General features: G+C 61.5%; 43 protein-coding genes and 1 riboswitch (2 of these 44 cut by a window edge). Of the genes, 16 read left to right on the forward strand and 27 right to left on the reverse strand.

From position 1 onward, the window contains the following. The 6 genes from acnD to ACXJ16_RS22140 form a co-directional block, all read left to right on the forward strand. Positions 1–1,837 carry the 3' portion of a Fe/S-dependent 2-methylisocitrate dehydratase AcnD gene (acnD, locus tag ACXJ16_RS22115; RefSeq protein WP_463921992.1) on the forward strand. The gene continues 782 nt to the left of window position 1, outside the view, so the window shows 1,837 of its 2,619 coding nt (coding positions 783–2,619); its start codon lies off the left edge, out of view; it ends in the stop codon at positions 1,835–1,837. Then, positions 1,837–3,066, forward strand: coding sequence for a 2-methylaconitate cis-trans isomerase PrpF (gene prpF, locus ACXJ16_RS22120; RefSeq protein ID WP_463921994.1), 1,230 nt, complete (start codon positions 1,837–1,839; stop codon positions 3,064–3,066). The genes acnD and prpF overlap by 1 nt, the downstream gene beginning before the upstream one ends. Continuing rightward, positions 3,063–3,368 carry a hypothetical protein gene (locus ACXJ16_RS22125; protein ID WP_463921996.1) on the forward strand — a complete coding sequence of 102 codons (306 nt, stop codon included), beginning with the start codon at positions 3,063–3,065 and terminating at the stop codon, positions 3,366–3,368. The genes prpF and ACXJ16_RS22125 overlap by 4 nt, the downstream gene beginning before the upstream one ends. Positions 3,369–3,409: 41 nt before the next feature. Continuing rightward, on the forward strand, positions 3,410–4,585 hold the full coding sequence (gene prpC, locus ACXJ16_RS22130) for a bifunctional 2-methylcitrate synthase/citrate synthase (protein WP_463921998.1): 1,176 nt from the start codon (positions 3,410–3,412) through the stop codon (positions 4,583–4,585). Positions 4,586–4,594: 9 nt separating this feature from the next. Beyond that, on the forward strand, positions 4,595–5,515 hold the full coding sequence (gene prpB / locus ACXJ16_RS22135) for a methylisocitrate lyase (protein WP_463922000.1): 921 nt from the start codon (positions 4,595–4,597) through the stop codon (positions 5,513–5,515). Between the two features lie 203 nt (positions 5,516–5,718). After that, positions 5,719–7,119, forward strand: a complete 1,401-nt coding sequence (locus ACXJ16_RS22140; RefSeq protein WP_463922002.1) for a short-chain fatty acyl-CoA regulator family protein — start codon at positions 5,719–5,721, stop codon at positions 7,117–7,119. Here the strand turns inward: ACXJ16_RS22140 and ACXJ16_RS22145 are convergent. Then, positions 7,104–7,703 carry a hypothetical protein gene (locus ACXJ16_RS22145; protein ID WP_463922004.1) on the reverse strand — a complete coding sequence of 200 codons (600 nt, stop codon included), beginning with the start codon at positions 7,701–7,703 and terminating at the stop codon, positions 7,104–7,106. The two genes, ACXJ16_RS22140 and ACXJ16_RS22145, sit on opposite strands and share 16 nt — an antisense overlap. 140 nt (positions 7,704–7,843) lie before the next feature. Further along, positions 7,844–8,085: riboswitch (cobalamin riboswitch) on the reverse strand. A gap of 162 nt (positions 8,086–8,247) precedes the next feature. Next, complete coding sequence (locus ACXJ16_RS22150) at positions 8,248–9,168, reverse strand: helix-turn-helix transcriptional regulator (RefSeq protein ID WP_463922005.1); 921 nt, start codon at positions 9,166–9,168, stop codon at positions 8,248–8,250. A gap of 272 nt (positions 9,169–9,440) precedes the next feature. On the opposite strand from ACXJ16_RS22150, the gene ACXJ16_RS22155 reads away from it, so the two are divergent. The 4 genes from ACXJ16_RS22155 to ACXJ16_RS22170 are packed head-to-tail and all read left to right on the forward strand — an operon-like array spanning position 9,441 to position 13,545. Continuing rightward, positions 9,441–11,444 (forward strand): TonB-dependent receptor, encoded by a 2,004-nt coding sequence (locus ACXJ16_RS22155; RefSeq protein WP_463922006.1) that lies wholly within the window; start codon positions 9,441–9,443, stop codon positions 11,442–11,444. Between the two features lie 15 nt (positions 11,445–11,459). Further along, positions 11,460–12,542 carry a PepSY-associated TM helix domain-containing protein gene (locus ACXJ16_RS22160; RefSeq protein ID WP_463922008.1) on the forward strand — a complete coding sequence of 361 codons (1,083 nt, stop codon included), beginning with the start codon at positions 11,460–11,462 and terminating at the stop codon, positions 12,540–12,542. Next, positions 12,539–12,688, forward strand: a complete 150-nt coding sequence (locus ACXJ16_RS22165) for a hypothetical protein (RefSeq protein WP_463922009.1) — start codon at positions 12,539–12,541, stop codon at positions 12,686–12,688. Before ACXJ16_RS22160 ends, ACXJ16_RS22165 begins: the two co-directional genes overlap by 4 nt. Positions 12,689–12,705: 17 nt before the next feature. Continuing rightward, entirely contained in the window at positions 12,706–13,545 is an 840-nt protein-coding gene (locus tag ACXJ16_RS22170; protein WP_463922011.1) for a class I SAM-dependent methyltransferase, read from the forward strand. Positions 13,546–13,895: 350 nt separating this feature from the next. Here ACXJ16_RS22170 and ACXJ16_RS22175 read toward each other — a convergent pair whose 3' ends face one another. The 8 genes from ACXJ16_RS22175 to ACXJ16_RS22210 form a co-directional block, all read right to left on the reverse strand. Beyond that, positions 13,896–14,687 carry an energy transducer TonB family protein gene (locus ACXJ16_RS22175; protein WP_463922013.1) on the reverse strand — a complete coding sequence of 264 codons (792 nt, stop codon included), beginning with the start codon at positions 14,685–14,687 and terminating at the stop codon, positions 13,896–13,898. A gap of 104 nt (positions 14,688–14,791) precedes the next feature. Next, positions 14,792–17,329, reverse strand: coding sequence for a TonB-dependent siderophore receptor (locus tag ACXJ16_RS22180; protein WP_463922014.1), 2,538 nt, complete (start codon positions 17,327–17,329; stop codon positions 14,792–14,794). Between the two features lie 93 nt (positions 17,330–17,422). Continuing rightward, positions 17,423–18,379: a FecR family protein gene (locus ACXJ16_RS22185; protein ID WP_463922015.1), complete on the reverse strand. Its 957-nt coding sequence runs from the start codon at positions 18,377–18,379 to the stop codon at positions 17,423–17,425. Between the two features lie 78 nt (positions 18,380–18,457). Next, entirely contained in the window at positions 18,458–19,006 is a 549-nt protein-coding gene (locus tag ACXJ16_RS22190) for a sigma-70 family RNA polymerase sigma factor (protein ID WP_463922017.1), read from the reverse strand. A gap of 326 nt (positions 19,007–19,332) precedes the next feature. Continuing rightward, on the reverse strand, positions 19,333–20,139 hold the full coding sequence (locus tag ACXJ16_RS22195) for an AraC family transcriptional regulator (protein WP_463922018.1): 807 nt from the start codon (positions 20,137–20,139) through the stop codon (positions 19,333–19,335). Then, a complete protein-coding gene (locus ACXJ16_RS22200) occupies positions 20,136–20,492 on the reverse strand; it encodes a hypothetical protein (protein ID WP_463922019.1) in 357 nt (118 codons plus the stop codon). Before ACXJ16_RS22200 ends, ACXJ16_RS22195 begins: the two co-directional genes overlap by 4 nt. A gap of 77 nt (positions 20,493–20,569) precedes the next feature. Next, complete coding sequence (locus ACXJ16_RS22205; RefSeq protein ID WP_463922020.1) at positions 20,570–21,748, reverse strand: FAD-dependent oxidoreductase; 1,179 nt, start codon at positions 21,746–21,748, stop codon at positions 20,570–20,572. A 317-nt stretch (positions 21,749–22,065) separates the two neighbouring features. Beyond that, positions 22,066–24,513 carry a hypothetical protein gene (locus ACXJ16_RS22210; RefSeq protein ID WP_463922022.1) on the reverse strand — a complete coding sequence of 816 codons (2,448 nt, stop codon included), beginning with the start codon at positions 24,511–24,513 and terminating at the stop codon, positions 22,066–22,068. Between the two features lie 603 nt (positions 24,514–25,116). Between ACXJ16_RS22210 and ACXJ16_RS22215 the strand changes: the two genes are divergently transcribed. After that, entirely contained in the window at positions 25,117–26,262 is a 1,146-nt protein-coding gene (locus ACXJ16_RS22215) for a PDZ domain-containing protein (protein WP_463922023.1), read from the forward strand. Positions 26,263–26,695: 433 nt separating this feature from the next. Here ACXJ16_RS22215 and ACXJ16_RS22220 read toward each other — a convergent pair whose 3' ends face one another. The 7 genes from ACXJ16_RS22220 to ACXJ16_RS22250 all read right to left on the reverse strand — a co-directional run bounded on the left by ACXJ16_RS22220 (position 26,696) and on the right by ACXJ16_RS22250 (position 36,966). After that, complete coding sequence (locus ACXJ16_RS22220) at positions 26,696–28,816, reverse strand: DEAD/DEAH box helicase (RefSeq protein WP_463922025.1); 2,121 nt, start codon at positions 28,814–28,816, stop codon at positions 26,696–26,698. Continuing rightward, positions 28,813–29,664, reverse strand: a complete 852-nt coding sequence (locus ACXJ16_RS22225) for a HamA C-terminal domain-containing protein (RefSeq protein ID WP_463922026.1) — start codon at positions 29,662–29,664, stop codon at positions 28,813–28,815. Before ACXJ16_RS22225 ends, ACXJ16_RS22220 begins: the two co-directional genes overlap by 4 nt. 392 nt (positions 29,665–30,056) lie before the next feature. Then, complete coding sequence (locus ACXJ16_RS22230) at positions 30,057–31,724, reverse strand: DUF6119 family protein (protein WP_463922028.1); 1,668 nt, start codon at positions 31,722–31,724, stop codon at positions 30,057–30,059. 294 nt (positions 31,725–32,018) lie between these two features. Then, a complete protein-coding gene (locus ACXJ16_RS22235; protein WP_463922030.1) occupies positions 32,019–32,528 on the reverse strand; it encodes a Mov34/MPN/PAD-1 family protein in 510 nt (169 codons plus the stop codon). Further along, entirely contained in the window at positions 32,518–34,305 is a 1,788-nt protein-coding gene (locus ACXJ16_RS22240; protein ID WP_463922031.1) for a ThiF family adenylyltransferase, read from the reverse strand. The genes ACXJ16_RS22235 and ACXJ16_RS22240 overlap by 11 nt, the downstream gene beginning before the upstream one ends. Positions 34,306–34,308: 3 nt before the next feature. Further along, on the reverse strand, positions 34,309–35,451 hold the full coding sequence (locus ACXJ16_RS22245; protein WP_463922032.1) for an SMODS domain-containing nucleotidyltransferase: 1,143 nt from the start codon (positions 35,449–35,451) through the stop codon (positions 34,309–34,311). Positions 35,452–35,460: 9 nt separating this feature from the next. After that, positions 35,461–36,966, reverse strand: coding sequence for an SAVED domain-containing protein (locus ACXJ16_RS22250; protein WP_463922035.1), 1,506 nt, complete (start codon positions 36,964–36,966; stop codon positions 35,461–35,463). Between the two features lie 132 nt (positions 36,967–37,098). Here ACXJ16_RS22250 and ACXJ16_RS22255 point away from each other — a divergent pair, with 132 nt between their 5' ends. From ACXJ16_RS22255 to ACXJ16_RS22265, 3 genes are all read left to right on the forward strand, one after another. Further along, entirely contained in the window at positions 37,099–37,995 is an 897-nt protein-coding gene (locus ACXJ16_RS22255; RefSeq protein ID WP_463922037.1) for a helix-turn-helix transcriptional regulator, read from the forward strand. An 87-nt stretch (positions 37,996–38,082) separates the two neighbouring features. Next, positions 38,083–38,553 (forward strand): hypothetical protein, encoded by a 471-nt coding sequence (locus ACXJ16_RS22260; protein ID WP_463922038.1) that lies wholly within the window; start codon positions 38,083–38,085, stop codon positions 38,551–38,553. Positions 38,554–38,645: 92 nt separating this feature from the next. Next, positions 38,646–40,103, forward strand: coding sequence for a T6SS phospholipase effector Tle1-like catalytic domain-containing protein (locus ACXJ16_RS22265; protein ID WP_463922039.1), 1,458 nt, complete (start codon positions 38,646–38,648; stop codon positions 40,101–40,103). Positions 40,104–40,110: 7 nt separating this feature from the next. On the opposite strand, the gene ACXJ16_RS22270 is transcribed toward ACXJ16_RS22265, so the two are convergent. The 3 genes from ACXJ16_RS22270 to ACXJ16_RS22280 form a co-directional block, all read right to left on the reverse strand. Continuing rightward, entirely contained in the window at positions 40,111–40,953 is an 843-nt protein-coding gene (locus tag ACXJ16_RS22270) for an HNH endonuclease family protein (RefSeq protein WP_463922040.1), read from the reverse strand. Then, positions 40,950–42,284 (reverse strand): AAA family ATPase, encoded by a 1,335-nt coding sequence (locus ACXJ16_RS22275; protein WP_463922042.1) that lies wholly within the window; start codon positions 42,282–42,284, stop codon positions 40,950–40,952. Before ACXJ16_RS22275 ends, ACXJ16_RS22270 begins: the two co-directional genes overlap by 4 nt. A 332-nt stretch (positions 42,285–42,616) precedes the next feature. Continuing rightward, positions 42,617–46,027 carry a DEAD/DEAH box helicase gene (locus ACXJ16_RS22280; protein WP_463922043.1) on the reverse strand — a complete coding sequence of 1,137 codons (3,411 nt, stop codon included), beginning with the start codon at positions 46,025–46,027 and terminating at the stop codon, positions 42,617–42,619. 341 nt (positions 46,028–46,368) lie between these two features. Here ACXJ16_RS22280 and ACXJ16_RS22285 point away from each other — a divergent pair, with 341 nt between their 5' ends. Beyond that, positions 46,369–47,313, forward strand: coding sequence for an SIR2 family protein (locus tag ACXJ16_RS22285; protein WP_463922044.1), 945 nt, complete (start codon positions 46,369–46,371; stop codon positions 47,311–47,313). A 66-nt stretch (positions 47,314–47,379) separates the two neighbouring features. On the opposite strand, the gene ACXJ16_RS22290 is transcribed toward ACXJ16_RS22285, so the two are convergent. The 6 genes from ACXJ16_RS22290 to ACXJ16_RS22315 all read right to left on the reverse strand — a co-directional run bounded on the left by ACXJ16_RS22290 (position 47,380) and on the right by ACXJ16_RS22315 (position 56,092). Beyond that, positions 47,380–50,655: an error-prone DNA polymerase gene (locus ACXJ16_RS22290; protein WP_463922046.1), complete on the reverse strand. Its 3,276-nt coding sequence runs from the start codon at positions 50,653–50,655 to the stop codon at positions 47,380–47,382. Between the two features lie 28 nt (positions 50,656–50,683). Then, entirely contained in the window at positions 50,684–51,781 is a 1,098-nt protein-coding gene (gene dinB / locus ACXJ16_RS22295) for a DNA polymerase IV (protein WP_443478372.1), read from the reverse strand. Positions 51,782–51,944: 163 nt separating this feature from the next. Beyond that, positions 51,945–52,646: a DMP19 family protein gene (locus ACXJ16_RS22300; protein WP_454798507.1), complete on the reverse strand. Its 702-nt coding sequence runs from the start codon at positions 52,644–52,646 to the stop codon at positions 51,945–51,947. Between the two features lie 383 nt (positions 52,647–53,029). After that, the gene (locus ACXJ16_RS22305) at positions 53,030–53,842 is read right to left on the reverse strand and encodes a DUF1028 domain-containing protein (protein ID WP_454798508.1); all 813 of its coding nucleotides are present in this window, start codon (positions 53,840–53,842) and stop codon (positions 53,030–53,032) included. A gap of 38 nt (positions 53,843–53,880) precedes the next feature. Continuing rightward, a complete protein-coding gene (locus ACXJ16_RS22310; protein ID WP_454798509.1) occupies positions 53,881–55,416 on the reverse strand; it encodes a Y-family DNA polymerase in 1,536 nt (511 codons plus the stop codon). Beyond that, a complete protein-coding gene (locus ACXJ16_RS22315) occupies positions 55,331–56,092 on the reverse strand; it encodes an ImuA family protein (protein ID WP_443478376.1) in 762 nt (253 codons plus the stop codon). The genes ACXJ16_RS22310 and ACXJ16_RS22315 overlap by 86 nt, the downstream gene beginning before the upstream one ends. A gap of 298 nt (positions 56,093–56,390) precedes the next feature. Between ACXJ16_RS22315 and ACXJ16_RS22320 the strand changes: the two genes are divergently transcribed. Next, complete coding sequence (locus ACXJ16_RS22320) at positions 56,391–57,044, forward strand: SOS response-associated peptidase (protein ID WP_443478914.1); 654 nt, start codon at positions 56,391–56,393, stop codon at positions 57,042–57,044. A gap of 335 nt (positions 57,045–57,379) precedes the next feature. On the opposite strand, the gene ACXJ16_RS22325 is transcribed toward ACXJ16_RS22320, so the two are convergent. Then, on the reverse strand, positions 57,380–57,671 hold the 3' portion of the coding sequence (locus ACXJ16_RS22325; protein WP_443478915.1) for a DUF3363 domain-containing protein. The gene runs 287 nt beyond the window's last position; only the last 292 of its 579 coding nucleotides appear in the window; its start codon lies beyond the right edge, outside the window; it ends in the stop codon at positions 57,380–57,382.

Raw genomic sequence — 57,671 nt, forward strand, 5'->3', positions numbered from 1 at the left:
GTTCCTGCGCCAGAGCCGCGTCGTCGGCGCCTGGCTGGAGTTCTACGGGGAAGGCGCGGACAGCCTTTTGATCGGCGATCGCGCCACGATCTCCAACATGTGCCCGGAATACGGCGCAACGGCAGCGATGTTCCATATCGACAGCCAGACGATCGATTACCTGCTGCTGACCGGCCGTGACCCCGCGCATGTCCGTCTCGTCGAGGACTACGCGAAGCTCACCGGCCTGTGGGCCGACGATCTGCGCAATGCCGAGTACGAGCGGGTGCTGGAGTTCGACCTGTCGACCGTCGTCCGCAACATGGCCGGGCCCTCCAACCCACACCGCCGCTTGCCCACCTCGGCGCTGGAGGAGCGCGGCATCGCCGTCGATTTGGACAAGGCGATCGCGCAGGAACGCGAAGGCCTGCTGCCCGATGGCGCCGTGATCATCGCGGCGATTACCAGCTGCACCAATACCTCGAACCCGCGCAATGTCGTCGCCGCTGGCCTCGTTGCGAAGAAAGCCAATGCACTGGGCCTTGTCCGCAAGCCCTGGGTCAAAAGCTCCTTCGCGCCCGGATCCAAGGTCGCGCGGCTGTATCTGGAGAAAGCGGGCCTCCTTCCCGAGTTGGAAAAGCTCGGCTTCGGCATCGTCGCCTATGCCTGCACGACCTGCAACGGCATGTCGGGCGCGCTCGATCCCGAAATCCAGCAGGAGATCATCGAGCGCGATCTCTACGCCACTGCTGTCCTCTCCGGAAACCGTAACTTCGACGGACGCATCCACCCTTACGCCAAGCAGGCCTTCCTCGCCTCGCCGCCGCTGGTGGTCGCCTATGCGCTGGCCGGCACGATGCGCTTCGACATCGAGAACGACGTGCTGGGCACGGCTAACGGCAAGGATATTCGTCTCGCGGACCTCTGGCCCAGCGACGAGGAAATCGATGCCATCGTCTCCGCCTCGGTGAAGCCCGCACAGTTCCGCGAGGTCTACGACCCGATGTTCGCGCCGCAGGGACGAAGCGCAGCCAGCCCGCTCTACGACTGGCGCCCGCAATCCACCTACATCCGCCGTCCGCCCTATTGGGATACCGAAGGCGTCGGCGCGCTTGCCGCAGTCTCCCGCACGCTGAAGGACATGCGCCCACTGGCGGTCCTGCCGGACAATATCACCACCGACCACCTCTCGCCCTCCAACGCCATCCTCGCGAGTTCGGCGGCGGGCGAATACCTCACGAAAATGGGCGTGCCGGAAGAGGACTTCAATTCCTACGCCACGCATCGCGGCGACCACCTGACTGCCATGCGCGCAACATTCGCGAACCCGCAGCTCGTCAACGAGATGGTCGTCGTGGACGGTTCGGTAAAGAAAGGCTCGCTGACCCGGCTTGAGCCCGACGGAACCGTCATGCGCATGTGGGAAGCGATCGAGACTTACCTCGATCGCCGCCAGCCCCTGATCATCATCGCCGGCGCCGATTACGGCCAGGGATCCTCGCGCGACTGGGCAGCCAAGGGCGTGCGGCTTGCCGGTGTGGAAGCGATCGTTGCCGAAGGCTTCGAGCGCATCCACCGCACCAACCTCATCGGCATGGGCGTGCTCCCCCTCGAGTTCAAGCCGGGCACCACACGCCTGACACTGCGCCTCGACGGCACCGAAACCTACAGTGTCGAGGGCGAACGCAAGCCCGGCGGCGAGTTGATGCTGATCGTCCGACAATCGGACGGCGTGCTCAAGCGCGTGCCGGTCATCTGCCGCCTCGATACAGCGGAAGAAGTCTCGATCTACGAGGCGGGCGGCGTGTTGCAGCGCTTTGCAGCAGACTTCCTCGCCTCGGAAACGGAGGCCGCGTGATGAGCCAGATCGCCATCCCTGCCACCTACATGCGCGGCGGCACCAGCAAGGGCGTGTTCTTCCGCCTCGAAGACCTGCCCGAGAGCTGTCGCCAGCCCGGCAAGGCGCGCGACCGCCTGTTCCAACGCGTGATCGGTAGCCCTGATCCCTACGGCGCGCAGATCGACGGCATGGGCGGCGCGACCTCCAGCACCAGCAAGTGCGTGATCCTCTCGCCCAGTAGTCGCGAAGGGCATGATGTGGACTACCTCTACGGCCAGATCTCAATCGATGCCGACTTCGTCGACTGGTCGGGTAACTGCGGCAACCTTTCGACCGCCGCCGGGGCTTTCGCAATCCATGCCGGATACGTCGATGCCGTCGCCGATGACGGTGCCCCGTCCGGCACGCGCACGGTACGCATTTGGCAGGCCAATATCGGCAAGACCATCATCGCCCATGTCCCGGTCGCGCTTGGCAAAGTGCAGGAAACCGGTGACTTCGAACTCGACGGCGTGACTTTTCCCGCCGCCGAGATCGTGCTCGAATTCCTCGATCCCGCCGAAGATGATGCGGACGGTGGGGCGATGTTCCCGACCGGCAATCTTGTCGACGAACTCGACGTTCCGGACGCTCGTGTGGCGGGCGGCAAGCTCAAGGCCACGCTTATCAACGCTGGTATTCCGACGATCTTCGTCGACGCCGAGGACATCGGCTACACCGGCACCGAACTGCGCGACGCAATCAACGGCGATGCCGCAGCGCTATCCCGCTTCGAGGCACTACGCACCATTGGTGCCTTGAAGATGGGCTTGATCAAGACGCCCGAGGAAGCGGCGAAGCGTCAGCATACGCCCAAGATCGCCTTTGTCGCCTCGCCAGTCGATCACCGCACGTCGAGCGGAAAGGAAGTCCTCGCGGGCGAGATTGATGTGCTGGTCCGGGCCCTGTCGATGGGCAAGTTGCACCATGCGATGATGGGCACCGCCTCGGTCGCCATCGCTGCCGCTGCTGCCGTGCCCGGCACACTGGTCAACCTCGCTGCCGGCGGGGGCAAGCGCAATGCGATCACCTTCGGCCACCCCTCGGGCACCCTGCGCGTCGGTGCCGAGGCCCGCGAGGTCGATGGCCAGTGGACTGTCACACGCGCGATCATGAGCCGCAGCGCCCGCATCCTCATGCAAGGCGAGGTTCTCGTGCCCGCCTGCATCCTCGAAGAGACCCAAAGTTCCGAAAGGATCACGGCATGATCTCCAATCGCCCCGGGCGAAGCCTCGACTTGCTCGGCGCCATGGTCTCCGTTGCCACGGACCGTGCATCCGGAAGCCTTGGCGACACGATCCGCATCGCCAGGTGCGACGCCGTTCAGCTGAGGGAGGGCTTCTCGGTCCCCGACGTTGACCTCGAGACCTGGTCGGTCAGCGAGGACGAGCAAGCCATCGTTGTCTCCGTTTTCGCGACCGCGACCGATCGCGACGGCGGGCGCACCATCGCGGCCAGCGGCCGCTTCACCTTCACCACCCTCACCCAGAAGCGGGCCTGCGGCGCATGAACGCCCATTCGAACCCGCCCATTTCGACCCGAGAGGATCCTATGGCCCCGACGCCCACCAACGAAGTCGCTTTCAAGCCCAAGAAATCGGTGGCGCTCTCCGGCGTCGCCGCAGGCAACACCGCTCTTTGCACGGTCGGCAAGACCGGCAACGACCTGCATTACCGTGGCTACGACATCCTCGACATCGCCGAGTCCGCCGATTTCGAGGAGATCGCTCATCTCCTGGTCCACGGCGAACTGCCGACCGCGCCGCAGCTGGCGGCCTACAAGGCCAAGCTCAAGGGGCTTCGCGGACTGCCGCATTCGGTCAAGGCCGCGCTGGAAGCCATTCCTGCTGCCGCGCATCCGATGGACGTCATGCGCTCCGGCGTCTCGGCGCTGGGCTGCGTGCTTCCCGAAACGCACGACCACAACCTGCCCGACGCGCGCGACATCGCTGACAGGCTGATGGCCTCGCTCGGCTCGATCCTGCTCTACTGGTATCACTTCGCCCACCACGGCCGCCGGATCGAGGTCGAGACCGATGACGACAGCATCGGCGGCCACTTCCTGCACCTCCTCCACGGCAAGGCACCGTCGGAAAGCTGGGCGCGGGCGATGCACACCTCGCTGATCCTCTATGCCGAGCACGAGTTCAACGCCTCGACTTTCACCGCGCGCGTCATCGCAGGCACCGGTTCGGACATGTATTCGTCCATTGCCGGCGCCATCGGCGCGCTGCGCGGCCCGAAGCACGGCGGCGCCAACGAAGTCGCCTACGAGATCCAGAAGCGTTACGCCGGCGCCGACGAGGCTGAGGCGGACATTCGCCGCCGGGTCGAGGCCAAGGAAGTGGTGATCGGCTTCGGGCATCCGGTCTATACGATCTCCGATCCGCGCAACGTCGTCATCAAGCGTGTGGCGAAGTCGCTCGCCGACGAAGCGGGAGCGCAGCGCCAGTTCTCGGTCGCCGAACGCATCGAGAGCGTGATGTGGGACGCCAAGCGCATGTTCCCGAACCTCGATTGGTTCTCGGCCGTCTCCTACAATCTGATGGGCGTGCCGACGGCGATGTTCACGCCGCTTTTCGTCATCGCCCGCACCTCAGGCTGGGCCGCGCACGTCATCGAGCAGCGCCAGGACAACAAGATCATCCGCCCCTCGGCCAACTACACCGGCCCGGAAAACCTCACATTCGTGCCGCTTGCGCAGCGCAATGAGCCCCGCGCGGCCTAAGGAGTACCCATGCCCTATCTGATTGCAGACGAACTGCCCCGCGAAAGCGCCGGCAAACGCTTCCGCGAGGCCCTCGCCCGCCCCGGCATCTACAAACTTCCCGGCGCCCATAACGGACAGGCGGCGATCCAGGCGAAGCAGGCCGGCTTCGACGGCCTCTACCTCTCCGGCGCGGCCATGACCGCCTCGATGGGGCTGCCGGATCTCGGCATCATCACCGTGGATGAAGTGGCCTTCTTCATCCGCCAGATCGTGCGCTCCTCCGCCCTCCCGCTGCTGGTCGACGGCGATACCGGCTACGGCGAAGCGCTCAACGTCATGCACATGGTCCGCACGTTCGAGGAAGCCGGGGCCGGCGCGGTTCATCTGGAGGACCAGATTTTGCCGAAGAAGTGCGGTCATCTCAACGGCAAGAACCTGGTTCCCGGTCATGACATGGCCGCCAAGGTCGCGGCCGCGAAGAAGGCGAGCCGGGACATCGTCATCGTCGCCCGCACCGACGCGGCCGGCGTGGAAGGCTTCGACGCCGCCGTCGAGCGCGCAAAGCTCTACGTGGAAGCCGGCGCCGACGCGATCTTCCCCGAAGCCCTCGTCACGCGCGAGATGTTCACGAAGTTTGCCGAGGCCATGCCGGGCGTGCCGCTCCTCGCCAACATGACCGAGTTCGGCAAGACCCCGTTCTACACCGCCGACGAATTCGCGGCGATGGGCTACAAGATGGTGATCTGGCCGGTCTCGTCGCTGCGCGTCGCCAACAAGGCGCAGGCACGGCTCTACGCGGCCATCGCCAAGGACGGCGGAACCCATGCCATGGTCGACGCCATGCAAACCCGCGCCGAACTCTACGAGACGATCGGCCTCCACGACTATGAAGCGCTCGACGCCTCGATCGTGAAGACAATCGTTCCCGAAGCGTTACCGGCAAGCTGATCCTCCATCAGCTCTCCGGTCGCCCGCCCGGCGTTCTCGCAAACTGGCTGCGAGGATGCCGGGCGGTATCGCATTCCTCTTGATCTCGCCCGAATGATTTGCAACATCCGCATGAACGAAATAGCGATAAAACGCAGATTTGCGAAGTTTTGCGAACGGTTTAGGCGCAATCTGCAAATCTTGCGAACGACGGGCAAGAGCTGATGCGGAAGATGTTCATGGGCGTGCGGCTGCGGCGCCTTCGCGAAGAGCGCAAGCTCAAGCAGGTGGAGCTTGCCTCCGCGCTCGATATCTCGCCGAGCTACCTCAACCAGCTCGAACAGAACCAGCGGCCCCTCACCGTACCGGTCCTGCTGAAGCTGAACTCGGTTTTCGGGATCGATGTCCAGCTCTTCTCGGAGGACGAGGAAGCCCGCCTCGTCACGGACCTTCGCGAAGCGTTGACGGACAGTGCGGAGCCGATCTCGCTTGCCGAGATCAAGGAACTGGCCGCCAATATGCCTGCCGTGGGGCGGACCCTGGTCGCGCTCCACCGCCGCCAGCGCGAGATGAGCGAACGCAGCGAAGCCATGGCCGCACAGCTAGGCGATGACTGGATCACACCGGGCCCTGCGCGCATGCCGTTCGAGCAGGTGCGCGACTTCTTCTATGCCCGCCACAACCACGTCGAATTGCTGGATGAGGCAGCCGAACGCATCTACCGTGAAGCGGGCCTAAGCCCGCGCTCGGTCTATGCCGGCCTTATCGAACGTTTGCGCGGGCAGCACGGCATCCAGATCGTCTGGAGCGAGACCGAAAGCGCCCAGCGCCGCTACGATCATACGCATCGCACACTCCATCTCTCCGCTCATCTCAAGCAGGGTCAACAGGCCTTCCAGATGGCCACCCAACTCGCCTTTCTGGAACTGAAGGACGAAATCGACCGCCTTGCCGACGATGCAATCCTGGCCGGCGAGGAAGCCAGGCGGCTCGCGCGGATCGGGCTCGCCAACTACTTCGCGGGCGCCCTCATCCTGCCGTACGGCGCGTTTCTCGCAGCGGCGGAAGAAGAAGCCTACGACATCGAACGTCTGGGCCGGAGATTTGGCGTGGGCTTCGAGACGATCTGCCACCGCCTTTCGACCCTGCAGCGAGCGGATGCACGGGGCGTTCCGTTCTTTTTCGTGCGCGTCGATCGCGCCGGCAACATTTCCAAGCGGCAGTCGGCGACCGACTTTCACTTCTCCCGCGTGGGCGGTTCGTGCCCGCTTTGGAACGTCTACGAAGCGTTCACGCAGCCCGGCCGGGTTCTGACGCAGATCGCCCAGATGCCGGACGGGCGGACATACCTGTGGATCGCCCGCACGGTGGGTTCGGGCAATGCCGGCTATGGTGTTCCCGGCAAGACTTTCGCCGTCGGGCTTGGCTGCGATATCCGCCATGCCTCCCGTCTGATCTACGCGCGCGGCCTCGATCTCTCCGATCCAGCGGCCGCAACCCGGATCGGAGCCGGCTGTAAGGTCTGCGAACGGCCGGCGTGCCCGCAGCGGGCTTTCCCTCCGATCGGCAAGCCCATCGCGGTGGACGAGAACCGCAGGACTCTGGTTCCTTACTCGGCAGAGTGAGGACGTATCGGCTCCAACTCCTGCAAATCGGAATTGCGCCAGACGCTGATGCGGCTCGGCGCGGCCAGCAGCGCCTCGACGAATGCGACATCGTAGGTCGGGACGGAGACAAGCTGACCTCGCTTGATCAGGACATTGCCTGATTGGGTGAGGCGGCCGTCTTTCGTCCAGCGTAGCCGCTCGCTGCTGGAGATGGGCAATACATCCATCAGCAACCGAGGCGTCAAAGGACGCCGCGCAATGGTCGTCAACTCAAGGACGATACGGCTCCAGCCATAGTCCAGCCTCATGGCATCGACTTCTCGAAAGCGCAGTCGATCGGTCCCATCGATCCAGCTCGACCTGCCGCACCGGTTGGATATGGCCAAAACCGCTCGGCGTGCCTCGGCTTTGCGCAAGCTGAGCCCTAGCATTTTGTTGAACGGACCACCAAAATCGAGCTCGAGGCCGACCTCGCCGATATGCCGACCTATCGCGTGTCGCATCGCACAGGCTGCAGGGTCCTGCTCGATCCGCTGCAGCAACTTTTTCAATTCCGAGCCGCCTGGCTCGCGATCATTCAAACTGGCCAAAGCCCCGTTCATCGTCACCTCTTGCACGCCAATCCGCCGGGTGCCCGTGCAGAGCGTCCCGACACGACCTGCCACTCCACGCAAACGAAGTGCCATGCCCAGTAGTGCCGCTCAGACGAGAAGTCCGTGCCCGGCCATCCCCTGGACCAGACAAGTGCGACCAGACGCCGGCAGGTCTCCTGGCTCGCGGGTCAATGCATCGATGAACGGCCTTCCCAGGCCTCGCAGGAGTTAGCGTCCGGCCCAGTGGCTGCGGCGCGGTCCTTGCCATGCCGCGATGAACATCGCGCTCGCCGCTTACAGTTGCAGGGACAGCCTCGGACTAGAGCGCGAAATGCCCTCACCGTGTTCCCTATTAAGCCTCGATCGAGGCACCGGCGCGATTTGCCCAACCGCCCATCGGGGCGAAGGAGCGACTTTTGCTAACTCGCCATTTGTGGCTCCGCAAGGGACATCGGCAGGGAAAGGGGCATTTGCCTAAGTTGCCGGCTAAATCGAAGCCGCAAGTTGTGCCGAAGGAGGCCTTGGGCCTACCGAAATGAACGACGTCCAACCTTCAGCGGTGATCGATTTCACGCCAAGCCTTGGGCGACATACCATAATGGCGACGAAACAGGCGTGCGAAGTGGCTGGGATTTGAATATCCGACCTGCAAGGAGGCCTCCATCACGGGCTTGCCCTGCTGGAGCAGCTCAAGCCCGGCTTCGATCCGCATGCGCTGAAGATCGCCGTTCACCGGCAGCCCGAAACGCGCGCGGTATCCTTCCTTCAGCCTACGCGTGTTGAGGGCAAAGGTACGGGCTAACTCCGCGATCGACCATGGATGGGCGAGATCCTCCAACATGGCCTGGCGCGCCGCATCGAGCCGGGTGTCAGTCAATGACGGAACATCGCGTGGCACCGCTAAGGATGGATCCCGGATGATTGCGCTGGTCACTTCAAACAGGGAAAGCGCAAGCGCTTCCATGCGCAAATCCGCAGCTGGTGCAGCAAAGGCAAGTTCGAACAGCGACTGCGCATCGCCGAGCAGTTCGGAAGGTGCGGCGCCTTTGCCCAACCAGAAACCTGGACAAGAGGCGTGGTGCAACGGATGTCGATGATCGACGCTGTCGAATGTCGCAAGCGCACCGATGCGCTCCAGGAACTCGATAGACAAGCGCAGCTCCACGACCCGAAATGGCGCCGATCCTTTAGCCGTGGCGATGCCCGTCACGGTATCGCGGGCAAAGGACACGTAGAAGTTTCCGGCCAGATAAGGGGCCGCCGGAAGCCGGGTTCCCTGCCGGTCCACCTGCCCTTCCCCCTCACCGGACAGCAGCACGACGATTGCAAGGCATGGCTGCGTCGTTGCCGAGACCGGCGAAGCGCCGCGCGCATCGAGTTCGAATACGGAAAGGTCGAAGCCCGGGCGAATGCTGAGGCGTACGCCTCGCCCTGCCGGCGCTCTCGTCCCATCGAAATGAGCCTCCGGCGCCATACCAACCGCACAGGGCAACTGAGATCCCGCTTGCGCCAGAGGGCGTTCAGACAAACTGAGGCGGGGCTTGATGGGATGTGGCATGCGCTCATTGAACGCTATTGATAATCACAGTCAATAAAGTTCCGATTGCGTTGGTTTACGTTCCGATCGCGGGCGCGAGCGATACGTCACTGCAGTTAGGGCCAAGCAAGCAGCGGGGGGCGAGACCGACCGTTCGGAGGGAATTCCCACCGGCCTCTCGATCGCCAGCTTTTTGATCGGGGTCCAACTTGAACACACGGCATACATCGATTTCGTCGGCCCTTCTGGCCGGAGCCGCTCTGTGGAGCGTAAGCGCACAGGCGCAGGAAGAGTCTGGCGATGAGAAAGGAAATGACCAGATCGTCGTAACGGCTGGCAAGCGGCCGCAGTCACTCGCAAGTGTCGATGGCCAGGTCGCAATCGCAACTCCGGCGGCGCTCGATCCACGCGGGTTCCAGGGCGTGGAGCAACTCGATCGCCTCTTCGCGGACCTTTCCATCCGCGCCCGCTCGAGCCGTACATTCGCCAACGTCACGATCCGTGGGCAGTCCTCGGTGGACTTCTACAATCCCTCGACCCAGCTTTACGTCGACGGGTTGCCGCAGGATCAGGCGCTGTTCTTCCAGTTGCTGCCGGTGGGCCTCGATCGCGTAGAAGTGCTCTATGGCCCGCAGGGCACGCTATACGGACGCGGCGCCGTGGGCGGCGTGATCAACGTCGTGACGCAAAAGCCCGACAACGATCTCCATGTGCAGGCCGTGGCCGCATTGACCAAGCTTGGCGAGACGGAGCAAGCCCGCGTGAGCGCCCCGATCGTGAAGGACGCGCTCTATGCCGATATGCTCTACGCAAACCGCCGCGAGGAAGGCGAACTTCGCGGCATGACCAGCGGCGATCAGCTTGGCGGATCCAGGACGGAAACCGGCCGGGTTCGCCTGCGCTACGCGCCCACCGGCGGCAAGGTGGACCTGATGTTCTCCTGGCAGCGCAGCACGGTGCGATCGGATGAGGAATACTTCGTACTGGAGCCGCTGTTCGATCAGCGCCGTGCACTGGAAATGCCCTCGCATTACCGGCTCCGTACCGACAGCTACGGCCTGACGGCGGCCTTCGATCTCGGCTTTGCCACGCTGACGGCATTGACCGGCTATCAGGATCGCGACCTCGATCGCACCGTCTTCGGCAGCTACACCCCGGAAACGCAGCGCACGTTCAGTCAGGAACTGCGCCTCTCGTCCAAGGGCGGTGGGCCGGTGGATTATGTCGCGGGCCTCTATTTCGAGGACTTGCGTTTCCGCCGCGTCGTGCCCGCCTACGATCTGGGATCGCACCAGAAGGTCCGCACTTATGCCGCTTTCGGCGAAGTGACCTGGCACGTGACCGACCGGCTCGATATCACACCGGGGCTGCGCCTGAGCCGCGAGGAAACCGACGCCGACACCTATTACGGCAGCATCGCGCTGGACAACCAGACCGGCAAGACCAGCGTTCTGCCCAAGCTGTCCATCGGCTATCAGGCCAGCGATGCGCTGCGGCTCTACGGCGTCTTCTCGACGGGATTCAAGGCCGGTGGCTTCACTCGCGCGGTAACGCCGGCGACCATTGCCTACAGCTACGCCCCACAGCACAGCTACAACTACGAGCTGGGTGGCCGCCTTCGCAGCCATGGTGGTCGCTACGAGGCAAGCCTGGCGGCGTATTACATCCTCAGCACCGACTTCCAGCTCTCGGTCGGCCCTGCCGATGGAATGTACTTGCAGAATGTCGGCAAAGTGAAAAGCAAGGGCATCAACCTTAACGCCCGCGCAGAACCGCTGGACGGCCTCCGCCTGACGCTTTCCGCGGCGCTCAACGACAGCTGGTTCAGCCGTTACGACAATGCGCTGAACCCTGGCGTCGATCTGAGCGGCAACACAATGCCTTACAGCCCTTCCGGCATGGTCAATGCCAATGTGCAGTACGATATCCGCCTGCCCGGCCATGCAGGAACCGTAAGTCCGCACGGCGGCGTCAGCGTAATCGGCAAGACATGGTTCGATGAGGCCAACAGTATCGCGCAGCCGCGCTATTCCCTGATCGATGCTGGGCTGCGCTGGCAGACCGGCATGGGCGTCGCGGTCGATCTCTATGGCGATAACCTCACGGACAAGCGCTATGCCGTTTATGCTTTCAACGCCGGGCAGGGGATCGGCAATGCCTATCAGCTTGGACGGGGCCGCGAACTGGGCGTACGCCTCAGCCTGAACTACTGACGGTCGCCCACGTCCATGAACATGTCACCGGCAGCCTTGCGACGATGGTCGGGCCTGCATCGTTGGTCTTCGCTCGCCTGCGCGGGTTTCCTCCTGATGCTTTGCGCGACAGGGTTGCCGCTGATCTTTCATGATGAGATCGATCGCTGGCTGGAGCCCACGAGCACCGCACAACTTGCCGAGCCCCGCCCGCTTGACGAACTGGTCGCGGCCGGGCGCCAAGTGCATCCCAAAAGGGTCGTGCAGTTCGTCGTCTGGGAGCCGGAAACACCCGATCGGCTGACCCTGTCGATGGGGACCAGCGCCACGGCCTATCCCTCGACCAACGTCAACGTCGTGATCGACAAAGCTTCCGGCCTGCCGATTGATGAGAGTGCCGGCGGCGGTGTGATGGACTGGGTGCTGAAGCTGCACGGCCAGCTACTCTTGGGACCGCTCGGTCCGCCTGTACTGGGGCTCGTTGCGCTGGCGTTTCTGCTGTCGGTTGTATCCGGAGTCGTCCTCTACGCACCGTTCATGCGTCGCCTGGCGTTTGGAACGGTGCGGCGCGAGAAGGACGCGCGAACCCGTCTGCTTGATCGGCACAACCTGATCGGCGTGGTCCTGACCGCCTGGCTGCTGGTGGTGGGAGGCACCGGTTGGGTCAATGCCTGGGGCGGCTACATCTTCCAGATCTGGCGATCCTCCGCCATGTCACCGATGGCTGCAGGGCAAACTGTGCCGAAGCCCCTCGTCTCGCCGCAGCATGCACTTGCCCAGGCCATGGCTGCGATTTCCAACAGCGAACCGGCAATCATCGCCTATCCAGGCTCGCTGATGGCGGATGCGAGCCACTACGCCGTCTATTTGCGCGGACGCAGCGCGATCGACAGCCGTCTCATGAAAGCAGCGCTCGTCGATGCCCGGACGGGCCAGCGAGGTTCGGCTCCGACCACGCCGTGGTATATCGAAGTGCTCCTGCTCGCCCAGCCGCTGCACTTCGGGGACTACGGGGGGCTGGCGCTCAAGCTGATCTGGGCACTGCTCGATCTGCTGGCGATCGCCGTGCTCTGGACAGGGCTGCGCCTCTGGTGGCGCAAGCAGGTGCGCCGATCATGATGCGGATTTTCGCGATCCCGCTGGCCTGCGCAGGCCTCACAGTGAGCGGTCTCGTTCTCGCGCTGGTGAGCGATGGTCCGATGGAAGTGTTCGGCCATGGCGCGGTGCTCATCCCCATTCTGCTGCTGGGCTGGAAACTTCGATGAGTAAAGGAGACGCGACGATGACAGATGCTGGAGCGGCAAATCCGACCTCTACGCTTGCCGGAGTGCCGGAAACCCTGCTTATCACGCTGGCCGCGCGGTTGATGGCCAACCGCCAGAACCCCGACTTGCACTTCGCCGATGCCGCAGCAGAGCATGTCGGCGACGCGATCGGCTTCGATCCGAAACGTTTTTCCGGCGACAGGGCCAGCATGCGCGGCTGCGTTGCTCGCGGTCAGTGGTTCGACGGCGTGGTCACTCGCTTTCTGAAAGAGCATCCCGAGGGGCTGGTTATCTCGATCGGCTCCGGCCTCGACACGCGCGCCAACCGTCTACTCCCTCCTGCAAGCGCGGACTGGGTGGATATCGATTTTCCGGAAGTGATTGCGCTGCGCGATGCCTATGTGCCGGCATTGCCGAATGTCACCATGCTGGCAGCGAACGGCACTCAGGTTTCCGAATGGGCGGAGAGTACGCGCTGGCGCGCAGGCCGTCCGGTCATGGTGATCGCAGAAGGCGTCTCCATGTATCTCCAGCCTAACGACGCTGAAGCATGGCTGCGTGGGTTGACCGCCGAGGCAATGGCTCGCGGATCCTCGCTAACGCTCGCGCTGGATCTGGCCTCGCCATTGATGGTGCGCCAATCGCACCGACATCCCAGCGTGTCGAAAACCGGGGCGAGATTTTGGTGGGGCGTGAAGCGACCACAGGACCTGACTGTAATGTGCCCTGAACTGCATCTGCGAGAAACTTATGACATTGCCCGGCGATGCGGTCCGGCAGCCCTGCTAGTTGCTTCTGCGTACCGATTGCTGACGCGTGGACGCCCGATCTACAGCTGCGCGTTGTTCATCGGGTAGACGGTTAATATGGTCGGAATGCAGGTCTCGCAATAACCCGGTTCTCCTGGGAAGGTGCGCCGACAAAACCGACCTTCGACGCTTCATTCGATCATCCAGAAAGCCGCCTATTGTTCACCGAGCCGTTGGCGCCGGTGAACGGCCAACATTGGGACAATCGGGACTATCGGGTCAAAAACGCTACAGCGTCAATTCCAGGCGTGGCGCGGTAGTGACCTACGGCCTGCGGCAGTCGCCACAACAGCCACTCTCTGGCCAGAACGATTGCCACAACCGGCCTCTCGCAAAACGAACCGCTTGGAACGAGTTCTGTCCACTTTTGACGGACTGCCTCGCGTTGAAAATCGGGATCACCGCATGAAGAACTCGACCGGGACTACCAGTTCAATCGTCTCGCCCGTCACATCCTCGGGAGGCTTGGGCAATGGGCTGGCGCGTTTGGGGAGGCTCAGGGCTTCATCGTCGAGCGTTCTAGTGCCGGACGAGCGTTCGAGACGAATTGACTGAACCTTGCCCTCACGGCTTATCGTGAAGCGTATCCAAGGTACACCCTGCTGACGGCGGAACGCCGCTTCGCGGGGGTAGCGTTTTACCTTGTTTAGTGCGCCAAGAACCATGCCCTCCCATGTCGGCCGTGCATCGCTGACCTTCTGCGCTGGAGGTACGGGCTTATTTTCGGGCGCGGTCGTCTTCTCCTTGGGTGGACCGAGATCGACCACCGGTGGGGCGGTCTCGGCCACTTTCTGCGAGGTACTTGGTATGGTGATTTCAGGCACCGCGACCTCTGACTGCACGACCTCGGGCTGGGCCTTCTCGCGCTGAATTTGCTCAGGGCCGGGCGGGATGTCGCTTTTTTGCTCAGGCGGTGCGGCTGGCACATCGACATCGAACACGGCCAAGCGTGCCGGTGTCTGCAATGCCGTATAGACCCGCCAGGACAACAGCCCACAAGCGGCAATGATCGCCGCGATGAGCGTGGTACAGAATATGCCGAACAGCCGAGCCTGAAGATCCGTCGTCCGATCACCATAACGCGGCAAGGGACGCGGCAGATCATCGTCAGCGCTGCCTGACGGCGCCGCGATGTGGACATCGTCGCCCCCCCTCCACCGCGTATCGCACTGTCTCGTTGCGATGTTCATATGAGCTGCGCTCCGCCCTGAGGTTTGGTTATGCATACATTGTCCGCCACCACTGACCGCACATCCAGAAGTGCCCGGACACCGACTGTCCGGGTACTCTTCATTCACAGTTTGCCGCGCAGCGTCAGACGGAAATTCCGCGGCTCCCCGTAGATATTGTAGAAGATCGCGTAGCCCGGAATACGCAGGTAGGTCTTGTCGAGCAGGTTGTTCACCACCAGCGAAACATCCCACTTCTCGGAGATTTCATAGCCGAGCTTTGCATTCACGATAGCGTAGGCGCCTTGCCGAACGAGATCGGTGTACATGTTGCTCTGCCACTGGATCCCCCCGCCGACCTGCAGGCCCGAGGCCCACCCCTGCACACCGGCCTTGCCCAGATCGAACTGGCTCCATGCCTTGAGCATGTTCTCCGGACTCTGGGCCGGGAGGAAGCGCTTGCCGACATTGGCCGGATCGGTGTCGCTCAGGTATTTTTGCTGGTTATACGTATAGCCTGCCGTGATCTCCCAACCCGGCAATGGGCTGCCGTTGACTTCCAGTTCCACACCTTGACTGCGCACTTTGCCCGCGGCCCGATAGCAGGTGCCGTCGGCCGTGCCGCCGCAGCCGATATTGGCTTCGTCAATGATCGCGCGGTTGGAATCATTGATGCGAAATACCGCGATCGAGGCATTGAGGGCATCGTTGAAGAAACTACCCTTGAGGCCTGATTCCAGCTGCCATCCGACACGCGGCGCCAAAGTCCTGTTGCTCACATCCTGCGCCGTCTGCGGCACGAAAGTGTCGGTATAGCTAGTGTAGACGGTCAATTGGTCTGTCACGTCCAGCACCGCCCCGGCATAGGGTGTGAAACGCCGCTTCGTGGTCGCGCTGTTGTCGATCCACGGGGTCACATCCGGGAAGACATCGCGATCCTTGATCGTGAAGTTGGTGAGGCGACCGCCGACGATCACCGTCAGCGGATCGGCGAGGCGAATGCGCGCCGATCCATAGACGCCGGTCTGCGCCGTCACCGTCTCATAGCGGTAGGTGATGTTGTCATCGATCACAGCCGACAGGTCATGATCGTTCAGGACGTCCCAGCTGCCGGGGTTTACGAACTTGGTGCCGCCGATGAAGTCGTAGCGCGAACGGTTGACACCGAAAGTCAGGTCATGCGTCATGCCCAGCAAGTGCACCGGCCCGGTCACGTGCGCATCGAAGCTGTGCCACTTGGTTTCCTGCTCGACCCGTCCGGCCGACATGCCGCTGACCAGTCCGGTCTCGCGGTCGATGGCTTCCCAGGGAAATACCGAATAGCCGCCATAGCTCAGCCGGCGGAGGCTATAGGCGCTCTTGAATGTCCAGCCGCCTCCGAAATCATGGCTGAGGTCGACCACCATCTCACGCGAGCGCGTGCGCGAAGGTGCGTCCGAACCGGTGAACGACCCCCGTGCCGGTACAGTGCCGTCATCGTAGAGCGGCAGGCCGAACGAGTTGATATAGGTGCGCTGCGAATAGATGCCGCTCACGCCAAGCGTGGTGCGGGGCGCAAAGTCGTATTCCACTACACCGTAGACAGAACGATCGTGGTTGTAGCCTACGTCGTAGAACTTGTCCTCGTCCTGATATACCCCGACCACGCGGGCGCGCAGGTTGCCGGAAGCAGTGAGCGGGCCGCTCACGTCGACTTCGCCGCGATAACGGTCCCACGATCCTACCGAAGCCAGGCCCGACACCGCCAGCACGTCAGTGGGCCGCTTTCGGACGTAGTTGACGGTTCCGCCCGGTTCGCCGCTGCCCGTCAACAGGCCCGATGGGCCACGTAGCACTTCGATGCGGTCGAAGAACGCGAGGTCATCGGTGTTGGAGCTGGCCTTGTCCGAACCCTCCTGCTGCGGCACGCCATTGTACTGTGCGTTCGCCGCATAACCGCGAATGATGTACTGCTCCTGGCGTTCGTAGCCAAAGCTGCGTACGCCGGTTACCTGGTCGAGCGCCTCACTGACGGTCGTGAGGTTCTGGTCGTCCATCCGCGTTCGTGTGATGACGCTGACTGACTGCGGAATCTCCCGAAGCGACTGCGCGCTTTTTCCCACCGTGACCGTGTGAGCAGCATAAGATCCGGTGCCTTCTGTCACGCCGGGATCGGATGACGCGACGACAGCGCCGTCAGCTTCACCCTCGACTTTCACCGGTCCAAGTTGGACTGCGGCACCAGCGGCCTGCGGAGCCAGTTCCAGAACGGCGGTAGTGCGGCTCGTGAAGCGGAAGGTGAGACCGGTTCCGCGCAGCAGAATACTCAGCGCTTCGGCGGCAGAGTGCTTACCGGATACACCGGCACTGCCACGCCCGTCGATAAGCGTGGAATCCGCCGTGACCTGTAAACCGGACTGCCGTCCAAACTGCATGATCGCCTCGGTCAGCGGCTGGGCCGCGATGTCGAAATTGCGCTGCCCTGCCGTCTGCGCCTGTGCGGGCGCCGAAGCCAATACGAACGGGGTGGATGCGGCCAGCGAAATCGCGAGCGCTCTCATGCCAATCGTCCCGAAGGCACTGCCCTCCACGCCACCAATACCGCGAAATTTCTTGCCCCCAGTCATGCTTGCTCCTTCAAAAGCGATAATCCGGCGCGGACAAAGTTTGATAATGCGTCGCAACAGCCGATATTACCTCCACGCCTTGCGGAGCACTTTTTTCAAACGAGGACGAAAATTTTTTCCGAGGCCCCAACAGCGACTGAATTCGCGTAGCTACGTCCCGGTCACGATCATCAGCCACGGGGTTATGCGCAAGATACTGCCCCCGTACGGCTGAATCAGCGCACGCAACGCGTCCTCGGGGTCCGAAAGGCCAATGATACCGGTGACACGCTTGCGCCCGATCGCATCGTCGGCGAGGACAATGCGGCCCTTGTACCAGGGACGCAGTTCGTCGATCGCCTCGGCTACCGTGCGCCCGCGGATCACGACTGAACCGGAACGCCAGATACCGGCTAGATCACTTGCCTGATGTCCGGTGTCGGGCGTCTCGCCGGGCGCTGCACTGACCCAGTCCCCCGCCCCCAGCACCGTTGAAGCACTGCCTTCAACACGAACGCGGCCATGGCCAACCGCGACGCTGCGGTCGTGGCCGATCATTCGCACGTCGAACGCGGTGCCGAGCGCGGTGGCGGCAATACCATCCGCCTCCACGCGGAACGGCCGCGAAGGATCGGGTTGTACCTCGAACCATGCCTGTCCACGGAGCAGACGGATATCACGGTGGTTTGACGTATAGGCGACGGCGATAGCGCTGTCCGGGCCGAGCCTGACGCTGCTACCGTCGTCCAGCGCAACGTTCGCCATGCTGCCCGCCGAGGTCATATGGTCTGCCCGCAGATGCAGGAGAATCTCGGGGCCGCCCAGTATCGTCAGACAGGCGCCTGCAGCCGCCATCGCGGCGAACGACCACTTGCGCCGTACTTTTCGGTTTTGCGACACTCCAGCGGGGCCGCCCACTCCGGGAACGAGGTATGCGGGATGGCGCGGTTCCACGCTGCCGATCATCTCGAACAACGCTTCCATCTCTTCCCATGCCCGGACGTGCGAGACGTCGGCCTCGCGCCAGGCCGCAAACGCGCTGGCCAGTTCACGATCGTCAGGTCGCTCGCGCAGGCGAATGAGCCAGTCCGATGCCTCCATGCTGATCCGTTCTGCCTCAACCGACATGGACACTCTCCCTGGCCGGATTCGAGCCGTCATACCGGATACACGTTTGGGCGGGCCGGTTTTTCAATGACCGGTTCCTCACTGCCCTTCTCCCACCGGCCCGTCAGGGCGACATAGGCGATGGCATTCGGCGAGCCCCTTCGCGATCAGGAGATGGGCCAACGACACCGAAATCTCCAACCGTTCCGCAATCTCGCGCAGCTTAAAGCCTCCAAGTCGATACATTTCGATGGCTATGCGCTGCCGTTCGGGCAGCGAGGAAAGCGCCTGCTCGACGCATCGCAACTCGACTTGCGCGGTCACGACCTTTTCAGGCGAAGGCGCATCGTCTGCAATGTCAGCGAGGCAGTCCGCCGCCTCGTCGGACACGTGCCTTGCCTGCCTGTTCGCCTTACGACGACCGTCGATCGCAAGATTGCGGACGATCCGATAGAGATAGGGGACCGGGTCACGAAGCTTGTCCCGGTCAAGAGCCTGCCGCAACTGCAGCCACGCATCCTGAACCACATCCTCCGCTTCGGCCCGATTGCCGGCTATACGTTCCGCATAGGCGATCAGTGCGCTGCGATGCGCGCCGTAAATCTCGCCCCACAGAGAATCGGAATGCAAAAACCATCCTTCAGCCAATCAGCTTCTGCATCGCTTTGCCTCAACGCAGGAATGCGGCGCATAAGCAATTGCGAATCATTTGCAACATTTATTGACCATCAGTGCTGGATGTAATCCGAACGATTGCAAGGCGCTGTGCCGGAATTGGTCGAGAACCGCGAAAACCTGAGGCTCCTGGAACGACAGAGGCCCGCTGCCCGGAACCTCGCATTCGAGCGTGCCTCGCAATACCACGATGAACTTCAGCCCTTGGTTCAAAGGTTCCTCAGCACATCCCGGCTCTCAACAAGCGATCCGACCTCCGGTGAGTTTGAACGTAGCGTCTGCCTCGATGCTCCAGGTCGTCAACCGCCCACTCCGAAATAGCGCGTCGGTGAGCAACCAAACGCGCGCCGGAACATGGCAATGAAATTGCTTGGCGTTGCATAGCCCAGTGCGTCAGACACCGCTCCAACCTGCTGCCCCTGGGCCAGCAATTCGAAGGCAAGCGTCAGGCGTGCCTGCTGCCGCCATTGCTGGAAGGTCATGCCGGTTTCTGCCTGAAAGCATCGGCGCGCAGTGCGTTCGGACATTCCAAAGTCGGACACGAGTTGCGCGAAAGGCCGTTCCTCTCCGGGTTGTGCCAGAAGGTGCATCGTCAGCCGCAGCAGCCGTGCGTCGGTCGGCATCGGCAGGTGCAAAGGTTCCAGCGGTGCTGCCCGGATTTCGTCCAGCAAGACCACGGTCAGGCGCTCCTGCTCGGGCGAAAGCACCTCCGCATCGGCAAATCCCATCGCCTTGTGGACCAGATTGCGCAGCAGATCGTTGGCCGCCATGACGCAAACACGCTCGGGCAATCCACTGCTCGCAGCCGGAGAGATCATCGCGCCCCAGCCGCTGAGTGCGCCGCTGATGCTGACTTCGTGCAACGCGCCCGCAGGAACCCAACCGATGCGCCGGGGCGGCAGCAGCCATGACCCATCGTTTGTCCTGATACGGACCAGCCCCGACTCCACGCTGAATAGCTGCCCGCGAGCATGGCCGTGCCACCCGAATTCGCGCAACTGGATCGCACTGCCGTCTCCCGGCCGTTCGCTGCCCCAGAACGCGATGACGGGCGGACCATCGATCCTGTCCGCAAGTTCCGGCAATTGCTTGACGATGTCTGTCATGTGATCGGCGACAGTCCCGCCCGTTCGAAACACGTGGCAACCCAGTCCAGCCCTTGGCCCAGATCACTGCACGTCAGGGCCGGCACGCCAAACAGTTTTTGCGCATCCATGCGACTGGCCGCTTCCAGACACTCGGAAGGAACCACAGTGACAAGGCCCACCACCTGCAATCGGATACGCGCAGCATTGGCCTGCAACCACGCTTTGGCCTCTTTCGCGCTACCTTGCGGATGCAGCAGAGAGGCGGCGTCGGTAAAACGACGCAGCGAGGCAAAACGCTGGCCGCGATCAAGCCATGTGCCCCAGGTAGACAGAAAATCGAGGTATTCGCCGTCCGTGAGGGTGCCGCTCATCGTCGAAACTACCAGCGGCCAACGGCCAAGAACGTGAATGACCATAGTAAAAATCCTTGTGAGCTGTAACGACGGTTTCAAGCTGCCAATGCAAGACGGCCGCTGTCCGCAGAAGCAGCCCGCACAACGTCGATCGCCCGCTCCCGCATCGTGACGGCATAGGCATCCAGCATGGCCGCGCGGCTCTCGCCCCTTTGCGCTCGTGCCAGACAGGCGGCCAGATCCGCCGCATCGCACAGGGCTGTTACCATCCCCGAACCGTTTACCGGGCGCATGGCGTGGATTGCATCGCCCAGCAGCGTTACCCGGTGCGATTGCCAGGTTCGATCGGGCCATAGACTACGAATAGGGTGAGCGGCCCATTCGGCTGGATCGCCCCTCAGGATCACTGCCTGCAACGCCGGATCCCAATCCCGAACCAATTGCCGGACGATCCCGTCCAGTTCGCGCGGTGTTCGCGGCAGAGTTTCCAATCCCAGCCGCGCGCGCGCCCCGGTGAGCGCCCAATAGAAATACTCCGGCACGTCCGTGATCCGACACTCCGGCGCGATCTGGGCTGCCAATCTGGTCATCGGGTCGCGAAAGAACATGAGATCGATGACCGCCGTGAAACCGCTGGCGAAGACCGCGGAACTGCCGGCGCAGATTTCCGGGCCGATCGCACGGCAATTGGCGATCGTCGCCGCGGTCCGCCCGTAAATGCAGGCAAGGCCAGTATCCTCCGGGGCTACGCCGGGGAGCAACTGGCGACGCACGGCCGAACCGATGCCGTCCGCGCCGACCAGCAACGCACCACATTCCTCATGCCCATTGGCGAAACGAGCGCTGACACCCTCGGCACTCTCCTCGTATTCGATCAGCGCGTGGCCGAAGCGAAAGTGGTCTTCCAGCCCGGTCGCAAGGATTTCAAGCATGGTCCGCCGGTGCACGCACATGTCCGCCACCGCGCTCGCGCCCACCGCCCAGCTATCGGAAGCCGGCAGATTGACCGGCCGGGAACCGGAATCGATGATCCAGGGGCCGGGTTCGGCAAGGCTGGCGGTTCGGTGCAACAGGTAAAGCAGATCCACCGGCAGACACCGCGCCAGTGCATCCTGCCCCGCCGCATCGATCCTGAGGCGATAGCCCGGATCGCGCGTGGCAAGGGCTTCATCCTGTTCGAACAGGAGAAACGGCACTGCAGCCCGCTTCAAGGCTTGAGCGAGGCAAAGACCGCCGATGCCGCCGCCGACAATGATAACCTTCTGCGTCTCCATAACGAGCGCTCCCTGAAATCTGCGATGTAGTTTTGATAACCATTCGCAAAAAGGAGCGGTAACGCCATAAAGCCAAAATGTAATGATTTTCGGCCACAATTTTCGATCGGCACAATGGGTGGGGGTATTATCCAAGCCCGCCGACATAGCCGACGTTCATGGTTCCCATCCGACTGCTGCAAAGCGGCCTTAGGTTCATCCGCCAGTGGGTAGCCCTGAACGAGCAGGCGCAGGACGTTACAGCACGAAACTATGAAATCCCATCGGGTCCGCACCGGTCTGCCGAAGCAGCTCTCAGGCTATCACTCGCGCAAGTTTTAAAACCGCTTTACGACTCGCAGGCTAACGAGCCGACCCAGCGGATCGAGATAATCGGGCTGATAGCTGTTCGGCGTTTCCCCTGTCCCATCTCGCACCCGTTGCCGCGCGTTCAGAACGTTTTGAATGGTAATATCGACGGAAAGTTTCTTCGCCCAGTCTTGTTGTTTCGCAACCTGATCAAGAGCGAGGGAGACGGTCACGTTGGTTTTACCCAGACTGAAAAACCGCAAGTCCGACGAGGGCAAGTCGCTTCTAGAACGACTTTGCGAATGCCATATCGTCTGCAGAAAAATGCCGAATCCTTGACGGTAAACCGAGATGTAGCCGTCGACATCCCATCGCGGTCGCCCCCCTGTTGAAGACAGGTCGTCACCGGCCAGAAGATCGAGTTCAGGAACACCCTCTCGCAATAGAACCCGGTCGGTCAATCTCAGGGTCGAGTTCACTCCGACATTCAGCGATGTAACGGGGCCCGCTGCCTCTCCTTCCCCGGTCTTCCTTCCGATCACGCCCGAGTATGAGGCCCCAGCCTTGACGATCCTCTGCGCTTCGCGCGCCAGGTTAACGGCGCGCCAATCTACCAGAACAAGCCGACCGGAAGCGTCGCGCACGAAGTTGTCGGGAAAAGCTTCGTCGATTTCAGGCGTGACGCTCGTCAAAATGCCAGCCTGATTTCGTACGGTGGTCGCTTCGAAGGCGAGATATGTCCGAAAGGCATCGGAGCGGAATGGCTTTACATTGGCGGTCAGAGCCAACGTGCGCCGCCGCTCGGGACGCAAGTCTGGATTGCCGCCGGTGATCGATGTCACGAAAAGGCTCTGCCCGGCTACCAAGTCGAAGAACGGCGTATTGGGCGTCTCAACTCTCGGGCTTCCCAGCTGCTGCAGGGAAGGCGGCGATTGAGAGGTCCTGATCGATGCGAGGATCTCGATCCGCTTCAACGGCGCCCATGTCAGCCCATATTGAGAATTGTAAAGCGTTCCATATTGGCTGACACTGCTGACGCCTAAGCTCACATTTGCCGTCAGTCGCCCAGCGATCGGCAGTTCCGAGGTACCCCGCGATGCGATGGGAATGACGGCCGTCAACGCTGCGCCACCCGTGTCCCTGGTCAGCTTGGTTGCGGTGTCCGTGCCCAACGTCGATGCGCCGGAGGTATGGGCGATTTGCGCTGAGGTAGTCGCAGTGACAATAACTCCCCCAGCCGGAAGATAGAGCGGCACTCCGCTCAGGATGAGCTGACCGTCTCCCGAACTGATCGTTGTGCGCGAACGGTCTTGAAGGACAGGTCCCAGGATCGAATGCGGAAACGGACTAAACGGATCAAGTCCACCCCCGATGGCTGCATCCAATGCGCTGCCATCTATCCCGAGATCGCTGTCGACGCGGGTGTGCACGCGTTCATAGTTGAGGCGCAGCATCCAGTTCCAGCTACCAAGCGATCCCGTAAATCCGGCTCCCGCTCGCACCGTCTGAGTCAGATTTTGCTGCTTCAACGGACCGGCTTCCGAGAGATAGCGATCCAAAATGACATCGTTGGAGAATGGAGAATAGGCGTTGGATGCAGGCACTGTGACAGAGGTCGTAGAAAGGCCTTGCAGGGACCAGTTGCGCTGCTCCTCGAACGAAAGGCTCAACAAGCTGGTCGTACGCTCGCCAAGGGCATGGCTCACAAAGCTTGAGAGCTTCCAGTTGCGTTGGCGTGGCTGCAAGCTTCTGTAGTCGCCAAGGTCCGTAGTTCGCGCCCGATTGGCAGTATCGGCATAGCTTGCCAGCGCGTAACGGTCCAAAGGGTTCGTCGGCACTGCAGCTGTCGTCACGAACGAACCGGCAAGCGCGCTCAACTCGGGATCAATCTCGCCGGATTCCACTCCGCTGATATTTCCGATCACATCGTAAGGGATGCTTGTATCGGGTGCCAGCGCCCGCTGGCTTTGCCGCAGTTCGCTCTGCATGCTTGCCTGCGCCGAAAACGTCAGGCGATCCTTTCCCCGAAGGCGGGTGAAGGTCAGCTTGCCTCCCGCGGTGCCGCCTCCGCCTTCGGTCGCCGTTTGCCCGTCAACTTGCAATTCCGCAGTTTCGAATCGGGGTTTGGTTACAAGGTTTATGACCGGCTGCGCCGAACCGTAGCCTAACTGCGCGCCAGCTTCGGGCGGCAAGATATCAAAGGATTGCAACGCGTCGTTCGGAAGGGAATATATTTCTTCATCATTCAGCGGGCGCCGTCCGTTGAGTACGAAGACCGGCGGCGATCCATCGACGCCTTTTACTTGGGAACCGAGCCGAGCGATCAGATCCGCGATACTGCGGGCGCCTATCGCGCGTATCGCCTGCTCATCGAAATGGCGTAGCGAGGTTATATCACCGATACTACGACGACTCCTGACGACAACTTCTGTGTCGGCGGCCTCATCCTGCGCGTTCGCAGCCGGAGTGGCGAACATCGCAAGTATCAGCAGAGCCCCCTTGCCCGACCGAGCCGAGATCCCAATTCTCAAACGACACTTGCGAGTAGCCCCCTGCAGCCCCTGACTACATGAACGCGATGATAGTGATATGAAACAGCGATACATCGGCGCTCTAATTTGGGAAATTAGGTGGCAAAATTAGGGCGCGAAGCGCGCATAAGATAATGTTTTCGAATTACAAATATTGTCATCGGTTTTTCGGGTTTCCCGAGGCCCCAGCATCCCCGCCATGATCCTGTTCGGATAAATCCTGCCTCATCAGGACTGATGCCCATCGCGGAGACCCGCCGCAGTACGATCCCTGTGCAGTCGGCGTGTCTGAGGCTCGTCGACTAAAGCTTTCGGCGGGAGCCGAAATCTGGTGCACGGTCAGAATGGCGAGAATCGGTTACGGCCTGCCGTTAGCGCACTGCCAGGGTTTACTCAGGATTTCCGCTGACGAAGCCGCCGTCAGTTAAGGCGGCCAATGAGCGAGTTAGATGCCAGACATCTACGAGGCGAAAGAGAAGCGAACCATTCTGACGATTGACGATGTGGGACGGGGTGGTAAGATGCCACCCCGCAGGATATCGTCAGCCCATGATAATCAAACGGCTCATCGGCTTAATACCGAGTCTTATGTTCGTCGCTGCGGCGCAACCGGTCAATCCACCTCCAGCCAATTTACACCTCGACCCGTTTTACCAAAAGTATGTGGATGCTGGTGGCATACCTGTAATCGGATCGGCTCAGGTTCCTGACAAGGCGCTGCAAATCGCCCGAGATATCGTCAACGAAGAACTTGCTCATCGACCCGATCTACGGGCTGATCTGATTGCGCACGGCGCACGCGTAGGCGTCATGGCGGTGAATGAAACCACGATGGATCTGCCCGAGCAGCGCGATTGGAAAAAGCCTGCATGCGACGATCCGCGCCTGACCAATGGCGAACGAGAAGACTATCCCCGGATCGCCGCCATGACCGATTATGAATACTGGGCTGCGCGCGCGCGTGGCATGGGAGGGCTCTACACAACTGGCGCCGCCGAGAACCTGCTGGGCGTTCCCGGTACCACCTATTACGGCGAATCTATTCTGGTCCATGAATTCTCGCACAACATTCTGGATTCCGTGCGTAGAACCGATCGGGCACTCTATGCCCGCATCGAAGCGGCATTCCGAACCGCTAATGACAAGCATTTGTGGGATGGAGACTATGCGGGGAATACGATCGAAGAATACTGGGCGGAAGGAACTCAGTTTTGGTTCAATTCAAATAAGGTTTCCTACCGCGCCGGACGAACCGTTCTCTCAAATGGCGATCTGAAAAATTTCGACCCGCTTCTCTATGCTACTCTCGCCGCCGTTTACGGCAAAAACCATCACATTGCAGCAGACGTCTTCTACAAAAGCCCTGCTCGCATAACGCCCAGGCCCACAATCCCCGCAATTTCGGTAGTACCCTCGAGCATGGATGGTTCTACCAAACCAGTCTTCGGCTTTGAAATCTGGGCCATTCCCGAAGGCGCGTGCGTTACCAAGATTACTCCGGGAAGCGCCGCTGCAAAAGCCGGCTTACGCTCGGGTCTAGTAATCTCTGAATTTAACGGAGTCCCCTTGAATGGGCTCAATTTGAGCACGATGGCGAGCATGCTTCGTGCGGCTCCGGACGATCTGACGTTGAACATCAGTGGATCGGGCAGGATGATCATTCACCGCTCCCCCGTCATCCCCTCCATTCTGTGATGGGCTAACCCAACTCGAAGCCGGCAAAAAACTGAGCAATCCACCAGCGAAGCCGCTCATTTCGCCGACAGAGCCGACATACAGTGCCTCATTCGCGCGCCCTGAAAGCCGCCCATCGTTCATCGAACCGCTGGCGACGGTGAACGGCTGGCGATGGCACATTCGCGACAGTCGAGTCTGGATCGCTTGGGGGGCTCCAGACATTCAGAGCCTAAATGCCCTGGAGCAAGTAGTCCGGACCGAAAGGTGGCGACAGGCGATCCGGTGCGACGCCTTGCTATCATCGAGCGGACCATCCGACGCTGCCCCGATACCTTGCTTCGGTAGGCTACCCCGAAGAGACGGCACGCGGAAACGTCTCCCAGATACAACATTGATCAACATCTTGAAAGATCGCCACTCGTTCGCATGCCCGCCGATGCATAAACGCGGTTTATGTGGCGCTGTCAGCCTGGCCATTCCCTGAAAAATCAATATCCAAGGCGTCTAGCAGCCAGCTCCGTTCGAAGTCAGTTAAGAACGGATCGCCGTGCATTGCGACCAGCGCCAGCCGTTGAGCCAAAGAGTTACGATCATCATTGGGCCGAAGAAAGCGCTCGGAAATCTGAATCGGCACGCCTTCCTCGTCAAGGTTGCGAAGAGCCTCATTGCGAAACCATCGGCTCATCTCACGAACATAGTAGCTGTAGTCCGCATTCGGATGAACCTTGCGTACGAAGATTTCGACAAGCGCTAACAGCTGCGGCAGGCCATACTCGCATGCTCGCAGGAACTTGAATATGTTGTCGTAGTTCGTAGTGTCACCCTTGAAGCTGGAATCGTGCTCGAGCAGAAAGGTTCTGAACGAGGCGGGCTCGCGAAGCCTCCGGATCAAATATGCAAGTTGACTGGCGGAGAATGCGCCAAAATTTCGCGGACCCTTGACGCTACAGATCACCTCGACTGTGGCGAGAGTTGTTTTGTAGCTGGGCATGCCTGACCAAGCCAGGATCCGGCTGTTGCGCAGGGAAGCCTCGACCTTCTGTTTCAGTGCCACAGCTGTGTCGAGCCCGACAGCGGACGCGACCCGCAACTCAGCTGTTGTGAGATTCAGCGATTGACGAAGTGCCGCGACGCGATCGTCGATCGCCTCGGTTGTATCATCCTCGTCGAGGTGCACGACGTAGTCGTCCGATGCATCCTCATCATCGCCAAAAAGCGTGGGAGACACTTCCATTTCTTCAACCACCGGTGGTTCATTGAAGAGGTAGACTTGGCCGACATGGTGCTGGCCAAGACGGCCGGCGCGGCCCCGGATATTGGCGAAAGTGAAGAAGTCATAGTCGTTCTTGCTGATCTTCTTGTCGAAAATCAGGACGGTTCGCGCGGCCGTGTTTACACCTTCAATCAATGTGGACGTGCAAAACAAGACCGGCAGCTCGGACCGGTTGAACATGCGGATCATGTGGGACGCAATCGCGCGAGGAACGCGGGCGTGGTGCACCCCGAAACCATATTCCACGGCTTTGACCAATGGCCAGCGCTTCCCGACGTTTTGCGCCATCCACTGAGAAAAGTCGGCTGTGTCGTCGGAGACCGCCATTGCTTCCGACGCGTCTTCGGCAAGACGGTTGGCCCGGTCAGGCGAAGATACGAAGACAAGGGCTGGCCAGTTCGTGTCCTCCCCCAGCTCGTCCATGAGCCGGCCTTCTTTGTCCGATATGCCGCGCAAATCGAACGTGTCAACAGCGACCGTCGAAAACCGTGTCTTCAGGAATTGGAAGTTCCATCTCCCCTCGACATCCATGCGAACATTGTCGATGTTCGGCCCCAAGAAAAAGAACTGCCGTGATCGCCTGAGCAGCCGATAGACCGCTGCATTCAGCGTTATGTGACGTTCGTCCTTACGGCGCGGGTCGAGCTTGTAGAACTCGTCGACGACTGTGAGGTCTATCGATCCGAGGTCGTCGCGCCCGATCAGGCGCTCCTGTGTGCCTAGAAAGATCACCTTTTCGTTGGTGGTCCGATCCGTCGGGTGCATCAGGATCTCGAATTCCCCCGAGAAACGACGCTTCAGGCGGCGCCGAAATTCGTCGAGCAAAGCGATTGTCGGAAGGACAATGGCAACTCGCCGGTATTTGCCTGACGCCAGAAGCGCATCGATCAGCAGGCTCTTTCCGAAACTCGTGGGAGCACTCAAAATCAGGTTTTCGCCTGCAAGTAGCTTGCTTAGGGCAATCACCTGTTCCCTATGAAATGTTATTCCGCCAAGTTCGGGGGCCGTCACTGCCTCGGCCACTACACGGTCCGAGTAATCCGCAGTTGCTCGGTCTATATAATTCCACAGTCCGCTTGCGCGGGCCAGGGAACTGAATGGCTCCAAGAGGGGAGACAACTCGGGCCGGTGCGGAATGAGGTCCGCCAATCTCGGGATTATCTGGAGAATCCGTGGATCATCCGGGTCCTCGCTTTGGATTGCTAGGGAAGCGTCCTGGATGATTTTGAAGACAGCAGGAACGATGTCGGGTGCGGACATCTGGTTCAAGCTCTTCCAATCGATGCTCTGCAGGCTCATGGCACTAACCCTTTCAGGCGGACATCGAATGCTGCGGCCAATTTTTGCTTGGAGGCGAGGGGCAAGTGCAGCAGGACCAGGCGGACTCGTTGCGGCAAGCCGGAGCTCGCGATAATGCGGGACATCTCGCTGACTTCGGCCTTCAGTTTTTGCGCGTATTCCTCGCAGATCGACGCCGCACTCGCGGCCGCGCTGCTATTGCTGGCGATGCAGATTGGGAAGACTGCCGTCTGAAACAAAACGTCGAGAGAGGTTCTGTCAGAAAGTAGATCGCGTATTTCCTGATAGCGAGGGACGTTCCGGGAAACCTGCGGGCCGAGGATGAGCTTTTCATTGCGAAGGAAGCCTGCCTCGAGATGGTCGTTGAGCGAACCGACTGCCGCTCGTGCTCCGCCTGGACCATCGTCATAGAACTTAGCTTCGCCCAGCCATAATTCAGGTCCTGTTTCAGGATAGCGAACATGGACGAGATCGAACGACTTCACAACTTCGTTCGACGCCGTAAGATAAAACACGCGTGGAGCGATCGGGATAGTTCCGAAGAATTCTCTGCAAATCGCATGCATAGCGATCTCGCCGACCTCGCCGCGCTTCTCATAATGCGCGCTTTTGTATATCCGGACCGCAGCTTCCTTCAGCCGGACATACATGTTGCCGTGGTTGACCGCTAATTCGTCTTCGTGGAGCGCGTAGTCCGCCATCCATTCGATAAGATGGTTTGCCAGGGCATCGCATCGCCAAACCTGAAGTTCGAACCCCGCGCAATAAATTCCCGATGCCGGCGAAGGCTCCAAGGAATATGAAAGCGGTGTGAGAAAGCGATCGGGCTTTGAATCGTAAATGCTCAAAATGTGTTAACCATTATTGCAATAACCACAACAAAGAAGCAATTGAAAGGCGTTTTGCATACCGTTGCGAAAGAAAGCAATTGAAAGATTATGCGCGTCGGTTTCTACGTCGGGGCATAATATCGATGAAAGTGAGTATTATGCGTGGAAGGATACAAAATTTTAATCTAGGCAGGCCAGGAAATCGATTACCCCACCCCGATCGTGTCAGCGATTGGCCACTTTGATAGCGTTAGCGACAACACACGCTGCCAATTTGTATTTCGGACATTGCGAACTAGGTGTTTGGCCCCGGCATTTGACGATACAGGTTTAACCTGAAGCGACCTAGCTCAGTTGTACAGCATTTGAAGATGTATTGACCCGACAGCCGAGCAGTCTGCTCTGGCGCGTTAAGTCCGCTCCTTTTCGACGAGGTGGACTTCGACCGTGAAACCCATGAGTTCGAGCCTCTGTGCGGCCGATCGCAAGCTGACTTTACTGAAGAAAGGCAGGTCGAGCTTCTTTGAGCGCTTGTAGGCATGACGCATAATACCATAGACGATCCGGTACTCGGACGTCATTAGCTTCTTCTGCCGTCCGTCGGGGAGCACGCTCTCGAAACCCTTCTTCTTGGTTTCCCTTTGCCGCTTCAGAGCCTTGATGCGCATCTCCATACGGAACGTCGCATCCCGGACGAACGATTCCGCCGACACTACCCCCTGATTCCACAGGTGACTGATCGGGTCGGACCCGTGTCCGTCTTTCAGGTGAATGAACGCCTTGTCGCGCGAGAGAAAGTCGCAAGGCTCGAGGTTGGCGCCGCTCGCGCCTGCGGGCGAGACCTTGACCTGATCAAGCATCAACAGATCAGGGTCCTTGTTCATTTCCGCAATCAACGCGCGCTCGTTGATCGCCTTGGTCTTTGCAACCACGGGCTTCTTGCTGAGGAGCTTCTGGAAATCGGCTTCGACGCTCTGGTAGAAGTTGATGTCGACGCAGTACCAGTCGCCGGCAAACAGGACGTAGGTGATGCCCTCGTAGACGGTCTCGAAAACCATGCAGTCGTAGACCTTGCGGCGATTTGGACGCTGCCCCTGTCCATCGACGACAACCCGGATTTCGTGGCTTGCCTTGATGTCCTGGATGCTGTTGACATCGGCTGGCCTGCCGTCCTTCAGATCCTGGATGTAGTCCTCGATCGTCAGTTCGCCGTGGGCCTTCTTGCTGCCACCCTTGAAGCCGAGACCGAAGAAGCCGATCTCGCGCGTCTGTTCGGGATCGATGATCTCCGGGATCGTGAGGTGAAGGTCGGAGGGCTGATCGGCCAAGAGCAATTTGACCTCGTCGTAGATCAGCGTGTCCAGAGCCTCGACAACGTCTGTCTCCCGGACCGGCGCCACCTGGTCGATGAACGCGTAGTCCTTCTTGTAGTCCTGGGCTTCGAAGAGCTTCAGCGCCTTGCGACACTTGTCGGCAATTGTAGTCGGAAGGATCCGTGTGCTGAGAGTCAAGGCATCGCGGCCGGCGAGGGAACTTGCAAAATCGGTATCGGTCGGCACGCCGCCGGCAAGGCGGAAAACGTCGCGCTCAATATCGATCCCAAACCCTCCGAGATCTGACTTGCGGCTAGCCTGCACGCGCTTCTGGAACGACGTCGCATCGAGCGTTGCGACATCGACGTTCTTGAGGTTGGCCCGTGCAACGGAGTTAAGCGCGACTTTGAGTCCGAAGTTGCGCTCGAAGGCGTTGGCCTGAAGGGAGAGATGGGCCGCGCCGAACGCGAGGGCAAAAGTCCGTGTGCTCTTGTCCCCCGTTTTGACATCGAGAAACAGAACCGCGGAACAGCTCTGGTTCTGAAGCTTGAGCGGGTCTCCAGTCACGAAGGCGTTGACGAAGCCCAGCCAGCCGGGCGCCGTGCCTGCAGTCTGTTCATGATAAAGCCTGCCGGTCGTCGACGGCTGTACTGTCAGCTTCTTGTTGTCGCGAACCGCCTCTTCGATAGTATAATCCTTGCGTAGAAGGCGAATGGAAATCGTCGATGTAGAATCGGCCGGCGCTCTGGTTCTTTTCGTGGTCATCAACATTACCCCCATCGCACATCAAAGCAATATATAGGGGTAGCACTTCATATTTTCAGCCTTTTTACCGGCTTTCGATTCCGGTGTTCTGTTTTGGGCCAATGGGCAACAGGACTGTGCAAATCTGGTCAGGTGTGATTTATATCACATGCCATTATATCGGCTGATTTGCGGATAAACACCGTGAGCTTTCTGGAGGCGGATGTATCTATAGTCGACCTTCCGCTTTTCCGGCAGCTCGCGACCAATCACGGCGTCTGTCTGTGCTGGCGCGAATGTCAAAATCGGTGCAGTTCATGCCCCCTCGCCTGTTAACGGCAAATTGCCAACCAGGGGGATGCCGATCCCATCGCGAAAAATGGACACTGAAATCCTCCAAGCCGTCGGCACTCTGCCACCCAGGATCATCAGAACAGGTGCGGGACATTGATACGCTGGATCAGACGCTATCTTCAACATCGATCGTTTGTCGGTCTCACTCGGCGCTGGCGCCCCTCCAGGGTGAAAGTGCCATTCTCCGAGGTAGTGATGCCCTTCCGTCCAGCGCTCATCCAAAAGCTCCCGCAGGCCGCCATTGCCCCGATTAAACCAGCACCACCCGGCCCGCGATCCTTGCGGCTTGCCCGTCGCATCAACAACTTCCGCGATCCATCCTTCAGGATCGTACCGTCCAATCAGAATCCCACCCGTCTCTCGTCGTCCCGCTTTCGCAGCAGCGGTCAGGATCGATCCGACAGCGTCTGGCGATACCCACACCGAATAAGCGGAGGTCGGGTCACTCCATTCCATCGCTTCAGGCGGCATGGCGCTGAACTGCCCCAAACTCGTCCTGCACGAAATGTTCGCAGATCCGACGTCGTTCCAATACGGCCCTGCGAATGAATTTGGTCCCGATTGCAGCCCAGAGCTGGACGTCATCTGCGGACGCGGGAAACACCGGATGCCAGCAGCCGATACCCTCCATGGTTCCGATCATGGCGTCTTCGGGTTTTTCCGAAAATTCCAGGAATTGCTCGATGGCGTCGATGGCAGGAAAAGCAGCCTGCTCGTCCGCGAACGCGACTAAGCCGCGAGCACGCCAAGTCATCGACAGACTCACGAAGACCTTCAGGCCATCCCACGGATAGTCCGCCATAGCGCGCAGGACCGCATCCTCGCCCGTGCAATCCACGACCACATCCCAGCCTTCGATCCGCTCTCGATCTTCCGGTTTTGTCGGCGGAAAGCTGGTGGCTAAGCCCGTCACGGTGATGTCCGGCATCGTGCCGTTCAAACTGCCCGCCAACGCCGACGCCTTATTCAATCCCAGTTCGCGCATCGTGAGCACATGACGGGTCAGATTGCCAATGGAGAGCTGGTCGGCATCGACAATGCCGATCCGTGCAACGCCCATGCGAACGAGGTTCTGGGCAACTGCGCCGCCAAGCGCCCCCCCACCGAGTACCAGTACGGATTTCGCGCGAACCTGCGCTTCGGCCTCCCCCCTGCGGCGCAACTGATCGGGAGCCCAGTTCGCAGTGGCGATGGACGACAGCGGCCGTGCTTCAAGCGCAAGCGCCCTGTCCCAATCTCGCCGAGCCCCCGCGCGGTCACTAAATCCGCTGCGCACATCGCCGCGTCGCGCGGTCTGCATATTGCCAAACGCTATCCAATGCATCCGATCCGCAGCCTCGCCCCTGATCTCAGACATGGGGAAACCGACGAGAAGAGTGCGCGCAGCCGCCTGCTTCTGCCGCTCAAAGTGGCGGAGCGCAGCACCCGCCTCGGCCATGATGGCCGGAAGGTCGACGTGTACTTCGGAGCAATATGCCGCCAGTTCCTCCCATGTCGATGGAAAGCGCCACGGACAACCGACGACGAGGATCGGCATGACCATCCATACAGCGTCGACCCGCCCGTCCGGTGCTGGAATCCCCGCCCCCCACACCGGGCGTCGCAGGCTCACCCGCTTGGAATCCATGAAGTCAGTGACCGCAGTGACGCCGCGTGACCCCGCAACGCGCCCCAAGCTCGCAAAGCCCCATGAGCGCCCCGCCTGTGCCCACCATTCATGGCCTGCCTTGTCTTCCCAGAAGCCAATCGAAGCCCCTGCGATCAGCTTCGGCGACACCGGCAGTTCAACCGGATCACCTTCCTCGATCAGGCGGTCCTGAGCTGCAGCGTCGATCCAGGAGAATAGCCGACCGATGTACCAGCATAAGCGATCATCAAGTCCCGACGGTTCACCCGACCAGCCATCGCGGCGAAAAGCCGATACCGGCCGCTCAAGACACGGTGCGCCGGATCGCCAGACTGCCTGGGCACCCAGCACGATATTGAGTGCCTGGTGGGGAAACTGACTTTCGATCCCGGCCCCAGCATCAGGGAAAATGGCGATATGCCAGGCGCCTCCATCGGGTGTAAGAACCGCGTGCCAGTTCGACCACTCCGGCATGTGGACACTTGCTTCCACGCTGAGCCGCGCACGGAAATGAAAGGACCAGACCCCTGCCCCGCGTTCGGCCCAGCCCTCGACCAATTCAAACCGCGGATCTTCAGGCAGGTTGTCAAATGCCGAGACCAGCGGCGCAGGGGGTGTCATGTTTCAGGCGAACCGGTCTGTCTTGGGAGCCGCCGGCACGGCAGGTGGCGTGAAGCCTCGCGCTCGGTCGCCGCCCTGGGGACCAGGAAGGGGGAACGACCTGCCAAGCAGCTTTTGCCAACCCTCGCCGCTCTCGGCCGCATCCTGACTGTCGAGTGCCGCACGCGCCTCCCTCGCAGCCACGGTGACAGCCGCTACAAACGCACGGAAATCCTCGATGCCAAGGCGCTGCAAGACGTTATGCGTAGGCACGCCATGGTCCGCCAGAAATGGGACCATGCCGGCCCGGGCCCAAGGACCGAAGGTATCCCTCAGCCCCTCGAAAGCCAGCGTGACCCCTTCTGCCATGCAACGAATGCCGTCAGGTAGAACGGACCCGATCATGTGCTCAAGCGGGTAACCCTTGGGATACTTCGGCAAATCCGCAGCATGCTCATGGCGCCACCACTTCAGCGCTCGCACGACATTGATGTAGTGGCCATTGCAGGCCCGGTTCTTGTCGGCAGCCCACTTGATCTGCGCCAGCGGGTGGGTTGGCCCCCAATCCCTGACGGCCCGATCCGGCAACATCAACGGGTGCGGCTTCCATTCCGCGTCAGGAAGGGAATCGTTTGCCGTGAAGGCGGGGGCGGTGAACATGCCCGCATTCGGATCCCAGCTTTTGCTCAGGTTCCAGTCCGCGCGCTCTTCGAGCGTCGTGAACGTTTCCACCGCCTGCGAGCGATAGAGTTCCATCAGTCCTGCGCGATTGGTCGCATCGGCCGGCAGCGCGGTCACGACAAGGTCGAGATCGACATACGACAGTTCGATGCCAAAAGAGCGATCCTGGCGCCTCCACTTCCCTTCGTAATGGCGGTTCAGAAACGGCTCGAACCGCTTCATCGCCACCGCGGGCTGCTCTGCGGTATGATCGATGGTGGTCACGATGACGACATCCACATCGGATCTCTTGCCACCGGTCGGGCGCACTGCCGTCGAACGGCGGACACTGCCTTGCAGGAACGATGAGACGATGAGCGGCGAGAGATCGGGATCTGCGAGCAGGCGGGCACGCAACGTGCCTGAACCGCGCCTCCACTCCTCCTTATGACGCTCCCCGGGCCTGATATCGCGAAGAAACTGATCGAATTGTGGACGAAGCTCCATCGTACTGCCTCAAATGCTGAAGGTGGGGTGATAGAGGCCGTCCACGCGAGCCCCCAGGTCGAATTCATAGGGCGCGCAGATCCCCATCGCTTCCGCATGCTGACCAAGCAGGAAAGAGAAGGCGTTGGGCGCCGAGACGAAGAAGTGGGACGTACCGCCCGGACGGCGCGCCTTCGTCACGGCATCCGCGACCACGTCCGCGATGCGCGCAGCATGCGCCCCGCCCTCGACAGACCGCAGTCCCGTACCGCCCGCCGGCAATACGCGGAGGATCCTGCCGACCGAAGGCAGATTTGCAGCGACGTACGCGCACACGTCGCTGATCGTATCGCGGGTAATCGCCACCGAGACCGCGATGTCCCTGCCATCGCCGAGCACCTCTTCGGTGATCTGCGGATCCGGTCCGTCGCGGCCATCGCCCGCATGCCAGATCACGCTCGCGCCCCTGCCTTTCTGCATAATCTGGGTATCCACCCCGGATTTGAAGCCCAGGATGGCCCCGGCGAGGAAGGCCAGCGAACTGTGCGCATCAATGAACAGGCGCACCTCTTTGCCACGTTCAGGGATACCTTCAAGGAAGGCGGTGGCCTCGCCTTTCAGGGCCTCCCAAGTTACCCCCTCCACCGGTTGGCGCAGATCGAAGCGCTCAATGAGCGAAAGCGTATTCTCAGGTGCAGCCTCAAGCAGGTCTGCTGCAGTCAGGCCCCGGGTAAACGATCGCAGCGCAACGTTCAGGCGGGGCGTCAAGGGATCGGGCTGCAGCCAGTTTTCCTCCGCGCACAGACGATCGAACGCTTGCCGGGTCAGGGAGTTGATCCCTCGCACCAGAAGATTCTGCGCCGCACCGTCATACCGGAAATCCGACGAAGTCTCCTCGCCAAGCAAGCCGACAAGCCGGAAACGCTCACTGACCCGGCCCCGCATGTCCTCCAGCGACATGTGGCCGGGCTTGATGTGGAAGCCCGCAAGCACAGTCTTGAGCTCCTCGTCACTGGAAAGACCCAGATGCTCGCGCCAACACTTGCGGACCTCGCCCATCCGGCTTGCATCGGTCTTGCTGCTGAACAGCCGGTCAATCCGGATCGAACCGTCTGCATGCGAAACAAGTTCGCCAAGCTGGTCGCCATCCGAGAAGGAATCCGTGGTGACCAACGTAAACGCCGCGGTCGGCGGAACGTCGGGTTTGGCCTTGGCCTCCACCAGTCGTTCGAGAATGGAGAACTTCGCGGCATTGATGAATTCCGGTTCGATCAGGTCCCTGTAGCCGAACCGCCCGCTATGATCGGTATGCCACTTGATCTGGTGGTAATCGACGGTGATCCGGTAAGCACCCATGCTGGGCCGTCCCGGATCGTAGCGTACGACAACGTCGTCGAAGGCCTTCGGGCCATCCGCCTCGAAAGTGACTTCGACCACATCCGGACGCTGCGGGTCGCGCAGAGAAGCGGCATGCATCCAGAAGAACCGCGACTGATAGTTATCCCCGTGCCACCGTGGCACGACAGCATTTGCCATGATGGCCTCCAACTGGACTCGCCCGATTGCAGCATCGCCTCTTCATCCGAATCGGTGGAGAATCGACGCACCCGGCTTGAAACTAGATGGGTTGTGTTTTAATATCCGTCAAGTTGGTATAGGGGTTTCAGGATGGTCGATGATCCCAAGCGTCCGTGGACGCAAAACCGCCGGTTTGAATTCATTGAATGGAAGCTGTTCTGGGAGGGGCAGCTGAACCGGCGCGACCTCGAGACGCAGTTCGAAATTTCCACACCACAGGCCTCGGTGGACCTCAAACGCTACCGGGAGATGGCCGGCGAAAACATCGATTACGATGCCACAGAGAAGGCCTTCGTCCCGGCACGGAAATTGCGCCCGAGATTTCTGCAGCCTTCCGCCGACCGGATCCTCCTGCAACTTCGCGCGCTCTTTTCGGCCGCCCTTCCCAGACGCGACATCTGGTTCAAGAACCTGCCTCCGATTTCCATGGCGCCCGACCTTGTACGCCACGTCGATCCCGAATGCCTGAGGATCGTGTTTGAAGCGATCCGCACCCGGTCAGCCCTCAACGTGGAGTACCAGTCGCTCACCAACATTCGCTGGAGGGCGATCGCACCGCATGCGATGGCCTTTGACGGCCACCGCTGGCACTTGCGCGCTTGGGCCTGCGATCGCAATGATTTCCGGGACTTCGTGCTGAGCCGAATCGGCGCGTTCGAAAAACTCGAGCCAGCGGAGTACGATCCCGCTGACGACATCGAATGGAACACCCATATCAAGCTGCGATTGAAGCCTCACCCGGAGCTCACGCCCGAGCAAAGCCTGGCCATCCAGCGCGATTTCGATATGACCGATGGTGGGCGAGAGATCGAGTTGCGCCTCTCCATGGCCTATTACTTCATCAAGCGCATGAACCTGGACCTGAAAGATCTCCCCGCTACACGCGTACAGATCTGTATCGAAAACCTGGACGAACTCGATACTGCGATCAGCGCCGCGCAGAAGGAGGGACAGGCCCGCATCTCCCGACGAATGGCGGGACTGTGAAGTGCCAACGATGACGCCTCCCTCACCGATCACTCATCCAGGCGGCGAAGCGATCACCATAGGCCCGCCCGACACAGAAAGCACACCATGACCTGGACCAGCTGGATCACCTTTACGATTGCGGTGATTGGAGCGGCGCTCGGCATCTTCAACACCTGGCAGGGCTGGCGAGATCGCGCGGTGAGGCTGCGGGTTATCCCGAAATATTCGGAAATGATCGACGAGCATATGCGCCGTGTGGGCATGCCGTGCATTTCCGTCGAGATACAGAACCTTGGAACTTATGCGGTTTCGGTTGAGGAAGTCGGCTTCCTGATTGGAACGCCAAAAGGGAATCTGCCAAAGCGGACGCCATTCCGCCCGCAAAATGTGATCGCCGGGCCGTCACTGCCGCACCGGTTGGAACGGCACGATGCGATCACCCTTACGGTGCCTATCGCAAACCTACCTCAGGCAGCCTTCACCGGCGCATACGCGCGGACAGCGGCCGGGCAACTGACCAAGGGAACAAGTGCGGCGTTCAAGGACGTGATGGCGGTAATTCGATCAGGCAGCTGATGCACATATCGCGAAAACACGCGCAAACTTTCAGGCCTCCGCTTGGGGCAGGCAGCCTTTAACCAATCATCGTGGATCTGGATCGGCAGAATATGGCGAAGAACATTCTGATTTTCTCGGACGGGACCGGCCAGTCTGGCGGGCTGATGCCGGACCAACGGCTCAGCAATGTCTATAAACTGTACCGGGCGAGCCGGGTCGCTCCGGACAATTCGATTGATCCGGATTTTCAGGTGGCATTCTACGATGCAGGTCTTGGTACAGACGTCGATGCGTCTGCCACTTCGCGTACCCGCATTGCCCGCACCATCCGAAAATTCGCAAGTTCCGCGACCGGTGCAGGCATAGGTCACAACATCGTTGACTGTTATGAAGCGATCCTGCGCCATTATGAGGACGGTGACCGGATCTATCTCTTCGGGTTCAGCCGCGGGGCCTACACGGCACGGAGCCTGGCAGGAGTGCTCGGCCTTTGCGGTGTTCCCACGCGCATGCCCGACGGCACCCCACTGCCAAAGGGGGGAAGCGCGTTGAGAGCGATTGCCCGTGAAGCAGTCCATAAGGTCTACGAGCATGGATCGGGCCGCGCCCGCAGCGAATTTCGCAAGGAACGTGCAGAGCTTGCCCGACGGTTCCGCTCAAAGTTCGCTAGCGGGGAGAAGCAGGCCAACGTAGTCCCCTATTTTGTCGGCGTCTTCGATACGGTCGCAGCGCTTGGCACCAGCGGGCTGCGCCGAATACTCATGAACGCCATTCTGCTCGCGTGTGTCGGCCTCATCGTCGCCGGGTTCGCGTTTGGATACAGTGCGCTTTTACAAGCGCCCTTCTGGCCGGCATTTGGCTTTGCTGCGCTGGCAGGCGCCTTGGGCGCCGCGTTCGTGATTGCACGCGCGCGCCTGAAGAAGATCGATGACTTTCCTGGCCCCGGACAGCGCCGCTATCACTGGTCCGGCTGGAAATTCCGCTTCTACGACACCTATCTCAATCCGCGGATCCGATTTGCCCGCCATGCCCTCGCCATCGATGAAACCCGTTCCGATTTCGATCGCGTGCTTTGGGGACAGGAACGACAGGAATTCGCAAAACCAAAGGAAAAAGGTGAACCTGAGCCGTTCATACAGCTCTGGTTTGCAGGCAATCATTCCGACATCGGTGGCAGTTACCCCGAGGACGAAAGCCGCCTCTCCGACATCGCCTTGCAATGGATGGTCGATCAGGCGACCCAATTGCCCGATCCGATCCATCTCGATCGTTCCCATCTGCAACTCTATCCCCGTGCAAACGGCTACCAGCATTGCGAGGCTGAGACCTTGCTGGATCGCTATCCCTCGTGGTTCCCAGCCTGGGCGAGAAAAGGATGGCAAACCAAGCCTCGTTCGATCCCGTCGGGGGCGCCGGTGCATCCGTCCGTTCTGGAACGCTTCGCGCTTCCAGGCGTAGTCCAATGCATCCGCACCGCCCCATACCGGCCTCATTCCCTTGCCAAGGACGAGCGGTTCAACCGGTTCTATCAGGAAGACGTGCCAGTTATCCTGTCCACGCCGGAGTAATGGATCTTCACCGCAGCGGTCCCGGCAGCCCCCAGCTGCGCGCGAAGAAACGGCGCATACCTGCAAAAGGTTCGCTCGCCAGCTGCATGCGTCTGACTTCGCGCTCGCTGATAGTTCGGACATTGTCCGGAATGTCAGGGAGCGCGAGAATTTGTGAGAATGCGGCCAATTGCGAGTAGTTCACAAACCGCTCCCGACGAAGCTCCTCCCGGTTGATCCCCAGACAGGTCTCCGAGGCAGCGATCGCCCTGTCCGCACGAGGACCGCCAGCGGACCGGACCCAGATTTCCTCATTGGAACCATCGACCTCATAACTGAAAAGCTGCTCCGGATTTTCCAGATAGGGATTTACGAGGTCTGCCTGCTCACCGCCCCATAGCTCTCGCACCTGCTCGTCAGTGAGCAAAAGCGGGTCGTGCGTCAGAAGTAAAAGAAGATCGTCCAGCTCGGCGCCAGTCGGAAGCGCATCCGGCATGGCTGGCGCCGCAGTCAACGCGCCGGAAATCGGGAAGTTGTCACTCTTGTAAGTCTGGTTGCAGATCTGGCAACTGTAGAGGTAGTTATCGAAGCAGAAAGCCAACCACCAGTAGATCGACTTCGGTCGGAAATGCTCGACATCGCCATGAGCGACCAAGCTGGTCGGCGCCTCACAATAGGCGCATTTGCCATGCGTATCCTTCTTCAGCCGAACCTTCGCGGGCTTCCATTGCGCGGAATCGAAGTCCATTTTGCCTGACACCAGGCTTGTGAAGAATATCCCCGCCAGAAGCTGCGATTTAGCCGCGAGCCGGGGCTGACGGAATGCGGCCGGTACAGCATTGGTCTCCCGGCCACGCTGCAACGCGATCATTGGGAGGAAAGCGGAGCGTCATCCGCACCGCGCGCAATGTCGGCTACCGATACGTCCTTGCCGGCCATCCGGCCAAGTTCGCGGGTCACCTGCTCCAGAACATCATTGGTGCGCTCAAGGCCCGGCCGCGTGCCGCGCCAGGTTGGTACATCCTGCAGTTCTTTTTCAAGCTGTACGAGGCGCCGCTTGTCCTTGGGGCTAGACGCCGCATTCGCCCCGGCAAGGCCCTTGAGGGCGCGCAGCTCCTCGCGGGCCGCTTCCACCTGCGGAGAGTCCAGCGTCTCGAGCCCGAAAAGTGGGCTCTGCAACAGCTGGTGCAGCATTAGTCGATTAGGCGCACCTTCGAACGGGAACAGAGTGACTGCACGATTTTCCTCGCGCCGAAGCACGAACAGCTCACCTTCACTTGCCTGATGGATCGTAAGCGGCGAATGCGTGGTGACGACCACCTGCACGTTAGGTAGAGTCTCCTGGATGAAGGAGACGAGGCGACGCTGCCAGATCGGGTGAAGATGCAGGTCGATTTCATCGACCAACAGTACACCGCGAGCCTTTAGAGGATCCTTGTAATCCTGGAAGGTCTCCGTGATCTGAAACAGCAGATCGCCGCACCAGGCGGCCATTGCCTGATAGCCATCCGACAATGCCGAGAGAGGCAGAACACCATCCAGTGTCGCGAACAGCAGGCGCCGGTTCTCGCGATCGATCTGATCAAAACGGACATCTGGCAGAAGATTGTCCAGCGCATTGCGTACCGCCACCAGTCCTTCCGGACCGCGACGATACTCCAGATCCATTGCCCAGGCCTCCAACGACACCAGTGACGTATCAAGGTTAAACAAGGTCGCCACCGCCCGCGTTCTCGGCATTCGCCGATGCGTCGATTCCTGAATTGCGCCGCGCGCCCCGGTCCCCAGCGCGTGTCGCACCACGCCATATCCAACGACAAAGTAGTTGCGTTCGGATCGGACGATCGCCCGGTCAATCTGCTCAAGCACCTCCGTATTCTGGCGAACAAATTGAGAGGTGCCCATGCCGCGCTTGAATGCAAGTGATGCGCTTCGGCGCTGACCGTCCTGCGTGGTAAAATCCACCCCAATGTGTGCTTCTTCAGCGCCCAACCGGATCCAGTCGTCGGGATTCCCGACAAGCTCGAAGATGGCCTCGCTGCCCGCAAGCACCAGTCCGATAGCTTTGAGCACGCTGCTCTTGCCGGTGCCGTTCTCGCCAAGAAGGTACGTCCAGGCGCGCGTTTCACCTGCACGCGAAAAGTCCAGCTCCAAGCGCTCGATCGAGCGAATATTCGTGAGCGTCAGGTGTCGCAAAAACATAGGACCACCCCTTTCATGCAAATCCGTACCACGCCAGCGCTGTTAAGCACCATACCTGAGAACGCCAGTGCATAAGCAACCGAGGTTTTATGCGTCCAAACGACTGTTTGTCCCAAATAGCCCTCGAAGAGAAATCTGTGCCCCGGCCGCCGGCAATGTCCGCTTTTTAGGCATGGGCGCTCGAGACCGGACGGAGCACAAGGTCCAACGTAGCCACCCCGACATCCTGCTCTCAAAGCAAGCCCGCTAAAGCCTGAACGAACGTCCGCTCCAGCCAACTGTCGCTCAGAAGCGGACTAACCGGACCGTCCAACATAGACAAAGCCAGCCCATCAACCCATCAACCCATCACCCCAGCACCGCACCAACCCATCAAGATCGGCAAACACCCCCGCCCGTTTCCACAATTCCCGATTACCGATCACATAAGCGACTTCCTTCGCGCGGGTCATAGCGACATTCAGCAAGTTCGGCGTCTTACCCGCCCAGTTCCTTGCCCCTGACTGCGCAGCATCGGGCGCGCCCAGCACGAACAAAACTGCTTCAGCCTCCCTGCCCTGGACAGTATGGACAGTGCCGACCCGGCTACGCGCCCAGGCCGCGATGTCGGGAATTGCTTCTTCCAGCACCGGGCTGTCCGCAATCATCCGCCTCAAGCCATCGGCGACGATGACAAACGGCGTGACGATATAGAGATCCAAATCCAGCCCGACCCCCGCGATCTCCTCCAGCATCCTGACAACCACCTGCCCTTCCGCCGGACACCACTTGTCCTCACCGCTTCCGCGAACATCGATCCAGCGGGCAGGTCCGAGGATATCCCGGATCGGCGAAGACTTGGCAGTCTTCGCCTGTACCATGAGACCTTCGTAGGCGACGCGATTGGCAACCTTGAACATGGGATCGGCGCAGCGGCGGTGCACAAGGAGCGGGACACCGACGGTGCGCGTTCCCGACCTTGAGGGAAACTCCGCAAACGAGGAGGTCGCCTCATCGGCCAGCGTCTGTACCGATCCGGCCGGCGCGGAAAAGCGATCGGGATCGACACCGAAGCTTCGGCAGATAGCGCCCGTGAGGCTCTCCGGGAGCAGGACTACGGGCTCGACCTGGACGGGATCGCCGACAACGATCGCCCGCTTCACGCGCATGAGAGCGCCCACCGCCTGCTGGGGGCTTGCCTGCCCTGCCTCGTCGACAAGGAGCCAGCCCAGCCCTTCGGGCGGGACCATCTTCAGCATGTTGCCAACAGAGGCAAATGTCGTGGACACCGCAGGCACCACCAGGAAGAGGCTGGACCACAGGTCCGGTATCAGGCTGTCCTTTTCGGGAGCATCGAGCCCTTTGCCGTCGAGCACCTGCATGGCCATGCCAAGATTCTGCCGCAGCGGTTTGGCGGCGGCGTCAACGAAGGCACGGTGCAGTTCGAGCGCGGCTTCGAACAACGCATCCCGGTCGCGGTGCTCGGCGGGCGTGAGCCAGGGGGCAGCCGTCTGGACGGTCTCCCGCGGACCGCCCAAAAACGCATCATCGAGCACAGGCACGCCTCGGATCGTCTGCTGCCCGCGCAAAGCCGCCAGGGCTGGACGAAACGCGCCGGAGATTGCCTCCACCGCTTGCCCGGGCCGGAACCGCAGCCACGGCGAAGCTGCCAGCACGGCTTCGGATAGCGGCAAGGCCCCGCCTTTCGCGAGGGGCCGGCCAGATTTCGCCAGTGTGGCCGAGAGGTCCAGGTGCTCTGCCCTCCACTGACGCCAGGCGGCCGAACCGAACAGGCGCGCGAGAAGACCGGGCCGCATGGCCGCGTGCTCCCGGCAGGCCTCGAATGCACGTTCAAGTCGGGGCAGATGCACGGAGGCAAGGCGAAGCGTTTCAGCCGCCTTGTGCTGCGCTTCGACGCGCCCGCGAAGCTCTGTGTACTGAGCACGCGCGGCATGCCAGCGGCGCAGTGCCTCGCGGCGATCTTGCGGCGGCTGCAAGTCGGCGACGATCTTCGGCGGCCGGGTCGAACCATCGGGCAGATCGATTTCAGCAGGCGTGCCGCAGACCGTCTTCAAATACCCGAAAAGCCCGGTTTCCTTGTTCCACCAGAACCGGTCGCGAAACGCGGCGCGATTGCCGGCGTTGCCGAGCACTGCCGCAATCGCGCCCCACGCCTTGGTGCCAAGCAGCTCATCGGCCAAGGGCTCGAAGTACCGAAGGCTCGCGGCATCCTCGGCGACCGCCCCGATCGCCGGAAGCTCGGCGCTGACGTTCTCGACCGCCTTGTTGTTCGAGGATGCAATCAGCATCTCGAAGCCTTTCAGGCTTGGGTCCAGCCGGTAGAGGTGCACGAAGGCGCTGCCGAAGCGCTGCTTCTGGCCCGATGCGGTGAACGCCGTTTCCGGATCGTCGAACCGCGCCATCGCATCGGCCCGCTGGCTGACCAGGGCCGCCACGACGTCGCGCAGCAGCGTCGTCTTGCCCGTACCCGGCGGACCATTGACGGCAAGGATCTCGCCCGCGCGCTGCTCGCTTGCCAGATTGACTGCGGCCTGCTGCATGAGAACGAGCGGATGGCGCCCTGCCCCCGGCCAGCGGGCGAGAGGAAATCGCGCCGGTGCGAGCGCGCTTTCTACCGCGTCCATGTCACTCAGCAGGTCGCGGCGCTCGGCGGGCGCCTTTGCACCGAGGAAGCGCTGAAGCGCCTCTGGGCACTGGCCCTTGCGAACGAGCTCGCCCGCTTTTGCCAGATCTTTCAGGTAGAAACTGTTGAGCAGGATCGGCTCAGGCGGTTCACTGGACTTCGACGATACCAGCGAACGGACCGCAAAGGACGGAGGCGTGACACTGCCGCGCTCCAGCCCGCATTCATCGACGAGCCATTCGAAGGCGGCGTTCAGGGCCTGAAGGGTGAGCGGACGCACACCGTCAGTTTCATCCTCACGGTAAAGACGGGAATGGAGCTCCCCCTGCAGCCGCTCCTCCTGCGCAGTCCAGGCCGCAAGCGTCGATGGCTCGTTGCGCAGCGCCCGAGGCAGTCCCCAGGCAAAGCTGGAAATGGTCGCGCAGGCGTCCGGAACAGGCTTGCCGAAGCGATCGACAATGACAATCGCGAGCGGAGTCTCTCCCCGTGCCTGAGGTTTTTCAGGCCGTTTATCCGCAAAGCGGGCCAGGAGCTGGTCCATCGCCGGCTTCATGGAGACGGTCCCAAGCACGATCTGGAAATAGAGCCTGGTGCCCATAGGCCCCTTCGCGGGGCCGTGATCCCAGGGCAGTCCGCGATCGAGCCGTACGATCCGCCGGTTGTCGCCGGCAGCAAGATCGGCGGGTCGCCGGAAGGTCGCCGGCGACAGGACCTCAAGCACCGTCCAGGCGCGGAGAATGTCCTCCATGCGGTTTTCCTGCGCACGGCCGGGAAGCGGTGCCGGCACGACCGGCGCCGCTTCAACTTGGCGGGGCTGCGCTTCAGCCCTGCGAAGCTGATGCACCGAGAACGGGAGTTCGGGCGACGGTTTGGGCTGCGAGCCGCTATCAGCCTCAGCGGCGCGATCGGTCACAGCTTCGGCCTCCCTCGAGCTTGGGCAAGCCGTCTGGAGCGTCTGTTCCAGCCGCAGACGCAGGCGCTCTGCCCGCTGTGTATTGCGCCAGCCCAGTTCTCTCAGAACGGCCTCGAGTGTTGCGCCATCTCTTTCGTTGCTGGCGACAATTTTCTCAAGCTCGACGATACCGAACTGGCTGAACGGACGCCCTCCGGCTTTCGTCATAACTCTTCCTTCCGATTCAATTCTCATTCCCATATGCCGCGCGGCAGGGGCTTTCAGTGACATTTCCCGTTACCAGGGCAAGGAGCCGCCGCTGCTGACCCAGGTCGGCGCGCAGGAAATCAGGCCGGGCAGCATAACGCCCACCTGCCAAACCGGAAGGTCAAGCGGCCCACTTTGGGCGGTGCCGAGAGACATCGGCCATGGCAAGTTACCAGTTCTTCATCGCAGGGTGACAGTGCATGCCCCCGATATCCGACAAGACCATGGAGTGGTGGGGACGGGGCGGCGGGCGCACAAACGGCACAAGCAATTGATATTTCGCCAGAGAGGGATATCGGCGTATGCAAGACCGGACAGCGCCTTCATGCTTACGCGAAGTGTCGGCTGGAGGCACGATGACGTTTTCAGATATCCTGCACAGGCACGGCGATGAGCTTGCTCTCATTGTCGGCAACGGAATCCACCTTGCCGGCGGCCCGAGCCGCAATTCCTGGCGCGGTCTCTTGCTCCGGCTTGCCAACGAAAGCGGCCTTGGCCTGAAGGATTGGCCGGCCGGCCTTTCGAACATCGAGTTCTTCGATATCCTGGCCCTGCGCAGGCAAAACCAGGGCGCCGAGATGGCCAGGCAGTTCTGCACGGCGATGGGCGACTGGCAGATCAGCGATTACCACCGCCGGATCGTCGGATGGGCAGAGCGACATGACGTCCCTGTGCTCACCACAAATTTCGACAATGTGCTTGCAGATGCCGTGGGCGCTCGAGAGCTGCGGACCAGGCACCGAAGGTTCACTGCCTTCTATCCTTGGGACACGCGTTTTGCGCACACGCTGCTGGACGATCCCTGCGCGGGCTTCGGCATCTGGCATATCAACGGGATGGCCTGCCATCCCAGCAGCATCCGTCTCGGACTCAGCCATTATGTCGGTCTTGCGCAGCGCGCGCGGGGATGGATGCAAAGGCGCCAGACCGGCATCTTCAAGCCGGGTGGCCTGTCCAGTTGGACGGGACGTCACACCTGGCTGCAGATCATGTTCAAGCGGCCCCTTCTGGTAATCGGGCTGGGCCTCAGGGAAGACGAAGTCTTCCTGCGCTGGCTGCTCATCGAAAGAGCCCGCTTTTTCGCGAAGTTCCCCGAGCTTCAGCAAGATGCCTGGTACGTCTACAGGAACGATGCGACCGACAGCAGCCAACAGGGCCATCTGCTGTTTCTCGAATCCGTGGGATTCAAATGCGTACCGGTCGGCGCGCACAGCGAAATCTACGACAGCGCGGCCTGGCTAAGCTGATCAGCGGCAGGTACCTCGTTCCCGGTTGGCCTCAGGTCGAGGCGACAGGGAATGCCGGGCGGTTTCTCATTTGAAATTCCGCCCCTTCCCGAACGTGTCGATGTGGAGGTCGGGGATCAGGATGTCTCTGGGCGCGGGATGCTTTGAAACCGGATCCCGGGGATCCGGCCCACCGCCGTTCTTCGCGCCGTCACCGCGCCCGAAGGGCAGCGGGAACGGCTCGCAGGCAGCCTCGCGCTCACGCCCCACGGCGGACAATAGCGGGGTCAGATCGACGAGCTTCCTCGCGATGACATGGATAACCTCCCCCTCTCGCTGAACGATGCCCTCGACGCCGAGCATGCGCGCCCCCATCACGATCCGCCGGTTCTCCTCGAACATGCGCGGCCAGACAATGAGGTTGGCAACACCTGTCTCGTCCTCGATGGTGATGAACAGCACGCCCTTGGCAGAGCCTGGACGCTGGCGCACCAGCACGAGGCCGGCGAGCGAAACGCGGCGACCGTCGCGGATGGCGGCCAGCGAACGACAGGGCGCGACGTTCCTGCCGTCCAGGTCCCCGCGAAGGAAGGCGACCGGATGACGCCTGAGCGTCAGACCGACGTGGCCGTAGTCCTCGACCACCTCCCTGCCCTCGGTCATCGCGCGCAGCAGAACCGGCTGTTCGACGATCTCGTGAATGAAGCCGTCAGCCCGCGCCTCCGCAGCGGCAAAGAGAGGCAACTGCTCGTCGCGCAGCGCCTTGATCGCCCATAGGGCTTCGCGCCGCGCCAGGCGAAGCGAAGGGCGAAAGGCATCGGCTTCAGCAAGCTTGCCGAGAGCGGCCGCCGGGACATCGGCCCGGCGCCACAGCTCCTCAACGCTCATGTAGGGCTGATCCGCGCGTGCGGCGACGATCCTGGCAGCATCCGCCTCCGCGAGCCCTTTGACCATGCGCATGCCGAGACGCACGGCAAAAAGGTCATCCTCGCCGCTGCTTGCCGTGGGTTCCAGCGTAGAGTCCCAGCGCGAGGCATTGACGCAGACCGGGCGGATTTCGACGCCATGGCCGCGGGCATCGGTCACGATCTGGGCCGGCGCATAGAAGCCCATGGGCTGGGCATTGAGCAGGCTCGCGCAGAAGACATCGGGATGCCAGCACTTGAGCCAACAGGAAGCATAGGCAATCAGCGCAAAGCTCGCGGCATGGCTTTCGGGAAAGCCGTAGCTGCCGAAGCCCTCGAGCTGGCCGAAGGTCTTTTCGGCAAACTCGGCGGTATAGCCGCGCTCGGTCATGCCGGTGACGAGCTTCTCCTTGAACTTCGAGACGCCGCCGGTGAACTTGAATGTCGCCATGGCGCGGCGCAGCTGGTCGGCCTCGGTCGGCGTGAAGCCCGCGCATTCGATCGCGACGCGCATGGCCTGTTCCTGGAACAGCGGTACGCCCAAGGTCTTGCCGAGGACCTTTTCGAGTTCGGGCTTGGGATAATGGACCGGCTCCTTGCCGGCGCGCCGGCGCAGATAGGGATGGACCATGTCGCCCTGGATCGGCCCCGGCCGGACGATCGCGACCTCGATGACCAGATCGTAAAACGTGCGCGGCTTGATGTGCGGCAGCATCGCCATCTGCGCGCGGCTTTCGATCTGGAAGGCGCCGAGCGTATCGGCGGCGCGGATCATGGCGTACGTACGCGGGTCCTCGGGCGGGATGGTGCTCAAATCCATCTCGATACCCTTGTGCTGGCTGAGGAAGTTGAAGCCGCGCTTCATGGCGGTCAGCATGCCGAGCGCAAGGCAATCGACCTTCATGAACTTCAGGATGTCGATATCGTCCTTGTCCCATTCGATCACCTGACGGTCCGGCATGGCCGCCGGCTCGATCGGCACGAGCTCGTCGAGCCGGTCATGGGTGAGCACGAAGCCGCCCGGATGTTGCGAGAGGTGCCGGGGCGTCCCGATCAGTTCGCGCGCCAGGTCGATGGCAAGGCGCAGCCGCCGGTCCCCCAGATTAAGGTTCAGTTCCTTGACGTGGCGGTCCTCGACACCGTCTTCGCTCCAGCCCCACATCTGGCCGGACAGCGACTTGATGAGGTCTTCGGACAGGCCCAGCGCCTTTCCGACATCGCGGATGGCGCCCTTGGCGCGGTAGCGGATGACCGTCGAGCAGAGGGCGGCGTGATTACGGCCATAGGTCTCGAAAACCCATTGCATGACGATCTCGCGCCGCTCGTGTTCGAAGTCGACGTCGATATCGGGCGGCTCCTTGCGCTCCTGGCTGATGAAGCGCTCGAACAGCAGATCGGAGCGGGCCGGATCGATCGAAGTGATACCCAGAACATAGCAAACCGCGCTGTTGGCTGCAGAACCCCTGCCCTGGCAGAGAATTTCGCGGCTGCGCGCGAAACGGACGATCGCATTGACCGTCAGGAAGTAGGGCGCATAACCAAGCTCGCCGATAAGCGAGAGTTCGTGCCGCAGCAGCCGCGCCACCTCATCAGGGAGGCCTTCGGGATAGCGCTGCTCGGCTGCGTCCCAGGTCAGCTTTTCGAGGACTTGCTGCGAGGTCAGGCCGGGGATCGCGGTTTCCTCTGGGTATTGGTAACGCAATTCGTCAAGCGAGAAACGGCAGCGCTCGGCGATCTCGATGGTGCGCGCCAGTGCTGCCTCGTATCGGCCGTAGAGGCGGTACATTTCCGCAGGTGGCATGAGGAAGCGGTCGGCATTGGTTTCCCGCCGCGCGCCGAGTTCATCGATCGTGCAGCGATGGCGAATGCAGGTCATGACCTCCTGCAGCACGCGGCGATGGGGATGGTGGTAGAGTACGTCCCCGGTGACGACGGTCGCCACCTGGTGCTGCGCGGCCAGATGGGACAGGCCATGGAGCCGCATCTGGTCGCCGGGCCGGCGATGCAGCGTCAGGGCGAGATAGCAGCGCCCCGAGAAGATCCGCTCGAAGCGGGCAATTACCGGCTCGGCGTCCTCAACCTCGCCCGGAAGCAAAATCGCCAGCAGCCCTGCGGCATGATCCGCGACATCGTCCCAGCCGATCAGGCACTTGCCCTTCCCGCCCCGCTGCTTGCCCCGGCTGAGGAGGCGGCAAAGGCGGGCATAGCCTGTCCGGTCCATGGGATAAACGAGGAGCGAGTGCCCCTCGGTGAGGTCGAGCCGGCAACCGACAATCAGGCGGACGCCCGTCGAACGCGCGGCATCGTAGGCGCGCACGATCCCGGCGAGGCTGTTGCGGTCGGTAATGGCGAGCGCCTCAAGCCCATGCGCTGCAGCCGTGGCGAACAATTCCTCGCAGCTCGAAGCCCCGCGCAGGAACGAGAAGTGCGAGGCGCATTGGAGTTCGGCATAGCGCATGGCTGTAAAGCCCTTCGGCAAGGCTTTCTCAGACGAGCCCATCCGCAAACAGTGGCAGCGCGGCGCCCGCTTCCTGTTGCTCGAAACCCGATACCGTCACGCCGACCAGGCGCACGCCTTTTTCGGTCGGCAGCACCTGCCGAACGAGTGCGAGGCTTGCTTCGCGCAGCTGCTCATGACTGCGCACGGCCATCGGAAAGGTCTTGCTGCGTGTGATCTGCTGGAAGTCGGCGTATTTGACCTTCACGGTTACCGTCCGCCCAAAAGACTGCGCCCGTTCGCACCAGGTCCACACATCGTCGGCCTGGCCCAGCACGCCTGCCTCGATCTCTGTATCCGCCACCAGATCGCGGTCGAAGGTCGTCTCGCTGCCCGAGGACTTGCGTTCCCGATCAGGATTGACCGGTCGCTCGTCGATGCCGCGTGCAATCTGGTAGTACCATTCGGCGGAACTGCCGAAATGCTCTTGCAGGAAGCCGAGCGTCTTGGCGCGCAGGTCAGCGCCGGTTTCGATGCCAAGCGCCTCCATCTTGCGCGCCGTGACCGGGCCAACGCCATAGAAGCGCTTCACCGGCAGGCTCTGCGTCCAGGCTGCCCCCATATCGGGCGTCACCGCGAACTGGCCGTTGGGCTTCTTCTGGTCGGAGGCGAGCTTGGCCAGGAACTTGTTGTAGGAAATGCCGGCGGAAGCCGTCAGTCCTGTTTCCTCCAGGATCCGCGCACGGATTTCCTTGGCAGTCAGCCAGGCGGTCGCATTGCCCCGAAGCCCCTTTGCGACGGCTTGCGTCACATCGAGATAGGCCTCGTCGAGCGAGAGCGGCTGAATGAGATCGGTGTAGTCGGCGAAGATCGCATGAATTCGCCGCGAGACCTCTTTGTAAACGTCGAAGCGCGGCGGCACGAAGATGAGGTCAGGGCAACGCCGCTTCGCGGTGACGGAAGGCAGCGCCGAACGCACGCCGAAGGTTCGCGCTTCGTAGCTTGCCGCCGCGACCACGCCGCGCGCGGCCGGGTAACCGACGGCCACCGGCTTGCCCCGAAGCGCCGGATCGTCGCGTTGTTCGACCGACGCGAAGAAGGCGTCCATGTCGACGTGAATGATCTTTCTGACGCGCGAGTCGGGCATAGATCCCCAGCTAGCACAAAAAGAACAATTAGAGAACATACTGGCGCATTCAATCGCCCCGATGCCAGATGAGTAAGAGTCCGCCCGTGACCCTTGGCGGCAGGAAACGCCCCGTTGCAAACGTTCAGGGACAGCTTGCCGCTCCTCCAGGCCAGCCGTTCGTTTATGGTGTGCGATAAAGCTCCTGACGATTCCGCATTATAAACGCGTGCACGTGCTGCACCGATGCAGCTTGAGCTTTGACGGAGAAGAACCATTCGTCGAACGCATTGGCATCATCGTTCGCAGGCTCGACATAGTCCAGGAAGCGCTCCCCGCCGGACGGCAGATCGCCTGCCCGCACTGCCTCGCGATACTGTACCGCAAGTCCCCAGTCATCAATTTGCGCTGCAACCCCGGCAAGATCCCGGCCCATAACTGGTCGCCACCATGGCTTCCGCTTGCGAGCAAGGTGTCGAACAAATCTATCACGGCTTCGAGCCCATAACTCGGGATCATCCGCAGGCCAGATCGGCTCGATCCAACGCGGTGCAATGACATCACCCGCCTGTTCAGTCATCGCCAGCGCAAACCTGTCACTCAGCTCAGGCCAGTACAGCGCCTTAACAGCAGCAACCCCAAGTGACAGGTGTTCCGCATAGTTCTGACAATACTGCGTGAAACCCCCATTGCTGACTTGTCCAACGATGTCGGACCACATCAAAAGGGTTCGCTGCGCCTCGGTCAATAGCATTTGCCCGGAGTGACCGTAGAGGTTCCAGCCCTCAATGTTCATGACCGATGGGACATGGATCAGGTTTTCTCCTGTCATCCACCACCGATCGTCGAAATACGCTGCAGCACGTTCGAACTCGGCTTCGCTCATGATGGGTCGGCTATCGGCCATTAGTGCTCCAAATCAAGATCGCATGATGCGAGATGACACCTACCACACTCAGGTCAATGCCGGATTTGCTAAGATTAGGCGGTAACGTGAAAACGCAGTAATTGGCTGCTCGAAACGACCAAGCCCGACTTGTTTATCAGCTTGGAGGCCACCCGCCCACCTACCAGCCCGCAGGCCGCCCACCGGCCCGCAGGCCACCTACCGGCACACATTCCGCCATCGTCTGACTACCAGCCTGCCAAACTGGCACGCACACCATCCGCGCCCTTACCGAGCCCAAACGCTCCGCAACACTGCCAAGTCTGATCCAAGGCCCCGCTGCGCCGCCCCGGTCGGTTTGAGATTCCCGACCGTCAAAACGATCAGCGGACCAGGGAACTCCTGTGAATGGATCCTATCCGGAAGAACGCAGGGGATGAGTGCACCGGTTCGCTGAGATCGGCCCGACTTTGTCCCGGCGCAGGCATCAGGCTTGCGATATCAAGGCCGCGATAAACCGGACCAGCAAGCTCGATCCTGGCCCATGTAGGATTGAGCGATGCAAATGCCTTGAGCGCCGCGATTGTCTGCGCCCGATCGTTCATCGCCATGGAAAGCCGAGCCGCACGGCGCCAGATGCGATCCCAGCCCTCACCCAGATGCGTTGCTTGCCCAATTGCGGCCTCAGCTTCGGCCCGCTTCCCGGCCGACCAGGCACGCTCGGCGCGGCCTATCGACTCCTGCGCCAAGCGCAGATCGAACAACCGGCACAGCTCGGCCACCGGCTGCGGCGCGGCATCCACCCGCAAATCGACGTCCTGCCAGCCGTCGTCGCGGGTTCTGACGAGAAGCGCTGCGGACATTCTTCCCGTCGTCTGGCCGCCTGCGGCCTCCCCTGCTTCGAGCGCGGCCAGCAGGCGCGGGGCAAGGCTGCCCTCTCCCGAAAGAAACGTCCTTTCCGCGGCACTGAGCACCCGCTCCCCGGCAAGGCCATTGCCCTGGACGCTTAAAACGGAGCCCGAACGCGCTCCCGCCCATCCCGACGCCAGCGCTTCACTTCCCGAATACACCATTCCCGGGCTACCAGGAGCAACGACGCCGACTTGCCTGAAGCTGATATCCTGACCCTCGAAATTGCCGTCCGAGGCAAGAAGCGCATCGATCGTCTCGCGGGGGGACTTGCCCTCGGCAAGCAAGGCAAGAAATGTCATTCATTTCGCGAAGGACAATGACCTCACCCAAACAGTCCATGTAAATACCAGCCCTGCCCGCCGGTCGCAGCATCCACGCCATCGCCTTGCCGGAAGACCCAGTAACGTGCGCCGGTCTCATCCTCGACGAGGAAATAATCGCGCACGCTCAGCCATTCCGCTTCGCTCAAATGCCATTCGCCGTAGATGCGCTCGGGACCATCCGCGCGCTTCACGCGCCGGCGCACCCCGCGCCACACGAAATGAACAGGCGGATGGTCCGGCAAAAGCGCCATCGTCTCGATCGCCTCCGGCCTTGCAAACAGCCGCACCGGCCGCGGCCAGCGCTCGGGCCAGCGCAGAAGCGTCGGATCCGCCATCGGTGCAATACGCATGACCGAACGCTCGGGGGTATGGCTTTCGCGCGCGGCGATGCGGAACAGTCTCTGCTCCCCGACCCGATTGCCGAGGATATCGACGAGCGCGGATACGTCGGGACCGGGTTTGTCGCCGAGGCTCGACATGGTCCGCAGGCCCAGCGGCTCGATCACCGGCGCCGCCAGCACCATGCGCTCGATGCCAAAGCCGGGATCTATGGTTTCGATCCTGTCGCACAGCAGCCGGGCAATCTGCTTTTTCTCGCGGCTCGCCTTGGCAAGCCCGGCGCGGATGGCCTGAACGGCATTGTCGACGCGGTGGAAGCGAAGATCGAGCCGGCGCGCGCCGAGACCTGCCTCCTCCAGCAATTCGCATAACGCATCGACCTGTTTGCGGGCGTAGCGCGCGATCGTCTCCGGGGCTCCGATCGGCTCGGCAAAACGGCGCTCGACTTCGATCTGACGCGGCGCCTCGACAGGTTCGAAAGGTTCAGGCAGCCTCCCATAGATCTGGTCGAGCCGCCGGCCGGGATCGGAACCGAACCGCAAGGCGAGCGAAGCGCGCGGCATGGCCTCCAATTCCGCGATCGTTTCGATGCCCAGCGCGGCGAGGCTTTCGATCGCCTTGGCCTCCAGGCGAAGTGCCGCAAGCGGCAGCCGCGCAACCGCTTCGACAAAGTCTGCCGGATCGACGACAGCAAGTCCTTCGGGGCGCAAGATCTCGCCGCCAAAGCGGGCAAGCGCATGGGCAGCCCCGTAGGTCGGCGCGCAGACGGCGCGCGCGGCGGTCTCGACTTCGACGAGCCGGCGCAGCATGTCGGCAAGCAGCCCCCTGGCTCCTCCGTGACTGTGGGTTGCCCCGGTCACGTCGAGCATCAAGCCATCGGGCGGATCGAGCGCAATGAGCGGCGAGTATTTGCGCAGCGACCAGACCGCGAGGCGCTCCAGCGCCTCATCGTCTGCGTCGCGGTCGGCGTCCATGATCAGCAGATCGGGCACCAGCGCCTGCGCCTGGGTCACCGCCATGCCCACGTACAGGCAGAGAGCGCGCGCAGGCGCGCTCACCGAAGTCAGCACGCGGCGACGCCCTTCCATGCCCGCCAGGACCAGCGGCGCGTCAGGCGGCGGTGCTTGCCGCCCAAGCCTGCGCCGCAGCCGGTCGATCGGCCAGGTCGGCAGGAAGAGCGAGACGACCTGTCGCATCGCAGGATTCCAGAAGAAAATCGGCGCTTTCACCAGCCCGGCACCGAATGAGCTCGACGAACCAGCGCGGCCGCCCGACGCCGGGGACCGGCAAGATTTCCGACGGAACCGCTGTCACCCGCCAGCGCGTCGCGGCCGCCGTCGGCTGCCCGAAATCAGCAGCATCCTCGCGCTTGCGCCAACGGCGCAGCGCAATCCCGATCGAACCGCTTTGCTCCGCAGCCAGGAGCAGGCGGCGAGAGACCGGCATCGAAAGACGCGCCACCTCGGCAACCACACCGCCAAGCCCGCCATGGCGTAACCCCTCTTCAAAGCAGGCGAGCAGCGAGGTCTCGTCCTGTGCTTCGAGATAGATGACACGGTCGGGATCGAGCCCGGCCAGGGCGATGGCCGGCGCGAAGAGATCGGCCTTGGTCATGCACCAGAGGATCTTGCCTTCGGCGCGTGCCATGATGCCTGCGGCAAACAGCGCTGCGGCTGCGCCGTCGGTCACGCCCTGGGCGCCGCCGGCCACTTCATGGAGTGAACCCAGCGCAAGCCCTCCGCCGGGTAGCTTGGCATCGAGCGCTTCAAGCCCGAAGGGCAATACCTCGCGCGCGCGCCTGTCGCCGCCCTCGATCTCGGCGATCCGGGCGCGCAGGGTATCAATGCGAGATGGCGACCCTCGCTCCGTCATGAAGGGCCTCCTTGTGGCTCTGCGATGGAATTTTCGTTCTTATTTTGTTCTATTCCGTCTAAGAGTCAACGCCGCGCCTCGAACATCGCAACGCGCGGGCAGGGAAAGGGCCCGGAATTCAGACAATAAGGCTGCGAAAATTTGAGCCGCCGATCCCCACTGCTTTACGTTTCGGACAGAGCGTCAGGCAGTGGCGGCTAACGAGTGAGCGAATCGGCGTGCGCCCGCCCTCAGAAGTGTTGCTCACTCTTTGTTGAACCTGCCTGCGGGCGTAGAATGGTTTTGAAAGGATGCTCCCATCTGCAACCTCTATCGCCTGACGACACCTGCTAGCGCCATCGCCGCGCTTTTCGACACCGAGCCGTCGAGCGGGGCCAATTATCTCGAGGTGGTGGCACCGACAGACCCCGGCCTGGTTATTTCGCAAAGCCAAGCCCGGGCGATGGCCTGGGGCTTCCCGCGTACCGATCCAAGCAAAGTGACCGGCGAGATGCTGAAGCCTCACCCCATCTACAATGCGCGTGCGGACAAGATTGGATCGAGATTCTGGCGCGGGAGCTTTGCGCGGCGTCGCTGCCTCGTTCCACTAAACGCCTGGGCCGAACCGGAAGGTAAAAAAGGAAAGATGACCCGGACCTGGTTCTCGCTACCCGGCGAGGAGATTTTCGCAGTCGCAGGCATCTGGCGTCGTAGCGACGAATGGGGGCACGTTTTCTCGATGATGACGGTTCCCGCGCATGAAGCCATGCTGGATCTCAACGACCGCATGCCAGTGATCCTGCGCCGCGAAAACTGGAAGACCTGGACCGACGGCTCGCCAACCGCCGCTCACGGGCTCTGCAATCCATGGGAGCGGGAATTACTGCGCGAGCCATCCGACGAGCCATGGTCCGACAAGTCCCAAATGGACAAGCCGCCGGCACCCTCACCGCAGTTGTCATTGCCGCTGTAGCCCAAACTCAGGCGATCAGACGCACCAACCAGGGAAGCGCAAGCGCCGCCGCCAGGAGACCGGCTTCAATATACGTCTTCAATGGAAACGGTCCCTCCGTTCGGACGTCGGACGCCCCCCCGCCCACAACGCGTTGATGAGGGCCTGCCCCGCCCTTTCAATGGCCTGCTTGTTGCCCGCAAAATTCACGGCCTGCCGATAACGTTGTGCTGCACGTTCGCTTTTCATGGAGGGCATGTAGAACACCCGTCAGCAAGCGCGACCGCGGATGCACCCGGATTGGCGGCGCTTTGCATAAGCAGCGCCCACGCCCCCCCTCCACCGCCAAGCCCCGATCACGAGATTTCCGGCCCGGAACGACCACGTCCAAACTGCCAGTTGATACCGGCCTCGCGCATGATCCCGCCGGCCTGCTGTCCAAGCTGCTTTTCGAGCACGGGCCGCCATGGAACCAGGGTGAATTCGTGGCTTCGCTCTATAAGCGCGAAGCGCCCCGAAATGCCATCGATCCGGCGGCTCACCTTGCCTTCAATCCAATCGCTGGTCTTCGCCTCCGAGAAATCCTTCCCAAGCTCTATTGAAAGACGCTCTGCGATCCGCAGCAATTCGCGCCGCTGAAGCAACGCC

This window comes from Novosphingobium sp. TK71 (assembly GCF_055361505.1).

Coding starts and splice junctions, on each gene's coding strand:
- prpF (WP_463921994.1), top strand. CDS start 1,837: ATGAGCCAGATCGCCATCCCTGCCACCTACATGCGCGGCGGCACCAGC.
- ACXJ16_RS22125 (WP_463921996.1), top strand. CDS start 3,063: ATGATCTCCAATCGCCCCGGGCGAAGCCTCGACTTGCTCGGCGCCATG.
- prpC (WP_463921998.1), top strand. CDS start 3,410: ATGGCCCCGACGCCCACCAACGAAGTCGCTTTCAAGCCCAAGAAATCG.
- prpB (WP_463922000.1), top strand. CDS start 4,595: ATGCCCTATCTGATTGCAGACGAACTGCCCCGCGAAAGCGCCGGCAAA.
- ACXJ16_RS22140 (WP_463922002.1), top strand. CDS start 5,719: ATGCGGAAGATGTTCATGGGCGTGCGGCTGCGGCGCCTTCGCGAAGAG.
- ACXJ16_RS22145 (WP_463922004.1), bottom strand. CDS start 7,703: ATGAACGGGGCTTTGGCCAGTTTGAATGATCGCGAGCCAGGCGGCTCG.
- ACXJ16_RS22150 (WP_463922005.1), bottom strand. CDS start 9,168: ATGGCGCCGGAGGCTCATTTCGATGGGACGAGAGCGCCGGCAGGGCGA.
- ACXJ16_RS22160 (WP_463922008.1), top strand. CDS start 11,460: ATGAACATGTCACCGGCAGCCTTGCGACGATGGTCGGGCCTGCATCGT.
- ACXJ16_RS22165 (WP_463922009.1), top strand. CDS start 12,539: ATGATGCGGATTTTCGCGATCCCGCTGGCCTGCGCAGGCCTCACAGTG.
- ACXJ16_RS22170 (WP_463922011.1), top strand. CDS start 12,706: ATGACAGATGCTGGAGCGGCAAATCCGACCTCTACGCTTGCCGGAGTG.
- ACXJ16_RS22175 (WP_463922013.1), bottom strand. CDS start 14,687: ATGAACATCGCAACGAGACAGTGCGATACGCGGTGGAGGGGGGGCGAC.
- ACXJ16_RS22185 (WP_463922015.1), bottom strand. CDS start 18,379: ATGTCGGTTGAGGCAGAACGGATCAGCATGGAGGCATCGGACTGGCTC.
- ACXJ16_RS22195 (WP_463922018.1), bottom strand. CDS start 20,139: ATGACAGACATCGTCAAGCAATTGCCGGAACTTGCGGACAGGATCGAT.
- ACXJ16_RS22200 (WP_463922019.1), bottom strand. CDS start 20,492: ATGAGCGGCACCCTCACGGACGGCGAATACCTCGATTTTCTGTCTACC.
- ACXJ16_RS22205 (WP_463922020.1), bottom strand. CDS start 21,748: ATGGAGACGCAGAAGGTTATCATTGTCGGCGGCGGCATCGGCGGTCTT.
- ACXJ16_RS22210 (WP_463922022.1), bottom strand. CDS start 24,513: ATGTTCGCCACTCCGGCTGCGAACGCGCAGGATGAGGCCGCCGACACA.
- ACXJ16_RS22215 (WP_463922023.1), top strand. CDS start 25,117: ATGATAATCAAACGGCTCATCGGCTTAATACCGAGTCTTATGTTCGTC.
- ACXJ16_RS22220 (WP_463922025.1), bottom strand. CDS start 28,816: ATGAGCCTGCAGAGCATCGATTGGAAGAGCTTGAACCAGATGTCCGCA.
- ACXJ16_RS22230 (WP_463922028.1), bottom strand. CDS start 31,724: ATGACCACGAAAAGAACCAGAGCGCCGGCCGATTCTACATCGACGATT.
- ACXJ16_RS22235 (WP_463922030.1), bottom strand. CDS start 32,528: ATGCCGCCTGAAGCGATGGAATGGAGTGACCCGACCTCCGCTTATTCG.
- ACXJ16_RS22240 (WP_463922031.1), bottom strand. CDS start 34,305: ATGACACCCCCTGCGCCGCTGGTCTCGGCATTTGACAACCTGCCTGAA.
- ACXJ16_RS22245 (WP_463922032.1), bottom strand. CDS start 35,451: ATGGAGCTTCGTCCACAATTCGATCAGTTTCTTCGCGATATCAGGCCC.
- ACXJ16_RS22250 (WP_463922035.1), bottom strand. CDS start 36,966: ATGGCAAATGCTGTCGTGCCACGGTGGCACGGGGATAACTATCAGTCG.
- ACXJ16_RS22255 (WP_463922037.1), top strand. CDS start 37,099: ATGGTCGATGATCCCAAGCGTCCGTGGACGCAAAACCGCCGGTTTGAA.
- ACXJ16_RS22260 (WP_463922038.1), top strand. CDS start 38,083: ATGACCTGGACCAGCTGGATCACCTTTACGATTGCGGTGATTGGAGCG.
- ACXJ16_RS22265 (WP_463922039.1), top strand. CDS start 38,646: ATGGCGAAGAACATTCTGATTTTCTCGGACGGGACCGGCCAGTCTGGC.
- ACXJ16_RS22270 (WP_463922040.1), bottom strand. CDS start 40,953: ATGATCGCGTTGCAGCGTGGCCGGGAGACCAATGCTGTACCGGCCGCA.
- ACXJ16_RS22275 (WP_463922042.1), bottom strand. CDS start 42,284: ATGTTTTTGCGACACCTGACGCTCACGAATATTCGCTCGATCGAGCGC.
- ACXJ16_RS22280 (WP_463922043.1), bottom strand. CDS start 46,027: ATGACGAAAGCCGGAGGGCGTCCGTTCAGCCAGTTCGGTATCGTCGAG.
- ACXJ16_RS22285 (WP_463922044.1), top strand. CDS start 46,369: ATGCAAGACCGGACAGCGCCTTCATGCTTACGCGAAGTGTCGGCTGGA.
- ACXJ16_RS22290 (WP_463922046.1), bottom strand. CDS start 50,655: ATGCGCTATGCCGAACTCCAATGCGCCTCGCACTTCTCGTTCCTGCGC.
- dinB (WP_443478372.1), bottom strand. CDS start 51,781: ATGCCCGACTCGCGCGTCAGAAAGATCATTCACGTCGACATGGACGCC.
- ACXJ16_RS22300 (WP_454798507.1), bottom strand. CDS start 52,646: ATGAGCGAAGCCGAGTTCGAACGTGCTGCAGCGTATTTCGACGATCGG.
- ACXJ16_RS22310 (WP_454798509.1), bottom strand. CDS start 55,416: ATGCGACAGGTCGTCTCGCTCTTCCTGCCGACCTGGCCGATCGACCGG.
- ACXJ16_RS22315 (WP_443478376.1), bottom strand. CDS start 56,092: ATGACGGAGCGAGGGTCGCCATCTCGCATTGATACCCTGCGCGCCCGG.